This is a genomic window from Streptomyces sp. NPDC019890, assembly GCF_044903445.1.
Classification (GTDB): domain Bacteria; phylum Actinomycetota; class Actinomycetes; order Streptomycetales; family Streptomycetaceae; genus Streptomyces.
Genome location: NZ_JBJDQK010000014.1, coordinates 106,334 through 147,897 on the forward strand (window position 1 = coordinate 106,334; position 41,564 = coordinate 147,897).

Consider the following 41,564-nt stretch of genomic DNA (forward strand, 5'->3'; position numbering starts at 1 on the left):
GAAGAGGGGTCAAGTCCGTCATGCGGATTGCCCCCAGGCCAACAGACCGGGGGGCGGGGCGGGGCCCCCCCCCGCGCGCCCCCCCACAACTCGCGCCCGCTCAGCGCTGAGACAGCGGCGCCGGCGCCTCCTGGACGATCCAGCCGTTGCCGTCCGGGTCCTTGAAGAACATGAACGAGTTCCACCTCTCGCCGGGGCCGGGCTCCCAGCCCGTCTTGCCCACATGCTGGATCTCGCTCACGTCCACCGACCGTTCGACGAGCGCCTCTCGGGTCGCCGCGATGTCCGTCGTGCACAGTTGCAGGCCCTGGAGCGAGCCGGGGAGCATCGAGGGCTGGTCCGGATTGCCCGGCAGGCCGCTGCCCATCGCGATCGAACAGCGGGAGCCGGGCGGGGTGAGCTGGATGATGCGGATGCCGGGGGCCACTTCCTGGTCGAGGTCGGCCTTGAAGCCGCAGCCCTCCTCGTAGAACTTCTTCGACCGGTCGGGATCGGAGACCGGGACCATGATCACTTCAAGAGTCAGTTCCATCGGCGGAGCTCCTTCACTGATTTCGCTGGTTCACTGATTTCACCGAGTTGCACGGATGCCACTGAACTTCACTGCGTGAACTGCCAGCGGGTCTGGCCGAACGGAGCGCCCTTCGCAAAGCCGAATGCCGTGCGCGGCGCCACCCGGAATACCAGGTCGGGGCCGCCCGAGCTGATGAATCCGCCTTCGTTGACCTCGAACTTCCAGTCCGGGCCGTACTTCTGGACATACGCCGCGGAGATGGCGCGCAGCCGCGGCTCGTCGGTGACGCGCACCGCCTCGCCCTCGATCACCAGGTCGTAGCCCTCGTTCAGGGCGTTCGCGCCCGTGGTGAGGACCACCTCCTGATTCTGGCGGAGGTTCTTCGCCTTGCGCTCCTCGACGCCGGTGCAGAAGTACAGCCCGCCGTCGTGCCACACGGCGATCAGCGGGGTGACATGGGGGCGGCCGTCGGGCCGTACGGTCGACAGCCAGAAGAGCTCGGCGGCCTTCAGACGGCCGACCGCCCGGGACCAGTCCCCGACGGTGGCTTTCGGGTCGCTGTAGCGGGGGTCCAGCTCGGGCACTGGTTGGGGCACTGGTTCGGGCATGGCGGGGTCCTCTCCATCCGGGGCTCACCGAATGTGTAGACCGTGGCCGGTCCCCGTACTCATCGGTCCGCCCCGGGCCCGGTACGGGTGGCCCCACGTGGCGGGCGGGCCCAAAATTGTGAGTGTCATGCCATCGGCGCCCGCTCGCCGCAAGGGCGCGGATCACCGGGGTCCACCGCGGGCGGATACGCCTAAGCTCGAGTCCGGACCTTGATCGCAGGACGGGAGACGGCGGGATGACGGTGCCGGGGCGCAGGAGCAGTACGTTCACCCGCCTGCTGCGGCACGGCTTCACCGATCCCGCTGTCGCCGAACGGCTCCTCGGCCTCCCCGAGATGGCGTCCGTGCGGTCCGACCCGGTCCTGCTCGACGCGCTCGGCGCCGTCGCCGATCCCGACCTCGCGCTGCGCGGTCTCGTACGGCTGGTGGAGGCCCAGGAGCCGACTGCCAGGCGCCGCCTTCTCGACACCCTTGTCACCGCCAAGCCGCTGCGCGACCGGCTGCTCGGAGTGCTCGGCGCGTCCGAGGCGCTCGGCGATCACCTGGCCCGCCACCCGGGCGACTGGCAGGCCCTCGTCACCTATGAGGCGACCGATCTGCACCCCGGCGTCGCGGAGTTCGAGCGCGGACTCGCCGACGCCACCGACCCGGTGTCGCTGCGGATCGCCTACCGCCGGTGCCTGCTGTCCATAGCGGCGCGCGATGTGTGCGGTACGACCGATGTCGCCGAGGCCGCCGCCGAACTGGCCGACCTCGCCACGGCCACGCTGCGCGCCGCCCTCGCCATCGCCCGCGCCGCGGCCCCCGCCGACGACGCGCTGTGCCGACTCGCCGTCATCGCCATGGGCAAGTGCGGCGGCCACGAGCTCAACTATGTCTCCGACGTGGACGTCATCTTCGTCGGCGAGCCGGAGGAGGGCGCCGACGAGAGCAAGGCCATGCAGGCCGCGACCCGGCTGGCGTCCCATCTGATGCGGATCTGCTCCGAGCCGACGGTCGAGGGCACGATCTGGCCGGTCGACGCCAATCTGCGGCCCGAGGGACGCAACGGCCCACTGGTGCGCACGCTCTCCAGCCACCTCGCCTACTACCAGCGCTGGGCCAAGACCTGGGAGTTCCAGGCCCTGCTCAAGGCCCGGCCGGTCGCCGGTGACCCCGCGCTCGGCGAGGACTACATCGGCGCCGTCGAGCCGCTGGTCTGGCAGGCCGCCGAACGCGAGAACTTCGTCGCCGACGTACAGAAGATGCGCCGCCGCGTCGTCGACAACATTCCCGCGGCCCAGATCGAGCGCGAGCTCAAGCTCGGCCCGGGCGGGCTGCGGGACGTCGAGTTCGCCGTACAGCTGCTGCAGCTCGTGCACGGGCGCAGCGACGCGACGCTGCGCAGCGGCAGCACCCTGGAGGCCCTGCGGGCGCTGGCGGCCGGCGGCTATGTGGGGCGTGCGGACGCGGCGCAGATGGACTCCGCGTACCGCTTCCTGCGCGCCATGGAGCACCGGATCCAGCTGTACCGGCTGCGGCGTACGCATCTGGTGCCGGAGGACGAGGCCGATCTGCGCCGCCTGGGGCGCTCCCTCGGACTGCGTACGGACCCGGTCGCCGAGCTCAACAAGGAGTGGAAGCGGCACGCCTCGGTGGTGCGGCGGCTGCACGAGAAGCTGTTCTACCGGCCGCTGCTCGACGCCGTCGCGCAGCTCGCCCCCGGTGAGACGCGGCTCAGCACGGAGGCGGCGCGGGAGCGTCTGGAGGCGCTCGGTTACGCGGATCCCGCGGCGGCTCTGCGTCATCTGGAGGCGCTCTCGTCCGGGGTGTCGAGGAAGGCGGCGATCCAGCGGACCCTGCTGCCGGTGCTGCTCGGCTGGTTCGCGGACTCGGCCGATCCGGACGCCGGTCTGCTGGGCTTTCGCAGGGTGTCCGACGCGCTCGGCAAGACGCCCTGGTATCTGCGGCTGCTGCGGGACGAGGGCGCGGCCGCGGAGAATCTGGCCCGGGTGCTGTCCGCCGGCCGGCTCGCGCCCGACCTGCTGCTGCGGGCGCCCGAGGCGGTCGCCCTGCTCGGCGATCCGGAGGGTCTGAAGCCGCGCAGCCGGGACCATCTGGAGCAGGAGATCCTGGCGGCGGTGGGGCGCGCGGAGACCGCGGAGGTGGCGGTCGCGGTGTCTCGTGGGGTGCGCCGCCGCGAGCTGTTCCGTACCGCCGCGGCGGATCTGATCGGCTCGTACGGCACCGAGGACAGTCCCGCCGAGGCGGACCCCGGCGCCCTGGTGGACCGGGTCGGGAACGCGGTCACCGACCTGAATGCGGCGACGATCGCCGGCGCGCTGCGGGCGGCGGTACGTGAACAGTGGGGCGACGAACTGCCGACACGGTTCGCCGTCATCGGCATGGGGCGCTTCGGGGGACACGAGCAGAGCTACGGCTCCGACGCGGATGTGCTCTTCGTCCACGAGCCGCGGGAGGGAGTGGACGATCAGGAGGCGGCGCGGGCGGCGAACACGGTCGTCACGGAGATGCGTCGGCTGCTGCAGCTGCCGACGACCGACCCGCCGCTGCTGATCGACGCGGATCTGCGGCCGGAGGGCAAGAGCGGGCCGATGGTCCGCACGCTTGCCTCCTACGAGGCGTACTACCGCCGGTGGTCGCTGGTCTGGGAGAGCCAGGCACTGCTGCGGGCGGAGCCGATGGCGGGGGACGAGGAGCTGGGGCGCCGCTTCATCGATCTGGTCGACCCGCTGCGCTATCCCGCGGAGGGGCTCGGGGAGGACGCGGTCCGGGAGATCCGCCGGCTGAAGGCCCGGATGGAGTCCGAACGCATGCCGCGCGGGGCGGACCCCACGCTCCACACGAAGCTGGGCCGGGGCGGTCTGAGCGACGTCGAGTGGACGGTGCAGCTTTTCCAGATGCGCCACGGCTGGGCGGAGCCGGGCCTGCGGACGACCCGTACACGGCTCGCCCTGGCCGCCGCGCATGCGGCCGGCCTGATCGCCACGGAGGACGCCCAGATCCTCGACGAGGCGTGGGTCCTGGCGACCCGGGTGCGCAACGGGGTGATGCTGGTGCGGGGCCGCCCGGGCGACACGTTCCCCTCGGACGGGAGGGAATTGGCGGCGGTGGGCCGGTACTTGGGCTATGGGCCGGGGCACGTGGGGGACATGCTGGACGACTACCGGAGGGTGACGAGAAGGGCACGGGCGGTGGTGGAGGAGCTGTTCTACGGGGCGTGACGCGCTCCCCGGCAAGATCGGCCGGACAGGGCCTAGCGGCGCGAGAGGCTTACCGGGCGGCGGGCGATCTGCGCGCGGCTCGCGTCCTCGGCCACCGCGGGTAGCTGCGGCAGCTGGTGCGGCAGCTGCCGGTACCAGGCGTAGGAGAGGGCGAAACCGAAGGCCAGGCAGAGCATGCCGCCGACCGCGTCCAGCCAGAAGTGGTTCGCCGTGGCCACGATGACCACGAGCGTGAGCGTCGGGTAGAGGAGGCCGAGGATCTTCGCCCACGGCGTGGCCGCCAGCCCGAAGATGATCAGTCCGCACCACAGCGACCAGCCGATATGCATCGACGGCATCGCCGCGTACTGGTTGGACATGTTCTTCAGGTTGCCCGAGGCCATCGAGCCCCACGTGTGGTGGACCAGCACCGTGTCGATGAAGCGGTGGCCGTTCATCAACCGGGGCGGCGCGAGCGGATACAGGTAGTAGCCGACCAGTGCCACACCCGTAGTGGCAAAAAGGACAAGACGGGCAGATGCATAGCGGCCGGGATGCCGACGGTACAGCCACACCAGCACACCGATCGTCACGACGAAGTGCAGTGTGGCGTAGTAGTAGTTCATCGACACGATCAGCCAAGTCACGGAATTCATCGCGTGATTGACCGACTGCTCCACCGCCAGGCCCAGCGAGTGCTCGACGTCCCAGATCCAGTCCGCGTTACGCAGCGCCTGTGCCTTCTGCTCCGGCACCGCATTGCGGATCAGTGAGTATGTCCAGTAACTCACCGCGATCAGAAGGATTTCGAACCAGATGCGCGGGCGGCGGGGCGACCGCAGCTTCTGCAGCCGGGTGCGCGCAGGCGGCACTTCGGCGGCGGCTTCGTCCACCATGGGTGACGGGGTAGCCGTCCGGCCTTCCAGTGTCTTCACGGTCGCTTCGCCCATAGGGAGAGAGTCTGTCAGATTCGCGTCCCACACCGATCATCCCTCGGTCTGGTCCTGTTTGCATTGTCTACGCCCTAAGGACGACTGTCTGCACCGGGTCCCGGTGAGGGGCGCTGTACGGGCCCCGAAGCGGTTGATCCCCGTACCACCAGCTCCGGCATGAAGACGAATTCGCTGTGCGGTGCGGGGGTCCCGCCGATCTCCTCCAGGAGGGTGCGTACAGCGGCCTGTCCCATGGCCTGCACCGGCTGCCGGATGGTGGTCAGCGGCGGGTCCGTGAACGCTATGAGCGGAGAGTCGTCGAAGCCCACCACAGAGACGTCGCCCGGCACCTTCAGGCCCCGCCCGCGCGCGGCCCGGATCGCGCCGAGCGCCATCATGTCGCTCGCGCACACCACCGCGGTGCACCCGAGCCCGATCAAGGCGCCCGCCGCGGCCTGGCCGCCTTCGAGGGTGTAGAGGGAGTGCTGGATCAGTTCCTCGGACTCCTCGGGGGCGAGACCGAGCCGGGCCTCCATGGCCTGCTGGAAGCCCTCGATCTTCCGCAGCACGGGCACGAAACGCTTCGGGCCGACCGCCAGGCCGATCCTGGTGTGGCCGAGTGAGGCGAGATGGGTCACGGCGAGATGCATCGCGGCCCGGTCGTCGGGCGAGACGAAGGGGGCCTTCACCTTGGGGGAGAAGCCGCCCAGGAGGACATAGGGGACGCCCTGTCCGCGCAGCTGGTCGTAGCGCTGCATGTCGGCGGTGGTGTCCGCGTGCAGACCCGAGACGAAGATGATTCCGGAGACCCCGCGGTCCACCAGCATTTCGGTGAGCTCGTCCTCGGTGGAGCCGCCCGGGGTCTGGGTGGCGAGGACCGGGGTGTAGCCCTGCCGGGTCAGGGCCTGGCCGATGACCTGGGCGAGCGCCGGGAAGATCGGGTTGTCGAGCTCCGGCGTTATCAGGCCGACCAGGCCGGCGCTGCGCTGCTTCAGCCGCACGGGGCGCTCGTATCCGAGCACGTCGAGCGCTGCGAGTACGGATTCGCGGGTGGCCGCGGCCACACCGGGCTTGCCGTTGAGCACGCGGCTGACTGTGGCTTCGCTGACCCCCGCCTGGGCTGCGATGTCGGCAAGCCGTGCGGTCACGGGACTGGACCTTACCGGTCGCACGTCAGATTGCCCACCACGCACAGCAATCACCGGGAATACGGGCTGTGTCACCCACCGGCTCCATGGCCGCGGAGGAGATCAGCAGTCGTCCCGGCAGGGGCAGTTCGATCTCCGATCCGGTGGTGTTGAGGGTGCAGACCAGGCCCGTGCGGGACAGCGCGAGCAGCCCTTCGGGCCCCGGCAGCCACCGCATCGGGCCGCCCGGCAGCGCACGGCGCAGCGCCAGCGCCGAGCGGTAGAGCTCGAGCGTCGAATCCGGGTCGCCGGTCTGGGCGGCCACGGACAGCTCCCGCCAGCTGCGGGGCTGGGGCAGCCAGCTGGTGCCGGGTCCGAAGCCGTACGGCGGCTCCTGGCCCGACCACGGGATCGGCACCCGGCAGCCGTCGCGGAAGCCGTCCTGCCCCGCCGCCCGGAAGAAGGCGGGGTCCTGGCGCACCTCGTCCGGCAGGTCGGCGACCTCGGGCAGCCCGAGCTCCTCGCCCTGGTAGATGTACGTCGAACCGGGCAGCGCCAGCATGAGCAGCGCGGCCGCGCGGGCCCGGCGCAGCCCCTGTCGGCCGCCGCCGTAGCGGGTGGTGTGGCGGACCACGTCGTGGTTGGAGAGCACCCAGGTGGTCGGCGCCCCCACCGAGGCGGTGGCTGCCAGTGACTCGTCGATCACGCTGTGCATCGTCTCGGGATCCCAAGGGCACCGCAGAAACTGGAAGTTGAAGGCCTGGTGCAGCTCGTCGGGGCGTACGTACAGCGCGAGCCGGTCCGGGCCGGGGGCCCAGGCCTCGGCGACGCCGATCCGGTCGCCGGGGTAGGAGTCGAGGAGCCTGCGCCAGGAGCGGTGGATCTCGTGCACCCCGTCCTGGTCGAAGAAGGGCAGTGTCTGGGCGCCGATCAGCTTGGCCTGTTCCTTGTGGCCGATGTCCGGCAGGCCGGCCGCCTTGACCATGCCGTGCGCGACATCGATACGGAAGCCGTCGACGCCGAGGTCCAGCCAGAAACGCAGCACCGAGTCGAACTCCTCGTGCACCTCCTGGTTCTCCCAGTTGAGGTCGGGCTGCTCCGGCGCGAAGAGATGGAGGTACCACTCACCGTCCGGTGTCCGGGTCCAGGCGGGGCCGCCGAAGACCGACTCCCAGTCGTTGGGTGGCAGCTCGCCGGCCGGGCCCTTGCCGGGCCGGAAGTGGTAGCGCGCGCGGTCCGCCCCCTCGGTATGGTCCGCGAGCGCGGCCCGGAACCACGGGTGCTGGTCCGACGTGTGATTGGGGACGACGTCCACGATCACCCTCAGGCCCAACTCGTGCGCGGTGCGTACGAGATCGTCCGCGTCGGCGAGATCCCCGAAGAGCGGGTCGACGGCCCGGTAGTCGGCGACGTCGTAGCCGCCGTCGGCCTGCGGGGAGGCGTAGAAGGGCGTGAGCCAGACGGCGTCGATGCCCAGCTGTGCGAGATACGGCAGGCGCTGGGTGGCCCCGCGCAGATCGCCGATGCCGTCACCGTCGCTGTCGGCGAAGGAGCGCACGTACACCTGGTAGATGACGGCATCGCGCCACCAGCCCGGGCCCTCGCTGGAAGAGCTTGCAGGGTGCGGCCCTTCGGCGGCCGTGGGGGCCGGAAGGCCGACGGCGGCAGCGAGCTCGTGGGTCATAAAGGGGTCCCTCTCGTTACTGTCCGGGGCGGGGGGACGTACATCTAACGAGGTCAACGTGGGTGTGGGCGCGTAGTGACGGTGTGCTGAGGACCAAAATACAGTCTCTGCAAGGGCTTGCGAAGGTCTTTGCAGCCCTCTGTGAAGTGCCCTGAGTAGCGCAAGTGGGCCGCCGTCAAGCGATGCAATGGCAACCCTCAGGACACGTGGATGTAACGATCCCCCGCTCTTGCAGAAAATTGCCGCAAGGTCTTTCGGCTCTCTTTCATCCTTGTTACGTTCCTGCCGAACCCGGCGCCGCGAGGGAGCGGTCGGCAGGGGGCCTGGTCGCCTCCGCCATCTCGGGCATCTCTGAAGGAGTTCACATGCGGCGTGGCATAGCGGCCACCGCGCTGGTAGCGGCACTGGCACTGGCAGCGACGGCGTGCGGTGGGGGCGACAGCGGCGACAAGGCCGCCGGCCCGGTCACCCTCACCTGGTGGGACACGTCCAACGCGACGAACGAGGCGCCGACGTACAAGGCGATGATCGCCGAGTTCGAGAAGGCGAACAAGGACATCAAGGTCAAGTACGTCAACGTCCCGTTCGACCAGGCGCAGAACAAGTTCCAGACCGCGGCCGGCAGCAAGGGCGCTCCCGACATCATCCGCGCCGAGGTCGGCTGGACCGCCTCGTGGGCGAAGTCGCAGTTCCTGGCCCCGCTGGACGGCACGGACGCGCTCAAGGAAACCGGGGACATCACTCCCTCGCTGCTCAAGCAGGCCCAGTACCAGGGCAAGACCTACGGTGCCCCGTTCGTCACCGACTCCCTCGGCCTGATGTGGAACAAGGAGATCCTGAAGAAGGCCGGCTTCGACAAGGCGCCGACCACCTGGGACGAGGTCAAGAAGGTCTCCAAGGCGGTCAAGGAGAAGGCCGGAGTCGACGGCTTCCAGCTCCGCGCCGACGCCTACTTCGAGCTGCCCTACCTCTTCGGCGAGGGCACCGACATGGTCGACGCCGCCGGGAAGAAGATCACGGTCAACTCGCCCGAGGCCGTCAAGGCCGTCGAGGTGAGCAAGGCTCTGCTCGCCTCGCCGGGTGTCGCCAAGCTCGATGTGACCGCCGACTCCTACGCCCACATGATGGACGCGTTCAACACCGGCAAGGTCGCGATGATCGTCCAGGGCCCGTGGGAGCTGACGAACATCTACAAGGGCGCCGCCTTCAAGGACAAGGCCAACCTCGGCATCTCCGGCGTCCCGGCCGGCTCCACCGGCAAGGCCGGCGCCCCGACCGGTGGCCACAACCTCTCCGTCTACGCCGGCTCCGACAAGGCGCACCAGGTCGCGGCCCAGAAGTTCGTCGGCTTCATGACCTCGGGTGAGACCCAGGCCAAGATCGCGCTGAAGAACGGCACCCTGCCGACCCGCACCTCCGCCTACACCGCGGCGGTCAAGGCCACTCCGGGCATCGCCGAGTTCCAGAGCATCCTCTCCGGCTCCGCCCGGCCCCGTCCGGAACTGCCCGAGTACAGCTCGCTCTTCGCCGACCTCGGCACCAACCTCGCCGCGATCCTTCAGGGCAAGGTGAGCACCCAGAAGGGTCTCGACACCACCGCCGAGTCCTACAAGAAGCTGCTCAAGGACTTCTCCTAAGGCACCCACCGGCCGTCCGGACCGCTCCCGCACAGGGACGGGACGGACGGCCGCCCGTGGTGGTACGGCCACGTCCCCGTTCGGGGCGGTCCGTACCACCACGCCGTACACCCGGTTAAGAATCTGTCGTAAAGGTGTCGAAGATGACCGTCGCCGTCGAGGGCGGAAGCCGAAAGACCCAGCGTGGCAATGCACCGCGCCCCGGGCCGATGAGCCGTATCAGGCAGTCGTACAACCGGAATTGGTATGCCTGGGCGATGGTGGCCCCGGTCGTCGCGGTCATCGGCGTGCTGGTGCTCTACCCCCTGGGCCGCGGCATCTACCTGTCGCTGACCGATGCCGACAGCAGCAACGTCGGCCGGACGATCGGCGTCAACAAGATCCCCGACAGCTTCTCGTGGGTGGGCTTCGACAACTACGCGGAGATCCTCTCCGGCGGTGACCACCAGTTCTGGCCCCACTTCACCTGGACCATCGTCTGGACGATGGTCTGTGTGACCCTGCACTACGGGATCGGCCTGGGGCTCGCCCTGCTGCTGAACCGCAAGATGCGCGGCCGCACCTTCTACCGGATGGTCCTTATCCTGCCGTGGGCGGTGCCGACCTTTGTCACCGTCTTCGCCTGGCGGCTGATCCTCGCCGACGACGGCGGCGTCCTCAACATGGCTCTGGAATGGGCCCACTTGCCCACCCCGGCCTGGCTCAGCGATTCCTTCTGGCAGAAGACCGCCGCCATCATGGTCAACACCTGGGTCGGCGTCCCCTTCATGATGGTCTCTCTCCTCGGCGGCCTGCAGTCGATCCCGCCCGAGCTCTACGAGGCCGCCGAGGTGGACGGCGCAACTCCCTGGCAACGCTTCCGGTATGTGACACTGCCAGGCCTGCGCTCGGTCAGCAGCACGGTCGTCCTGCTCGGCGTCATCTGGACCTTCAACCAGTTCGTCGTCATCTTCCTGCTGTTCGGCAACAACTCGGGCACCGAAGCCCAGATCCTCGTCACCTGGGCGTACCGCCTCGGCTTCGGACAGGACCCGCGCGACTACGCCGGCTCCGCCGCGTACGGCGTCATCATCCTGTCGATGCTCATCGTCTTCGCCTCCTTCTACCGGCGCTGGCTGGCCCGCAACGAGAAGGCCGCCTGACGGCCGCCCCCGGCCGTCGAGCAACAGCACCAGCCATGACGAAAGAGAGGGCAGCCAACCCCATGAGCACCACAGCAGATCTCCCGGTCGCGGGAGCGGCCGAGGCGCCTACCGCCGTCCCGCCCCGCAAGCGCCCTGCGAGCAAGCGGCAGCTGAAGCGCGGAGAGCGTCCCCGTTCCGCATCCCTGCTGATCCACACCGTGCTGATCATCGCGAGTTTCATCGCGGCCTTCCCGATCGGCTGGATCGCCTGGATCTCGCTCGGCCCGGACAAGACAGACTTCCTCCACCCCGGCAAGATCGCCGACAAGATCAGCTTCGAGAACTACACGACGGTCCTGAACGACACGTCGTTCCTCCAGTGGTTCGTCAACTCGCTGATCGTCGCGCTCGGCACCTGCCTGCTCGGCGTCTTCATCGCCGCCAGCTCCGGCTACGCGGTCTCCCGGATGCGTTTCCCCGGCCACCGCCAGCTGATGTGGACCTTCCTGGTCACCCAGATGTTCCCGGTCGCCATCCTCATGGTGCCGCTGTACAACATCCTGGCCAACCTGGGTCTGCTGGACACCTACTGGGCCCTGATCCTGGTCTACTGCACCACGGCGATCCCGTACTGCGCCTGGCTGCTCAAGGGGTACTTCGACACCATCCCCGCGGAGATCGACGAAGCCGGCCGGATCGACGGACTCACTCCGTTCGGCACCTTCTACCGGCTGATCCTGCCGCTCGCCCGGCCGGGCCTGGCGGTGGCCGCGTTCTACACCTTCCTCACCGCCTGGGCCGAGGTCGCCTATGCGTCGGTGTTCATGCTCAGCGACGACAAGTACACCCTCGCCATCGGCCTGACCACCTTCATCAGCGAGCACGACACCCAGTGGGACCTGATGGCCGCGACCTCCGTGCTCATCGCCATCCCCGCGTCGCTGTTCTTCTACCTGGTCCAGCGCCACCTGGTCACCGGCCTCACCGCCGGCGCCGCCAAGTCCTGACCCCACGAACCGGGGCACCCTGCTGCCTGACCGGCCGGGTGCCCCTGCTGCCTGACGTTTCGCCCGAATCGCTGCACCGAGCCTCAGAGGGATCGAGAATGACCCAGTACCTGGCTGACGCCCATCACACCGACCTGACCGCGGCGCGCGCGGACTGGTGGAGAGACGCCGTCATCTACCAGGTGTACCCCCGCAGCTTCGCCGACGGGAACGGCGACGGCATGGGCGACCTTCCGGGCATCCGCAGCCGACTGCCGTACCTCAGGGAACTCGGCGTCGACGCCGTGTGGCTGAGCCCCTTCTACGCATCGCCGCAGGCCGACGCCGGCTACGACGTCGCCGACTACCGGGCCATCGACCCGATGTTCGGCACGCTCCTCGACGCCGACGCGCTGATCCGGGACGCGCACGACCTCGGGCTGCGCATCATCGTCGACCTGGTGCCCAACCACTCCTCCGACGCCCACGAATGGTTCAAGCGTGCGCTGAAGGAAGGCCCGGGATCCCCGCTGCGCGACCGCTACCACTTCCGTCCCGGCAAGGGCACCGACGGTGAACTGCCGCCCAACGACTGGGAGTCCATCTTCGGCGGCCCCGCCTGGACCCGTACACGCAACCCCGACGGCACACCGGGCGACTGGTACCTGCATCTCTTCGCCCCCGAGCAGCCCGACTTCAACTGGGAAAACCCGGCCGTCGCCGACGAGTTCCGCTCGATCCTGCGCTTCTGGCTCGACATGGGCGTCGACGGCTTCCGGATCGACGTCGCCCACGGCCTGGTCAAGGCGGCGGGTCTGCCCGACATCGGCGGCAGCGACCAGCTGAAGCTGCTGGGCAACGAGGTCATGCCGTTCTTCGACCAGGACGGTGTCCACGAGATCTACCGCGCCTGGCGCACGATCCTGGACGAGTACCCGGGCGACCGTATCGCGGTGGCCGAGGCGTGGACCCCCACCGTCGAGCGCACCGCCAACTATGTGCGCCCCGACGAGCTGCACCAGGCCTTCAACTTCCAGTACCTGGGCACCCGGTGGGACGCGGCCGAGCTGCGCCGGGTCATCGACGCGTCGCTGGACGCCATGCGGCCCGTCGGCGCCCCGGCCACCTGGGTGCTCTCCAACCACGATGTGACCCGGCACGCCACCCGCTTCGCGGGCCCGGCGTCCGGCACCCAGATCCGCGAGGCCGGCGACCGTGAACTGGGTCTGCGGCGGGCCCGTGCCGCGACCCTGCTGATGCTGGCACTGCCCGGCTCCGCCTACCTCTACCAGGGCGAGGAGCTCGGACTCCCCGACGTCACCGACCTGCCCGACGAGGTCCGCCAGGACCCGGCCTTCGGCCGCACCGAGGGGCAGGACGGCTTCCGCGACGGCTGCCGGGTGCCGATCCCGTGGACCGCCGAGGGAACTTCTTACGGCTTCGGCGCGGGCGGCAGCTGGCTGCCCCAGCCGGACAGCTGGGCCGGGCTCAGTGTCGAGGCCCAGACCGGCGACCCGGACTCGACCCTGGAGCTGTACCGCAGCGCCCTCGCGGCACGGCGTGAGCACCCCGCGCTGGGCGCGGGCGACGCGGTCGAGTGGCTGGACGCCCCCGAGGGGGTGCTCGCGCTCCGGCGACCGGGCGGCTTCGTGTGCACCGTCAACACGACGGACGCGGCGGTACGGATACCGGCCCCCGGCCGTGTCCTGCTGGCCAGCGGCGCCGTGGATCAGGCGGACGGCGAGGCCGAACTGCCCGCGGACAGCGCTGTGTGGTGGACGGTGTGACGATCTCCCCGTCGCGGGTCGGCGCCGTCCAGTCCGGCGCCGCCCCGCGGCTCGCGGACATCGCGGCCCAGGCGTCGGTCAGCGAGGCGACCGCCAGCCGCGTCATGAACGGCAAACCGGGGGTGGCGAGCGGCACCCGTCAGCGGGTGCTCGCGGCGCTCGACGTGCTCGGATACGAGAGGCCCGTACGGCTGCGGCAGCGCAGCGCGGGCCTCATCGGCCTGCTGACCCCAGAGCTCACCAACCCGATCTTCCCCGCCTTCGCCCAGGCCGTCGAGCAGGTCCTGGCCGGGCACGGCTACACCCCGGTGCTCTGCACCCAGCTGCCGGGCGGCGCGACCGAGGACGAGCTGGTCGAACAGCTCCAGGAGAGCGGCGTCAACGGCATCGTGTTCCTGTCCGGGCAGCACTCCGACACCTCGGCCGATCACACCCGGTACGCCGAACTCGTGGACCGGGGCGTTCCGTTCGTCCTGATGAACGGCTACAGCGAGCACATCAGCGCGCCGTGCGTCTCGTGCGACGACCGGGCGGCGATGCGGACGGCCGTGCACCATCTGGCCGAGCTTGGGCACGAGCGGATCGGCCTCGCGATCGGCCCCCTGCGCTATGTGCCGGCCCACCGCAAGGCCGAGGGCTTCACCGACGGTCTCCGCTCCGTCCTGGGCTTCACCGCCGCGGCGGCCGAACAGCTGGTGCAGCGCTCGCTGTTCAGCGTCGAGGGTGGCCATGCGGCGGCCGGTGCGCTGCTGGACAAGGGGTGCACCGCCATCGTCTGCGGCAGCGACATGATGGCTCTCGGCGTGATCCGGGCGGCCCGGGAGCGCGGCCTCGACGTGCCGTACGACCTCTCGGTGGTCGGGTTCGACGACTCGCAGCTGGTGGCGTTCACGGATCCGCCGCTGACGACGCTGCGTCAGCCGGTGAAGGCGATGGCGGCCGCGGCGGTCGGCGCGCTGCTGGAGGAGCTGCAGGGAAGTCCCGTACAGAGCACGGAATATGTGTTCCAGCCCGAACTCGTGGTCCGGGGCACCACCGCGCAGGCACGCCGGTAGGAGCGCGTGACCGGACCGGCCGGCCGGGCGCGTGGGGCCCGGACCTGCCGGGCCCCCGGCCGGCCGGCCCGGAGTCATGGTTGAACGTAACACCACTGCAAACCTTGCGAAAGGTCTTGCAGTTGGGAAACGGCAAGATTTCTGCGGCGCGACGAGAGTGTGTCCAAAGGGTTGACCCTGGGCCGGGGTGGCTCGTACGGTCGCGACCGCAATAACTTTCTGCGTTCTTGCAGCAAGAACCGTCAAGTGGCGCAGCAGGCATCATCGGAACCATCAAAGGCCTTACGGGCACGGCGCGTTGCCGGACAAGGCTGCACCGTCACCCGCACCTCCCCCCATGCAGGAGGAAACATGGCCGGCAGACCTCTTGCCGCGGCGCTCGCCCTTGTGGCGGGCGCCGCGGTGAGTGTGATTGCACCGGTGGGCCCCGCACAGGCGGCCCCGCCGGGGGACAAGGACGTCACGGCCGTCCTTTTCGAGTGGAAGTTCTCGTCGGTCGCCAAGGCGTGCACCGACACCCTGGGCCCCGCCGGCTACGGCTATGTCCAGGTATCCCCGCCCCAGGAGCACGTCCAGGGCCCCCAGTGGTGGACCTCGTACCAGCCCGTCAGCTACAAGATCGCCGGACGGCTCGGCGACCGTGCCGCGTTCAGCAGCATGGTGAGCACCTGCCACGCGGCGGGCGTCAAGGTCGTCGCCGACTCGGTGATCAACCACATGGCCTCGGCGGACGGGACCGGCACCGGAGGCTCGTCGTATACGAAGTACGGCTACCCGGGGATCTACTCCGGCGCCGACATGGACGACTGCCGGTCGAACATCACCAACTACACCGACCGCGCCAATGTCCAGAACTGCGAGCTCGTCGGGCTCGCCGATCTGGACACCGGTGAGGACTACGTACGGGGCCGGATCGCCGCGTACCTCAGCGACCTGCTCTCGCTCGGCGTCGACGGCTTCCGCATCGACGCCGCCAAGCACATGCCGGCCGCCGACCTCGCCAACATCAAGTCCAGGCTCAGCAACCCGGGCGTGTACTGGAAGCAGGAGGCGATCTACGGCGCGGGCGAGGCGGTGTCGCCCAGTGAGTACCTGGGGAACGGCGACGTCCAGGAGTTCCGGTACGCCCGCGACCTCAAGCGCGTCTTCAACAACGAGAACCTCGCGTATCTGAAGAACTACGGCGAGGGGTGGGCGTACATGGAGTCGGGGAAGTCGTCGGTCTTCGTCGACAACCACGACACCGAGCGCGGCGGGGACACCCTCAACTACAAGGACGGCGCGAACTACACGCTGGCGAATGTCTTCATGCTGGCGTGGCCGTACGGGTCGCCGGACGTCCACTCCGGCTACGAGTGGACCGACAAGGACGCCGGACCGCCGAACGGTGGCACCGTGAACGCCTGTTACGCCGACGGCTGGAAGTGCCAGCACGCCTGGCGCGAGATCGCGTCCATGGTGGCCTTCCGGAACACGGCGCGCGGTCAGGGCGTCGTGAACTGGTGGGACAACGGCGGCGACCAGATCGCGTTCGGGCGGGGCTCGAAGGCGTACGTCGCGATCAACCACGAGGGGTGGTCACTGACCCGCACCTTCCAGACGTCGCTGCCGGCGGGCGGCTACTGCGACGTGCAGTCGGGCAGGGGCGTGACGGTGAACGGCGCGGGCCAGTTCACGGCGACACTCGGCGCGAACACGGCGGTGGCGCTGCATGTGAACGCCCGCGGCTGCGCCTGACTTCGAACCGGGGCTCCCCCCCCGGACCCCGCGCCTCCCCCCGGACTTCGTCCGGGGGGACGCCCACGGGGCTTGATTTGCCCGGGCCGTTGTCGGGGCTCCGCCCCGAACCCCGCTCCTCAATCGCCGGAGGGGCTGAATTTCAGCCCGTACGGGGTCTGGGGGCTTGCCCCCAGTTACGGGAGGGGGGTACCTCCCACGGCCGCCAGGCCGTAAGGGGAGGGCGGGGTGGGGGCAAAGCCCGCCGCAGGCGACCCGCACCCCGCCCCCCGACACCAACCACCTCCGCCCCACCCAAGGAGAACCAACCGGTGACCACCACCCCCCGCGTCAGCGCGGCCGGCACCGCCATAGGCACCGCCGCCGCCCTCCTCGCGGCGCTCATATCCGCCGGGCCGGCCGCCGGCACCCCCAGACCGCCCGCACCGCCCTCCGACAAGGCGCTCGCCGCCGAACCCGCGCGGCATGACCTGACGCGGGAGCAGTTCTACTTCGTGCTGCCCGACCGGTTCGCGAACGGCGACACCAAAAACGACCGCGGCGGCCTTTCCGGTTCGCGCCTCGAGACCGGATACGACCCCACCGACAAGGGCTTCTACCAGGGCGGCGACCTCAAGGGGCTCACCCAGAAGCTCGACTACATCAAGGGCCTCGGCACCACCGCCATCTGGATGGCGCCCATCTTCAAGAACCGGCCCGTCCAGGGCACCGGCAAGGACGCGTCGGCCGCCTACCACGGGTACTGGATCACCGACTTCACCCAGGTCGACCCCCACTTCGGCACCAACGCCGATCTGGCGAAACTGATCGACAAGGCCCACTCCAAGGGCATGAAGGTCTTCTTCGACGTCATCACCAACCACACGGCCGATACCGTCGACTACGCCGAGAAGGCGTACGGATACCGGCCCAAGGGCGCCTACCCCTATCTCGACAAGGACGGCCGCCCCTTCGACGACCGCGACGGCGTCAGGAAGGTCGACGCGGACTCCTTCCCTTACACGCCCAAGGTCACCGCGCCGAAAATCCCCGCGTGGCTCAACGACCCCACCATGTACCACAACCGCGGCGACTCCACCTTCGCCGGCGAGAGCTCCGAGTACGGCGACTTCTCCAGCCTCGACGACCTCTGGACCGAGCGCCCCGAAGTGGTCAAGGGCATGCAGCAGATCTACGAGAAGTGGGTCCGCGACTTCGACATCGACGGCTTCCGCATCGACACCGTCAAGCATGTCGACATGGACTTCTGGACCCAGTGGGCCACCGCCCTCGACGCGTACGCCGCACAGCACGGCCGCGACGACTTCTTCATGTTCGGCGAGGTGTTCGCCGGGGACCCGGCCATCACCTCGCCGTATGTCACGCGCGGTCGGCTGGACGCCACCCTCGACTTCCCCTTCCAGGGCGCGGCCCGCTCCTTCGCCTCGCAGAGCGCGTCCGCCGCAGGGCTCGCGGGCGTCTTTGCCGACGACTACCGCTACACCAGTGACAAGGCCAACGCCTATGAGCAGGTGACCTTCCTCGGCAACCACGACATGGGCCGCATCGGCAGCTTCCTCAAGCAGGACAACCCCAAGGCCGACGACGCCGAACTGGTCAAGCGCGCCCGGCTCGCCAATGAGCTGATGCTCCTCTCGCGGGGCAACCCGGTGATCTACTACGGCGACGAGCAGGGCTTCACCGGCGCCGGCGGCGACAAGGACGCCCGGCAGAGCCTGTTCGCCTCCAGTACCGCCGACTACCTCGACGACGACCAGCTCGGCACGGACCGCACACACGCCTCAGATGCGTACGACACACAGCACCCCCTCTACAAGGCAATTGCTCAGCTGTCCAAGCTCACCCGGCAGCACCCGGCGCTGCGCGACGGCGTCCAGACGCAGCGGTACTCGGCCGACTCCGTGTACGCGTTCTCCCGTACGGACCCGAAGGCCCGCACCGAATACGTCGTCGCCGTCAACAACGCCGACACCGCGAAGAAGGTGTCGATCCCGGCCGACGCCACCGACTTCCGTACGCTCTACGGCGGTTCGGGCACGGTCGGCGCCACCGACGGGAAGATCACCGTCACCGTCCCGGCGCTCTCCTCGCTCGTGCTCCAGGCCACCGCGCCGCTGCCCGAGCCCACCGTCAAGCCCACGATCAGCCTCAGGGCCCCGGCCGCCGGCGCCACCGGCACCGTCGAGATCAACGCCGACGTGGCCCGCGGCCGACTGAACCGTGTCGTCTTCGCCGCCCAGACGGGCAACGGCAGGTGGCGCACGCTCGGCTCCTCCGACCACGCCCCCTACCGCGTCACCCAGTACATCGACCCGAAGGTGGCAGGCGGAACGCCTCTGCGCTACAAGGCAGTTGTGGTGGATAGCGCGGGCCGCACCGCAAGCGCCCTCGCATCGACGACCGCCGGTCAGGCCCCGCCGCCCGAGAAACCGGTGGCCGTCGAGCGCGACTACGCGGTGGTCCACTACCAGCGCCCGGACGGCGACTACGACGGCTGGCAGCTGAAGACCGGTGACCAGCGGGCGGCGTTGACCGGCCGTGACGCGTACGGCGCGTTCGCCTGGGTCAAGGTGCCCGAAGGCGCCGCGACCGTCCCGTACACCGTCGAGAAGAACGGCACGGCGGACGGCCCGCAGCGGAGCGTCACCCTCGCCCGCACCGGCGAGGTCTGGATCGCCCAGGGCAAGGACGGCCAGAGCGACACCGCACCCGACGGCGCCTACCCGCCGCAGGACAAGACCAAGGCCGTACTCCACTACCACCGGGCCGACGGCGACTACGACGGCTGGGGTCTGCACACCTGGACCGGTGCCAAGGACCCGACCGACTGGTCCAAGCCGCTCCAGCCGGTGAAGAAGGACGCGTACGGAGTGACCTTCGAGGTGCCGCTCGCGCCCGGCGCGACCTCGCTCAGCTACATCGTCCACAAGGGCGACCAGAAGGACCTGCCGAGCGACCAAGCCCTGGACCTCGCGACGTACACGAACGAGGTCTGGCTGCTGGCCGGAGTGCCGAAGTACCTGCTGCCGCAGACCGGTGGCGCGCCCTCGCTCGACCTCACCAAGGCCGAGGCCCAGTGGATCGACCGGGACACCGTCGTCTGGAAGGTGAAGACGACCGGCGCGACCAGCCAGCAGCTCGTCTACGCGAAGGACGGCGGGATCTCCGTCGTCGACGGCGCGCTGAGTGACGAGGGGCAGTGGCTGCGGCTCAGCCCCGCCGCGCTCACCGAGGCGCAGAAGGCCACGTATCCGCACCTGAGGGACTACCCGGCCTTCACCGTCGACGCCCGCGACCGGGACCGGGTGCGCGGCGCGCTGCGCGGTCAGCTGATCGCGACCCAGCGGGCGGCGAACGGCGCGCTGCTCGCCGCCACCGGTGTACAGATCCCGGGCGTCCTCGACGACCTGTACGACGCGACGAGCGCGAAGCTCGGGCCGGTCTTCGACCGCGGCCGTCCGACCCTCTCCCTCTGGGCCCCCACGGCACAAACCGTCTCCCTCGAACTCGACGGGAAGACGGTCCCGATGCGGCGGAACGAGTCGACCGGCGTCTGGTCGGTCACCGGGCCGAGGAGCTGGGCGGGCAAGCCGTACCGCTACGCGGTGAAGGTCTGGGCACCCGGCGTCCAGAAGATCGTCACCAACAAGGTCACCGACCCGTACTCCACCGCCCTGACCACCGACTCGGCCCGCAGTCTGGTCGTCGACCTGGCCGACCCGAAGCTCGCCCCGGCCGGCTGGGCGGCCTTGAAGAAACCGGCCGCAATCCCGCTGCGCGACGCACAGATCCAGGAGCTGCACATCCGCGACTTCTCGGTCGCTGACCGGACGTCGAAGCACCCCGGGCAGTATCTGGCCTTCACCGACCGCGATTCGGCCGGGATGAAGCATCTGGCGTCGCTCGCCGCATCCGGCACCTCCTACGTCCATCTCCTGCCGGCCTTCGACATCGGCACCGTCCCGGAGAGGAAGTCCGACCAGGCCACGCCCGCCTGCGACCTGTTGGTGTACGCGCCCGACTCCGACGAGCAGCAGGCGTGCATCGCCAAGGCCGCCGCCAAGGACGCCTACAACTGGGGCTACGACCCGCTGCACTACACCGTGCCCGAGGGCTCGTACGCCTCCGACCCCGAAGGCACCAGGCGCACGGTCGAGTTCCGGCAGATGGTCCAGGGCCTGAACTCCAGTGGCCTGCGCACCGTCATGGACGTCGTCTACAACCACACCGTGGCGAGCGGGCAGGCCGACACGTCCGTACTCGACAAGATCGTGCCCGGCTATTACCAGCGGCTGCTCGCGGACGGCACCGTCGCCACCTCCACCTGCTGTGCGAACACCGCTCCCGAGCACGCCATGATGGGCAAGCTCGTCGTCGACTCGATCGTCACCTGGGCGAAGGAGTACAAGGTCGACGGCTTCCGCTTCGACCTGATGGGCCACCACCCGAAGGCCAACATCCTTGCGGTCCGGGGGGCCCTCGACGCCCTGACCCCCAAGCGCGACGGCGTCGACGGCAAGAAGATCATCCTGTACGGGGAGGGCTGGAACTTCGGCGAGATCGCGGACGACGCCCGCTTCGTCCAGGCAACCCAGAAGAACATGGCCGGGACGGGCATTGCGACCTTCTCCGACCGGGCCCGTGACGCAGTCCGCGGCGGCGGCCCCTTCGACGGGGATCCCGGCATCCAGGGCTTCGCCTCCGGCCTGTTCACCGACCCCAATTCCTCCGCGGCGAACGGCACTCCCGCCGAGCAGAAGGCCCGCCTCCTGCACTACCAGGACCTGATCAAGGTCGGTCTCACCGGCAATCTCGCCGCGTACACCTTCACCGACAGCTCCGGCCGCAGCGTCAAGGGCTCCGAGGTCGACTACAACGGCGCCCCCGCCGGGTACGCGGCCGCCCCCGGCGACGCGCTCGCCTACGCGGACGCCCACGACAACGAGTCCCTGTACGACGCCCTCGCCTTCAAACTGCCCGCTGCCACCTCACCGGCGGACCGGGCGCGGATGCAGGTGCTCGCGATGGCGACCGCGGCGCTCTCCCAGGGGCCCGCGCTCTCCCAGGCCGGTTCGGATCTGCTGCGCTCCAAGTCGCTGGACCGCAATTCCTACGACAGCGGGGACTGGTTCAACGCGATCCACTGGGACTGCCGGGACGGCAACGGCTTCGGGCGCGGGCTGCCGCCGGAGGCCGACAACAAGGCGAAGTGGCCGTTCGCCAAACCGCTGTTGACGGCCACGTCGCTCGCGGTGGGATGCGGGCAGATCGAGGGCGCCTCGGCCGCGTACCGGGACCTGCTCACCATCCGCAGCACCGAGAAGGCCTTCAGCCTGGCGTCCGCGGGCGAGGTGCAGTCCACGGTCTCCTTCCCGCTCTCGGGCAAGGACGAGACCCCGGGCGTGATCACCATGGCCCTCGGCGACCTGGTGGTGGTCTTCAACGCGACACCGGAGCAGCAGACGCAGAAGATTCCCGCGCTCACGGGGAAGCCGTACGCGCTGCATCCCGTCCAGGCGGCGGGCGCGGACTCCGTCGCCAAGTCGGCGTCATACGAGGAAAATTCGGGCAGCTTCACCGTGCCGGCGCGGACCGTCGGCGTCTTCACCCGAGGCTGACCCCCGGACGAGTCGGCGGGGCGGGCCACGTGCGGATCGGGCCGCCCCGCAAGTCCCTGACGGGTTTCAATTGACGGGCTTCTCCAGCAGGACGACTCCATAACGGCTGCCGTCCTTGGCCACCTTGCCGGGTTCCTCGCCGGCGACGCGGTAGCCGGCGGCCTCGTAGTAGGTCCGCAGCGCGGGATTGTTCGACAGGCAGTCGAGCCGGACGAACTCGCGCCCGGTATCGGCGATGCGCTGCTCGGCGTGTGCGAGCAGCAGTCGGCCGAAGCCTTCCGGGGCCGTGTCCCGGTCGATCATGAGGCGGTGCACATACCCGGCCACGGGAGGCTGGATCCCCCAGGCGGGCTGGTCCTCCCACCACAGTTCGTACGCCCCCAGGGTCTCGCCCTCCCCGGTCTCGGCGATCCAGACCTCCCCCTCCTTGATCCAGTGCCGGAAGTGGTCGGCGTCCTTGTCGCCGGGTTTCCACTGCGCGATGCCGTTGAGCTGCATCCAGCGGGCGGCCCCGTCGAAGAGGGCGACAAGGGTTTCCGCATCGGAGTGGGCGGCGAGCCGACAGATGATCTTCATTGCGGCATTATTGACGGGGTCATACAGACCCACGTACCAGTACCGGCGCCAAAGACATGAGCCGGCCGACCAGATCGCCGAACGGTCCCTCGGTCGGCTCGTCCGCCAGGATGTGCAGCAGTACGCCCGCCATCTCCTCGTCGTACGCGGCACTCACCGCGCACAACGCCGCGAAGTCGTGCACCAGCTGCAACTCCAGCTCGGCGCGCGGGACCCGTCGCCCGTCCAGCCAGATCAGCGCCGTCGACTCGGCGAGCGACACCCAGGAACGGACGACCAACTCCAGCCGGGCGGGCGGGGTCTCGATCCGCAGATGGGCCAGGATCTGCTCGTACGCGACCTGCCGGACCTCGTCGATCATCGCGTTCGTCGTCGAAGAGCCGACCGCGGGTCCGCCGCGCATCAGCGCGGAGAACCCGGGCCCGTGGTGGTCCACGAAGTCGAAGAACCGGCCCATGACCCGCAGCAGCCGCGCCCCGAGCGGTCCTTCCGACGGTTCCATGAACCGTCCGGCCAGCTCTTCGGCCGCCCGTCGCAGTGCCGCCTCGTACAGGCTCTGCTTGCCGGGGAAGTAGTGGTAGACGAGCGGCCGCGAGATACCCGCGGCCGCCGCTATCTCGTCGATCGACACATCGTCGGGGGATCGGTGGCTGAACAGCTCCAGCGCCACTCCGATCAGCTGCTGCCTGCGCTCCTCGACGCCCATACGTCGGCGTACCCCGGTCGTCATGCGAACAGCCTACCGAGTGACCCGCGCGCATTTTCCACAGGTGCTCCACAGGCCATCTACAGGCGAAAACCAGCCTTCCGCTTCGGCGGCGCGCGACGCCCGCGCCTACACACCGGGCCGTGGTGAGGCCGAACGCCCCACCACGCACGGCTCAGTGCAATGCGCCCACCCGACTCCCGTCCCCCAAGCGCCCGTTCAGCTCCGCCTGTGCGCCCTTCTGTGTCCGTACCGCCAGCAGATGTCCGTTCGCGCTGCCGTCGACCCCGCCCGACGTGGCCAGCGAGGTGAACTGCTCGCTGCCCGCCGCGAGTACGTACCACCGGCCCGACTGCGACTTCCACACCACGCCCGCCAGCACCTTCGGGTCCCGCACCCCGCAGGCGGGCGAGTCCTCGGCCCGCGCCGCGATCGCGGCGGGCGCGCCCGCCTGCGCGACCGGGGCCTGGAACTGGGCCATGACCCGGCTCCCGGTGCCCCGCCAGGTCTCCGCGCGCGTGCACAGCCAGGCCGCGATGCCGTTCGACTCGGGAAGAGCCTGGCGTGCGTACTGCCAGGAGTTGACGCTGCGCACCCCGTGCGCCCGGACCCCGGGCAGCAGGCAGGCCGTACGGGCCCACGAGGCGCGGGCCGCCCGGCCGGTGACGTCCCGCGGGGCGGACGGCGGACCCGAGGTGAGCCGGGCCGGGGTCAGTTCGCCGAGGTCGGTGAGCAGCCGGTCGGCCGGTCCGTCGCGCAGCTCGAGCACGTCCCAGGCCCGGCAGTCCCGCGCCTGCGCCGGGCTCGGCAGCGGGCCGGTCAGCCCGTCCGCGTCACGCGTCAGCGGCCGGGCGTCGGCCGCCGGGTCGAGCAGGTCCCGTACGGAGGCCCTGCGCACCCAGGGCGCGGTCAGATAGCGGACATTGCCGCTGGTGCGGCCCGCCACCAGCGCGGCCGACGAGGTGGCGTCCGCGCCGTCCGTACGCGCGAAGTCGAGCGCCACACCGCCGGTGCCGTCCTTCGGCTCGGCATAGCGGACGACCCGCAGTCCGTCGTGGAGGAGCACCACACGGGCCTGGTCGACGTCGCCCGCGTACAGCAGCTGGGGCGAGCCCATCGGTGGTCCCGGTGGTGTGCCGGGGGTGGCGGAGACCTGGACAGTGCTGCCGGGTCTGGCCCAGACGGCGAGCGCGCGGTGCAGCAGGTCGGTGTCGTCGGTGAGGGAGCCCCGGGTCGGCCAGACGGAGAAGTCGGTACGGGACGAGCTCTGCCAGGCCGTGGGGGAGACCCGCGTCAATGTGGCCGGGTCGAGGGCCGATTCGGCCGCGGGGTTGCGCGCGTACGGCGGCGCGGCCGCGCCGTCCGGGCCCCAGCCGTCGCCCGGCAGCCCGAGCAGCGCGCCGCACACCGCGAGCGCCGCGACCGCCACCAGAGCCGCCTTGGCGTGCTGGCGGCGGCGCATCAGATCGGTGGGGCGCGCCTGCAGCGAGCACGGGTCGAACTCGGGCGACTCCAGAAGCTCGTACTGCGGCGGCACCTCGCCCGCCTCCGCCAGTGCCGCATGCGGGTCCGCCACGTTGGCGGCGGTGAGCTCGTGGCGTACCTCGCCGTCGGACAGACCCTCCAGGCCACGCAGCACATACGCCGCCCTGGCGGGCCCGGACAGCGCGGAGAGCCGCTGGTCCAGGGCGAGTTCGTCGGCACCGCCGGAGCGCGGGAAGACACGCAGGCCCCAGACATGAGGCAGCAGCGGCGGGAGCTGGGCGCGTTTCGGCCGGGCGAACCGCTTCAGCGGAAGGCCGGCGTCCAGGGCCTGGCGGAGCACCCGCCCCCGTACATAGGTGTATCCGGGGTCGGCGTCGCCCTGCCCGCGGCGGGAGCCGGGGATCGCGGAGTCGGCGTCCCGGGCCCCCGCGGGGGCGGTGCGGCCGCGCGGCAGCGAGCGCTGCGCGAGGGCGTGCGCGGTCAGCACACGGCGGTTGCGGCCGAGGGTCGGGGGCAGTACGAGATAGGCGATCCGCACGAGCCGGGGGTAGTGCTCGACGAGGGCTGCCTCGGCCTGTTCGAGGGCGACAGGGGCGGAGGCGGGAGCCGGAGCGGGGGTGGAGACGACATCCTGTGAGCGCACGTTCAGCAGAACGAGCGAATGGTCCTATGGTCACCCGCCGCCCCCCGATCGGGGCGTGGCACGTGCGCCGTTGACGCCATCTGCCGCTGAGCTGCGCGTGACCCGACCCGTCGGCCCACAGACCAAGGCTCATCGGACCGGCTCGGCTGGGCTCGGCCCGGCCCGGCAGCCCGGCCCATCCGCTCAGCCCGTAAGCCGCTCGTGGATCCGCTCGATCGCCGCCGCGGCGACGCCGAGCCCATCGCATACGTACTTCTCCATCGTGCCGTAGCGGGCGTCGACCTCGTCCAGCGCCGCCGCCAGATACTCCGGCAGCACACCGATGACCGCGAGGGCGGTCTCGGGGTCGCCGCCCTGCGCCGTGAAACCCTCGACAAGCGGCGCGAAGGCTCGACGTACCCCAGGATTGACGGCGAGATACTCCGCCTCGACGGTCTCCGGATCCGCGCCGAGCAGCGAGAGGACGATCGTCGCGGCCCAGCCGGTGCGGTCCTTGCCCGCGGTGCAGTGGAAGAGCAGCGGGCCCGACTCGAGGTCGGCGACCTCGCTCAGAAAGGCGCCGTAGGCGGCGCGCGCCGAGTCGGTGGTGACGAAGGAGCGGTAGGTGTCCGCGAACATCGTCTGCGCCCGGCCGCCGCCCAACTCCCGCTCGGCGAGCACCGGATCGGCCAGCACCCGCCTCAGCTGCGCGGCCGGCGGCATCCGGCCCGCGGCCACCTGGTCCGCGAGCACATCGGCGAGCAGCAGCCGACCGCCTCGCGGAATGTGGTCCGGGCGGTCCCGGCGCTCGGCCTCGGTGCGGAAGTCGACGATCGTACGGATGCCGAGCGCGCCGACGGCCGGATCGGCGACGAGGTCTAGCCGGTCGAGCTGCCCGGAGCGGAAGAGCAGACCGGGTCGTACGGAACGACGGGCGGGCAGGGGAGTGCCGCCGAGGTCGCGGAAATTGGCGACGGTGGTGGCGGGGATCGCGGTCATGGCGGGACGGCTCCCTGGCTCGGCACATGGCTGTTGTCTACCGAAGCAACCTATTTCATGCCGAACGTGAACCAAGGGCCGCGACCCCCGCGGGGTCATGCGACCGTGATCGACCAGCCGCTGAACCGGACCGTGCCGCGGGCCCCGCTGCCTCCGTTGGCGGCGCTCATGAAGAGCCCGGCGTCCTGGGCCGCGGCGGTCCCCGGCACCGAAACGGTGGCGACCGTGCGCCAGGTCGCGCCGCCGTCCGTCGAGCAGGCGCCCGTGAAGGACGTCCCGGCATGACGGGTCAGCCGCAGCAGTACCGGGGCCTTGACGCCGGTGATGCGCCGGTAGGTGTCCAGCGTTCCGTCACCGTTCGTGTCGTACGACAGCACGATGCCCTGGCCGGGTGTCGCGGCCAGATTCAGGAATCCCCTGTCGCCGGGCCTGGCCAGGCTGTTGCGTACGACGATGCCCGCACGGGCCCAACTGCTCGTGTTCTCCTGGGAGTCCACCCGCACCACGACGCTCGCGCCTGCGGTGAGCGCGCCCTCCCGGTAGGCGGTGCCGAAGTGGGTGGTGCCCCGCCACAGGTCAATGCCCGCGCCGTTGATCGCGAAGCGCTCGCCGAGCTGTCCGAAGACCGCCCTGTTGCTGGTGTAGGTGCGCCATCCGGGCTCCAGCGGTGTCGCCATCCAGAGCGAGTCCTGCTGGGTCACGGCCACCCGGTCCTCGCCGCGCGGCCCGTACTGCGTGCCCAGTACGTACGGCATGGGGACCAGCGGCTCGGTGAGAGGCTCGGCCGGAGCGGTCACCCGCCAGCCGACCGTGCCGGTGCCGCCCGCCGGAACGCTCCTGAGGAAGGTCTCGCCCAGTGGCTCGGCCGCCGGGCCCGTCAGGGCGAAGTCGACGCGACCGGTGGAGCGCAGCCCGTTCAGATTACGGAAGGCGGCCGTCGCGGTGCCGGTGCTGCCGGGCGTGAAGGCCGGCGGGTCCACGGTGAGGTCGGTGAAACCCTGGTAGGGGGCGGTGGCGAGGGTGTCGTGCACGCGCCTGGCCGTTCGGTACGCGTCCCCCGTCGCCCGTACCGGATAGGCGCGCCGGTCCTTCGTCCACGCCTCCTCCGCCGGGTACCAGTCGAAGGACTTGGGGGCGCGGCCCTCGGCCATCGCGGCGGCCTGTTCCTCCAGATACGCCTCCCACTGCGGCACATGGACATCGTTGATCAGCCCGTGCCAGTCGCGGTTGGCGTAATTGCTCAGCTCATTGGCCGCGGCCCGGTCCGCCCAGGTCGTGATCAGGACCCGCGCGGTGCGCTCCAGCTCCACCGCCTCGTCCGCGCTGGTGGCCAGCCGCTTGGCGTCCTCCAGCCAGGGGCCCAGCAGAAAGGCGCGGTGACAGCCGGCCATCGTGTCGCTCAGCCGCATCAGCTTCAGCCAGAGCGCGCACAGGGCGCGGAAGGTGCCCACATCCTTGTTGAGATGGGCGGCCCGCAGCGGGAGCTGGAGCGTGCGGGAGCGGTTGGCCAGTGCCTGCCGGGCCAGATCGGTCACATCGTGGCGGTAGGCGTCGCTGTCACGCAGCGAGGGCCGTACGCCGAGCAGCGCCGCGAACGCCCGGTCGAAGTCCGCCGGATCGAAGGCGGTCCCGATGGACGAGGTCAGGCTGGGGCGGCGGCAGAACAGCGAGTCGTACGGGCGGCCGTCCGTGCTGGTGAGCCGGTACGCGGTCGCGGCCAGCGCGGCGAAGGCGGCGCGCGCCGAGCCGTCGTCGCCGCCGTAGCGGATCTCTGCGTACTCGGCGAACCAGGCATCGCGGTCGATCTGTTCCTCGCGCCAGGCGAGCTCGCTGAACAGTTCGAGCGCGGCGGGGTCCCGCTCGGCGGCCTCCGGCATGTACGCGGTACCCGCCAGCGCGCTGCCCGGCTTGTCGCGCCAGGCGGTGAACTTGCTGGTCCACCGGTCGGTGTTGGCGCCGATGGTCGTACGCCCGCCGAAGTTCGGGATGGTGCCGAAGGCGTACGGAGCCCCGCCCCACGACGCCTCGCGGTCGGTGACCGTGTCCAGGTCGGAGAGGCCGTCGACGATGAGCACCCGGTCGGTGTCGATGGCGTCGAGCAGCGCGGCCCGCGGGTTGGACTGCCAGCCGAGGATCACCCAGACGGCGCCGGGGCGGGCGGTCTGCAGCGATTTCTCCACCGCGCGGGCGGCAGCCGCCACCGGGACGTCCCCGGCAGTGCCGCCCTCGTGCAGCAGGTCCATCTTGAAGTGGTTCACCTCGCCGAACAGTTCCTGCTGGTGCCGGTAGAAGGCGGCGGCGACGTCCGAGAAGTTCGGGGTGCGGGGGTCGAGCCAGTCGGGCCGGCGCAGCCCGTTCCAGATGCCCTGGGGGATGACGCGGGCGCCGGGATTACGGGCGACGAAGCCGTCCGGGACCGTACCGAAGTAGCCGGGCAGGACCGGGTGCATACCGAGCTCGCGCATCCGGTCGGCGATCCGTCTGCCGAGGTCCGTGCGTCTTTCGATGAGCTCGGGGGAGAGCGGCCCGCCGTACTCGCTCATGTTCTGCAGCAGCCACCACGGCTGGTGCGAGGGCGCGGGCAGCCAGGTCCGCGCCTCCTTGTCCGAGTATCCGAAGTCCATCAGGAGCCGGTGGTAGACGGCCTCCTGGCCCGGCGTGGCCAGCACCTCGTTGCAGCCGTGCAGGGCGAGGACGTCGAGCAGCCGCTCCCAGCGGGCCCAGTCGGCGTAGGGCGCCGTGTAGCCGTCGTGCGTGTCGTTGTACGCGAACCGGTGCGGGACGGTCGCGGACCGCTCGAGCGCCTCGCGGGGCGCGGGCAGCCGGCCCGGCAGGTCCAGTTGGCTGCCCGACCACGAGATGTGCGCCCGGCAGACGTACTTGAGGTACCAGTGGACTCCGGTGAGGAGTACGGCGGGGCTGGTGCCCGCGACCTCGATACGGCCCCTCGAGCCGGTGACCCGGAAGCGCTCGGGGCCCTCCAGGGCCTCGAGCAGGAACTGCCCGGCGTGCCGTGGCAGCAGCCGCTCAAGGGCCTGCTGGGCGGGCGCTGTGCTGAATCGGGCCGTGGTGGTCGCGGGGGTGGTGGTCGCAGCGGGGGTGGCGGCTGCGGGGGTGTGTCCGGCGAGTGCCGCACCCACGCCGATCGCTCCTGCGGTGCCCAGTACGGTTCGTCTCGACAGCTCGATCATCAGCGCTCCTCCGTGTTGCTCAAGTGACAACAGGTGCGTGCGGAGCCGCAGGTTACCGGGAGTTCTCTCGCGCGAGAGGCGGGTGACAGGGCACGATGGCCGGATGCGGACGAGTACGAACAAGGGCGCGAGGCGTACAGCCCGCGCAGCACTGACAGTTCTGGCGCTGACCCTTGCCGCCGCCTGCGGAGCGGGCGACGACGGCGACGGGCGTGGCGGGGACGACAAGGCCCCGAAGACGGCCACCGGCACTCTGGAGCAGCTGGCCGAGAAGGCCGAGTGCAAACCGAACATCCAGACGGATGCGGATGAGCTGAGGCAGGCCAACTGCACCACGGGCGACGGCAAGTATGTGCTGGCCACCTTTGCCACCGACCGGGGCCAGCGCGAGTGGATCAATGTGGCCAACGACTACGGCGGCTCGTATCTGGTCGGCCGCAAGTGGGTCGTGGTCGGCGACGCCAAGGTGGTGACGGCGGTGCGCGGCCGGCTCGGCGGCACGGTCGAGACCGGGGCGGATCACACGGGTCACACGGGCGGCAGCGGGGACAGCCACTCGGGCCACACGGGCTCGGGCCACTCGGGGAACCACGGGAGCTGACCGCACCCACACTGGCCGGGGGGCCGACAAAGCCGGATCGGCCCCCCGTTCGGAGGGCCGATCCGGCCGTGTCAGGTCAGGTCGCCTGCGTCACTGGCACTTCTGTCCGTTGTTGATGCAGTTCACCACCTTGTTCATGAGGTTCTCGTCGAAGACGTTGATGAAGTCACCGTGGTCGGTGATCGGCTTGTGCAGCTGCTCGGGGAAGGAGTCGACCGCAAAGCCGGGACCCGGCGGGACGTCATAGACGATCCGCTGCACCAGCTGAGGAATGGCCTTGAATCCATTGCCGCAGTTGCCATTGGCGTCCGCGAAGGCCACATGGGTGCGGTGATTCGCGCTGTCGGTGTTCTGGCCGTCCCAGCAGCTCTGGAACTTGAAGCTCCGTACCACCTGGCTGCCCTCGGGGCAGATCGGGTACTTGTCCTTCAGCTGGCGGTTCTCGAAACCGGTGCAGCTCCAGGATGCATTGGCGTTCGCGTCGCCGTTGGTGAATGCCTTGGCGTCACCGGTGATGATGCGCAGGAACTTCGGCATGGCGGTCACCTTGCTGACCGGGTTGCCCACGAAGTTCAGCGTGACCTGCGACGGAGTCTGGATCTCTCCGACGTTCTTGTCCTTGCCGCCACCGTCTGCCTGGGCGTCGTTCTCGTTCTGACCGTTCTGCAGTCGCAGCACCGGCCAGTAGTACGTGGACTTGTCACCCTGATTGCGGCAGCTGGTCTGACCGTTCGCGAGATCGTCGTCGCTGGCGAAGGCATCATTTGCCTGGTTGCCGACGTAGTCGTGCATATGGTGCGCGCCATTGCTCACACCAGGGGCGACGATGACATTGTCCGGATTGAACTTGCCGTTCTGGTTCGTTCCGCACTTGGTGACGAACTTACCGTTGGAGCCGCCCTGCTGCTGCTGGGGCTGCTGGACGTTCGGCTGGACGGACTGGATGTCTACGAAGTCGGATGCCTCGGGTCCGTTGCCGCCCTGACCTCCTTGATCGTTGCCCTGACCATTGTCATTGCCCTGGTCATTGCCCTGACCGTCGTCCTGACCGCCATTCTGGTCACCATTTTGACCACCGTCCTGGCCCTGGTTGTTGTCGCCCTGCCCGTCGCCGTTGTTCTGGCCGTCGTTGTTCTGGCCGTCGTTGTTCTGACCGTCGGCCTGGTCGTCGGCCTGCAGCGCGCAGTCGGCGAGGTCGCCCATGCCCTGCGGTTTCTGGCCGTTGCGGCCGATCGCGTTGGCAATCCGGTCGATGCTCGCGCGCCGCTTGTCCCTGAGCGGATTCAGGATGGCGTTGTCGGCGAGCTGGGGATCACGCTCGATCTGCTCCTTCTGGTCGGCGAACCGCTTGTACGCGTCGGTGATCTGGCTGTCCATATTGGCCAGCTCACCGTCGACTTCCTGGCGTGCCTGGGGTGGCACTTCCGGGAGTTCGTTCGCGACTTCGGGGCAGTCGATGGTGGACACCGCCTGCCCGGCGGACTTCGTCTGCGCCTGCTCGTTTTGCTGACCGGACCAGGACCAGCCTTCACTCGCGGATGCATACACATTGACCGCAGCCAGCCCACCCCCGCCCAGGATCAATGCGGCCGAGGCGATGATCGCCCGGTTCGCCAGCGTCGAGCGTTTTCTTGTGCGTCCCATGGAACTCCTCTGCTTCGTTGCCGGGGTGGGTTTGGGGGATCCCGGCAGAGGGAGAAGCGCGTCGTTCCATACGGGTGTGGCTCATGTGGTGTTCAAGCGGAGTGCGGCAGACATGGGAATTCGTAGAAATCTCCATCAGCAAACCCGGCGCATTGCGCCGAAGTCGGACCGCGGCCGGGATGGCAGGATGGGGCGCATGACCGAGATCCACACCCCCCGGCTCCTGCTGCGCCGCTGGCACGACGACGACCTTGTCCCGATGGCCGAGATCAACGCGGACCCGCAGGTCATGCAGTGGATCGGCGACGGTTCCGTACGCGATCTGGAGCAGACCGCCGAGGACATCGAGCGCTGGGAGGAGGAGTGGGACGAGGAGGGCTTCGGACTGTTCGCCGTCGAACTGCTCGCCTCGGGCGAACTGGCGGGCCTCGTGGGCCTGTCCGTGCCCACGTTCCTGCCGGAGGTGCTGCCCGCGGTGGAGATCGGCTGGCGGCTCGGTACCCCGTTCTGGGGCCAGGGGTACGCCTCCGAAGCCGCCGCCGCCACACTGGAGTTCGCGCTCCAGGACCGCGGCCTCGACCGGGTGATCAGCATCGCGCGGCTGGGCAACGACGCGTCCGAGAACGTGATGCGCAAGCTCGGCATGGAACTGGAGAGCGAGACGACGCACCCGGTGTACGGCTTCCCGCTGCACGTCTACGCGATCGACCTCACGGAGTACCAGGCCTGACCACACAACGGCTCACGCGCCGGACAGGCCTGAAAACCGAGCCTGTCCGGCGCTTGAGGACGGAAAGCTAGCCGCGATCGAGATATGCCAGCACCGCAAGCACCCGGCGGTTGTCGTCGTCCGAGACCGGCAGGTCCAGCTTTCCGAAGATGTTCGAGGTGTGCTTGGCCACCGCCCGCTCCGTGACCACCAGTTGACCGGCGATCGCCGCATTGGAACGGCCCTGCGCCATCAGCTCCATGACCTCCAGCTCGCGCGGGGTCAGTCCGCCCATCGGCTTGTCCTGCGCCCGCCGGGACAGCAGCTGGGAGATCACCTGCGGGTCCATCGCCGTGCCCCCGGCCGCCACCCGCCGTACCGCGTCGATGAACTGCTCCGCGTCGAAGACCCGGTCCTTCAGCAGATAGCCGACCCCGCCGTTTCCGTCGGCCAGCAGCTCGCGCGCGTACAACTGCTCCACGTGCTGGGAGAGGACGAGCACCGGCAGCCCGGGCTTCGCCCGCCGCGCCGCCAGGGCGCACTGCAGGCCCTCGTCCGTGTGGGACGGCGGAAGCCGGACGTCGACGACGGCGACGTCCGGCTCCAACTCCGCGAGCGCTTTGGTCAGTTCGGGCCCGCTCTCCACGGCGGCCAGAATCTCGAAGTCGTATGCCTCAAGCATGCGGACCAGGCCGTCACGCAGCAGGAACAGATCTTCGGCTAGAACAACTCGCAAGGGATCTCCATGGTGACCATGGTGGGGCCGCCTGCGGGACTGCTGACGGCAAGTACGCCGTCGAATGTACCGAGTCGGCGTTCGATGCCGCTCAGCCCCGAGCCGGACCCGATCGCCGCCCCGCCCTTGCCGTTGTCCGTGACCGAGATGCGCAGCGAGCCGTCCGAGTACGTCACATCGACCCAGAGCCGGTCCGCGCCCGAGTGCTTGACCGCGTTGGTGAGCGCCTCGCTGACCGCGAAGTACGCGGCCGACTCGACCGGTGCGTCGGCGCGGCCCGACAGTTCCACAGCCACCTCGGTCTTCACCGGCAGCCGCAGCGCGAGCGCCTTCACCGCGTCGCCGAGCCCGCGCTCCGCCAGGACCGGCGGGTGGATGCCGCGGACCAGATCGCGCAGCTCGGTCAGCGCCTCGGCGGAGGACTCACGGGCCTTGGAGATGAGCTGCTTCGCCTGCGCCGGGTCCTTTTCGATGAGCGCCTCGATGGTGCCGAGGTTCATGCCCATGGCGACCAGCCGGGCCTGCGCCCCGTCGTGCAGATCCCGCTCGATACGGCGCAGTTCGGCGGCCGAGGTGTCCAGCGCGTCGTGCCGGGTCTCGGTGAGGCGGTCGATGCGCTGCTCCAGCTCCTGCTCGTGCTCCGGGGCGAGCATGGCACGGGTCAGCCTGAAGTGGGAGCGGACGAGGATGCCGTTGGCGTTCATGGCGATGGTCAGCCAGACCAGGCCGAGCAGCGCGGCCGCACCGGCCGTGCCCCAGCTGCTGACCGGCAGGAACGAGTACCAGTAGGTGCCGCCCGCGTCGACGATCGGCTGCCACAGTCCGGCCGCGAGCAGCAGTCCGAAGATGCCGTCAAGCACCAGGGCCGGCGGGATGAGCGCCACGATCGCGCCCGCGGTCATGTCCACCAGCAGCCACTGCATGTCCCGCCAGGTTGCCGGGTCCTTCAGCATCAGCGTGCAGCGCTCGACCTGGCCGGTGATGCCGGTACGTATGTCGCGCGGGAAGGGGCGGTACGGAACGGGGATCCGCAGCGACGACCACTGGGCGGCGAGCAGCCGGCGCTTGTTGGCGTGGGCCCGCACCAGGGTCAGTGTCGGCGGAGTGGTGAACACCCCCAGGCCGGCGGGGATCAGCGCGATCGACGTGACCGCCAGGACGAAGAGCGTGATCGATCCGATCAGTGCCGTCAGCGATAGCGCCAGTCCCTGTGCGCCGGCCACCACCGCGTCACGTGCCTTCGTCGCATTCATTGGAGTTCCCCTCGTTGTCCGGTCTCAGGCACAAGTGTGGCGGGAGTGTGAGGGCGAGGGCACTGGGCCCCGACACCAGGCCGGGGTGTACCTAGCACCACCCTCCTGAACTCGCCTTTCGTCTCCCCGGCAGGGGGCTTTGACGGCTGGGGCGCGAGGCCGCCGGTTTCTAGCGTCGTACTCGACTTATTCGGCGCATATCTTGGGGGCGAATCGCCATGAGGCGAAACCTCGCGGCACGTATCGGTGTGTGGAGCGCACACCACCGCAAAACAGCGATCATTGGCTGGCTGCTCTTCGTCGTCCTGGCCACGGCCGTCGGCGGGGCATCGGGGATGGTCGAGATGTCGGAGTCCGAGCAGGGTACGGGTGACTCCGCCCGGGCCCAGGAGATCCTTGACGACGCGGGACTCGGCCGGCCGGCCGGCGAACTCGTCCTGGTCAGCAGCGCGACGGCGGGCGGCTGGCAGGACGCGGCGCGCGAACTGGCCGCGGCCATAGACAAGACCGGCGAGGCACAGAGGATCGAGCCGCCGCTCGCCGCCAAGAACGGCAGGGACGCGCTGATCCGTTTTGAGATGAAGGGCGATGCCAAGACGGCCGCGGACCGGGTGCAGCCCGTGCTCGATGCCGTACGCACGACGGCCAAGGCCCAACAGGGCGTCGAAGTGCACCAGTTCGGGCAGGCCAGCTCGGAGAAGTGGCTCGGGGATCTGCTCTCCGAGGACTTCAGGCAGGCCGAGTTCACCGCCGTGCCGCTGGCCCTCGGCATTCTGCTGGTCGCCTTCGGCGCGATCGTCGCCGCGCTGCTGCCGGTCGGCCTCGCGCTGACCGCGTGCATGGCCGCGTTCGGTCTGCTCTCGCTCGCCAGCCACCAACTGCACCTGTTCCAGTCCACATACTCCGTGATGTTCCTGATGGGTCTCGCCGTCGGCGTCGACTACTGCCTCTTCTATCTGCGGCGCGAGCGCGACGAGCGGGCCGCGGGCCACGACGCCGAGACCGCGCTGCGGATCGCGGCCGCCACCAGCGGCCGGGCCGTCCTCGTCTCCGGCGTGACCGTCATGCTGGCGATGGCCGGAATGTTTCTGTCCGGGCTGATGCTCTTCAAGGGCTTCGCCCTGGCCACGATCCTCGTCGTCTTCATCGCGATGCTCGGCTCGATGACCGTGCTCCCGGCGATGATGGCCGGGCTGGGCGACCGGATCGACGCGGGCCGGATTCCCTTCCTCAACCGCCGCGGCAAGAAGGGCGCGCACGAGAGCGGCGCGGTCGCGGGCGCGGTGCTCAGGCCCGTACTGGCCAAGCCGAAGCTGTTCGCGTTCGCCGCGGTCGCGGTGCTGCTGGCGCTGGCGGCGCCCGCGGTGGGCATGAAGACCGAACAGCTCGGGATGGAGAAGCAGTTCGGTTCGGACGCCGCGCTGTCGGTCGCGTACAAGAAGATCACCGCGGCCTTCCCGGGCGGACCGGAGCCGGCCCGGGTGGTCGTCAAGGCGGACAGCATCGACTCGGCGCGGATGCGGGGCGCGCTGGCGACGTTCGACAAGAGCACGGTGACCGTGCACAAGGCGCAGAACATCGCGGAGATCGAGGTCGTGCTGGCCGGGAACGGCACCGACACCCGCTCCAAGGACGCGCTGTCCGACCTTCGCGACAAGACGGTTCCCGCGGCCTTCGACGGCACCGGGGCGCAGGTCTACGTGGGCGGCGAGCTCGCCGAGTCGGTCGACTTCAACGACCAGTTGAAGCGCGGCATCGTCCCGGTCTTCGTCTTCATCACGGCCGTGACCTTCCTGCTGATGCTGCTCTGCTTCCGGTCGTACGTCATCGCCGTCACGTCGATCCTGCTCAACCTGCTCTCGGTGGGCGCCGCCTACGGCGTCATGGTCGGGGTCTTCCAGCACGGCTGGGGCGCGTCCGCACTCGGTACGGAGGCGGTCGGCGCGATCGAGGGCTGGATGCCGCTGTTCGTCCTGGTGGTGCTGTTCGGTCTGTCGATGGACTACCACGTCTTCGTGGTCTCCCGGATCCGCGAGGCGCGTGACCGGGGGACGGACACGCGCGCCGCCATCCGCGAGGGCATCCGCCGCACGGCGGGAGCGGTGACGGGCGCGGCGGTGATCATGGTCGCGGTCTTCGCGGTCTTCGGAACGCTGTCCATGCAGGACATGCAGCAGATGGGCGTGGGCCTGGCGGTGGCGGTGCTGCTGGACGCGACGATTGTGCGGATGGTGCTGCTGCCGTCGGTGATGGCGCTGCTGGGCGAACGGAACTGGCGCACGCCGAGGGGCCTGCGGTGGCTCCCGAGCCTCGACCACGCGGCCCCGCCGGCTGCGGCCCCGGCCGGCCCGGCCCGCCAGGAGTTCCCGGTGCCGTCGCATCGCTGACGGACGTGGAGTTCCGCCCCGGACCCCGCCGGGGCTCCGCCCCGGACCCGGTCCTCAATCGCCGGACGGGCTGAAATTCAGCCCGTCCGGCGATTGAGGACACGCGGCCGAAGGTCGCGTTCGGGGTCTGGGGGCTTGCCTCCAGTTTCGGGGAGGGGCGGGGAGGCGCGCCGCAGGCCCCGGCTCAGAGGCCCAGCAGCTTCGCCTCGACCTCCGGCGCCAGCCCCACCACCGGCCGGTCCCCCCGCCGCGGCGCCGCGCCGCCGATCGACTCCAGCCACGCCCACGTGTCCGCCACCGTCTCCCCGGCCGGCCGGTACCTCAGCCCCGCCCCGAGCGCCCGTGCGACATCGAGGCCGTACACCGAGGCGTACAGCTCCGGCAGTTCGTCGCGCGGGACCCAGATCGGCAGCTGAGTCCATGGCTCGACGCCCGCCGCCAGCACCGTCTCCGCCGGTGTCCAGCGCAGCTCCGCCGCCGAACCCGTGACCCGTACGCACGCCTCCAGCAGCTCCCCGAGCGTCGAATGGCCCGCCGCACTCACCAGGTTGTACGGGCCGCTCAGCCCGTGCTCCGCCGCGTGCAGGATCCACTCGGCCAGATCGCGCACGTCGATGAACTGCACCGGCAGATCCCGCGGGCCAGGCGCCAGGACCGGACCGCCGCGGGCGATCCGGTTCAGCCACCACGGCAGTCGGCCGATGTTCTCCCGCGGTCCGAGGATCAGGCCCGCGCGCACCAGCACCGAGCGCTCCTCGCCGAAGGCGTCGAGCACGGCCAGTTCACCGCCGCGCTTGGCCTGCGGGTACGGCACATCGTCCGCGTCCGGCGAACCGTCCACCACCGGTGCGCTCTCGTCCCAACCGGCGGTCCGCGGCGGCCAGGCGTACACGGAGCAACTCGACACATAGACATAGCGACCCACCCGCCCGGCCAGCAGCCGTGCCGTGTCGCGCACGGCAGCGGGCGCAGCCGACCAGGTGTCGACGACCAGGTCCCACTCACCCTCGGCGAGCGCCGCGAGGCCGTCCGGCGCGGTGCGGTCGCCGAGCAGTTCGGTCACGCCGTCCGGCGCGGCATGCCGTCCACGGTGGAAGGCCGTCACCTCCCACCCGCGGGCGAGCGCCGCCTCCGTCACCGCGTGACCCACGAACTCCGTCCCACCAAGAATCAGAAGTCTCATGAGCTCGACTCTGCTCCGCCCTCACCAGCCGGGACAGCGATTCCGCTGCGAGGAGAATGATCAAACGTGCAGGTCTGCTCGCCGCAACCGCTTGCGGGATGGCAGCATGTGCGGACCATGACAGATGCCCGGTCGCCGATGCGCGCCCTTCGGGCCGCAATTTTCGCGGCAGTTGCCGTCACATTGGCCGCCGTGGGGCATTCATCCCTCTCTGCGCATGACATCCCGATCCCGGCACTGCTCACCGCGCTGGCCGTGACCGCGGCCGGCGGGTGGCTCGCAGCCGGCCGGCGCCGCGGGGTCCGCTCCTTCGGGGCGGGGCTGTTCGCCGTGCAGGGCGTGCTGCATCTGCTGTTCACCACGGGACGCTGGCCGGTCCCGCACCATCACACGGCCCACGAGCACTACGACCACCTGGCCCACGAGCCGTCCGCCCCCGTGGACACGGGCACGGCGATCGCCACGGACGTCGACATGATCGCCGTCCACCTCCTCGCCGCCGTCGGCTGCGCCCTGTGGCTTGCCCACGGCGAGAGCGCGCTCTTCAAACTCGCGCACGCCGTCGCCGCGTTCGCCTTCACCCCGCTGCGACTGCTGCTCGCGGTCGTACCGCTGCCCCGGCCGGTGCGACCCGCGCCGTGTCCCGTACCCCGTACCCCGCGCCCGCTGCACGGTGTGGTCCTCGCGCACACCCTCGTGCGGCGGGGCCCGCCCGCGTTTCTCGTCCCCCGTGCCACGGCCCCTGGAGCAGCCGTCTGACCTGGGGCCGCTTTCCCCATGTCAACGCCGACTCCTAGGACCACCATGTCCATCGACGTACCCAGCAAGGGCACCGAACCGGCGGACGAGACCGGTACCGATACCGGCAGCGCCGCACCCGCGACCACCAAGGCCGGCCCCTGGGGCGCACTGCGCCCCCTCGTACTGCGCCTCCACTTCTATGCGGGCCTGCTGATCGCCCCGCTGCTGCTCATCGCCGCCGTGAGCGGCCTGCTCTACTCGCTCTCCTTCCAGGCCGAGAAGTTCGTCTACCGCCACGAACTCCAGGTGCCGGCCGGCGATCGCTCCGTCCCCCTCGCGACCCAGGTCGAGGCCGCCCGTAAGGCCCACCCCGAGGGCACGGTGACCGCCGTGTGGCCGTCGTACGAGGACGGCGCGACCACCCGGGTCCTGATGACCAGCCCCGAGGTCGAGGAGGGCGAGTCCCTCGCCGTCTTCGTCAACCCGTACACCGGCGAGATACGCGGCGAGCTGGCCGACTCCTTCGGCGCTCTCCCGCTGCGATCCTGGCTCAGCGGGCTCCACTCCAACCTGCACCTGGGTGACCTGGGGCGCAACTACAGTGAGATGGCCGCCAGTTGGCTGTGGGTCGTGTCACTCGGCGGACTGCTGCTGTGGCTGGGCCGCAGGCGCCGCGCCAAGCGTGAGCTGCTCCTTCCCGAGCGTGGCGCGACGGGCCGCCGCCGCACCCTGACCCGGCACGGTGCGATCGGCATGTGGGCGGTCGCCGGTCTTGTCATGCTCTCCGCGACCGGTTTGACCTGGTCCAAGTACGCGGGCGAGAACATCGACGCGATCCAGACCCAACTCGGCGGAGCGACCCCCACCGTCTCGGCCGAACTCCGGCCGGGCGGCGGCGAGGGCGGTGGACACGAGGGCCACGACGGCGGTGGCGAAGCGGGCCACCAGGGACCGGACATCGGCATCGACAAGGCGGTCGAGACGGCTGCGGCCAAGGGAGTCGACGGGGAGATCTCCGTCACCCTGCCTGCCGACGGCAGCGGCTATGTGATCAAGGAGACCGACAAGCAGTTCCCGGTCCATCTCGACTCGGTCGCTGTCGACCCGGCCGACGGCAGGGTCATGGACGAGCTCAGGTTCGCCGACTACCCGCTGCTCGCCAAGCTGACCCGATTCGGCATCGACGTCCACATGGGCAAGCTCTTCGGCCTCGCCAACCAGCTCGCCCTTGCCGCGCTCGCCCTCGCGCTGATCCTGCTGATCGTGTGGGGCTACCGGATGTGGTGGCTGCGCAGGCCGACGAAGGACCGCACGCTGAGCGTGGGCCGGCCGATGCCGCGCGGCGCCTGGCGCAAGCTGCCGGTGACCGTGCTGCTGCCGATCGCCGCGGCCACGGCGCTGGTCGGCTGGCTCGTGCCGATGCTCGGCATCAGCCTGCTGGTGTTCCTGGTGATCGACATGGCACTCGGCGCGGTGGCGAAGGCCCGCTCCCGGGCTTAGGCCCTGCCCGGCCGATCAGGCCGGACAGGACCTGGCGCCTGCGACAGGGGCCCGGTTCCGGTGACGTCCGGAACCGGGCCCATGCATCGGATCACGGCGTGTACTTGTAGCCCACCCGCCGCACGGTCTGGATCGCCCTGCGGTGCTCGGCACCCAGCTTGCGGCGCAGCCGGGCCACATGGACGTCCACGGTCCGGCCGTCGCCCACATGTCCGTAGCCCCACACGGTCGTCACCAGCTGGTCACGGGTGTGCACCCGGTTCGGATGCGCGACGAGATGCGCGAGCAACTCGAACTCGAGGTACGTCAGGTCCAGTGTCTGGCCGTCCACCGCGGCGGTGCGCTGCACCGGATCGATGAGCACCGGACCGTCGGCCGGCGCCTGCAACTGTGGTGCGGGCACGAGCGCGGGCTGCTGATCGGCCGGTACGAGCACCAGGTAGCCGATCATCGGCGGCTGGCCGGGCAGTGTGGGCAGCGTGTGCTGGGGTGCGGGCAGCCAAGTGGCCCCCGGCGGAAGGAAGTCCGCGACATCGACGACCTCGTCACGGTCGACGGCGCGCAGTCGGTGGCGGCCCGCGGGAGCCTGCACGGTGGCGGCTGGGACGTCGGGGACGGCGGAGAAGGAACGGGCGGAGCTACTGGTGTTCGCCATGAGAGGTCAGCTTTCGCGCGGAGGGTGTCGTCGAGTTCGTCGATGGGACGGACGTACGTCGTGCGCGCTGGCCGAAGGCCGGATGAGCGGCTTTAGAGGGCCTGCGCGTTCACCGCGCGGCAACACACCCGGTCGAAGTCGTGGTGCTGCCGGGAAGGCCAGAACGGCTCGAGGTCACTGGGACCTGTCGCGATGTGCTGGTAGCCGGGCATGCCCCTATTGAAGCAGACACCCCGCCGTCACAGCAGGGTCCTCTCGTACGTTGATACGTGATCTTGTCGACATCGGGGGCCATCGGCGCGCAACGGCGAAGATGTCCGCTCGACCTCCGGCAGGTGCTGTGCCGCCAGGGGCCCGAGCTGCCCGCCTCGTGCAGGCGCGCGACCCCATGCAAAAGGGGGCGCCCGCCGAATCGGCGGACGCCCCTCTTCGTCAGTCAGCAGCGGTCGCTCAGACCTGGCCGGCCTTCTCCAGCGCGGTGCAGCAGGTGTCGACGAGCAGCCGCGTGACCACATACGGGTCGACGTTGGCGTTCGGACGGCGGTCCTCGATGTAGCCCTTGCC

General features: G+C 70.1%; 27 protein-coding genes and 2 pseudogenes. 13 read left to right on the forward strand and 16 right to left on the reverse strand.

Going from position 1 to position 41,564, the window contains the following annotated elements:
- Positions 1–100 precede the first annotated feature (100 nt).
- Together ACI2LP_RS29940 and ACI2LP_RS29945 are read right to left on the reverse strand one after the other, a co-directional pair.
- The gene (locus ACI2LP_RS29940) at positions 101–532 is read right to left on the reverse strand and encodes a VOC family protein (protein ID WP_404727655.1); all 432 of its coding nucleotides are present in this window, start codon (positions 530–532) and stop codon (positions 101–103) included.
- Between the two features lie 68 nt (positions 533–600).
- Entirely contained in the window at positions 601–1,122 is a 522-nt protein-coding gene (locus ACI2LP_RS29945; protein ID WP_404727656.1) for a pyridoxamine 5'-phosphate oxidase family protein, read from the reverse strand.
- A gap of 236 nt (positions 1,123–1,358) precedes the next feature.
- Here ACI2LP_RS29945 and ACI2LP_RS29950 point away from each other — a divergent pair, with 236 nt between their 5' ends.
- Positions 1,359–4,346: a bifunctional [glutamine synthetase] adenylyltransferase/[glutamine synthetase]-adenylyl-L-tyrosine phosphorylase gene (locus ACI2LP_RS29950; protein ID WP_404727657.1), complete on the forward strand. Its 2,988-nt coding sequence runs from the start codon at positions 1,359–1,361 to the stop codon at positions 4,344–4,346.
- Positions 4,347–4,378: 32 nt separating this feature from the next.
- Here ACI2LP_RS29950 and ACI2LP_RS29955 read toward each other — a convergent pair whose 3' ends face one another.
- The 3 genes from ACI2LP_RS29955 to ACI2LP_RS29965 all read right to left on the reverse strand — a co-directional run bounded on the left by ACI2LP_RS29955 (position 4,379) and on the right by ACI2LP_RS29965 (position 8,068).
- Positions 4,379–5,275, reverse strand: coding sequence for a phosphatase PAP2 family protein (locus ACI2LP_RS29955; protein ID WP_404727658.1), 897 nt, complete (start codon positions 5,273–5,275; stop codon positions 4,379–4,381).
- A gap of 74 nt (positions 5,276–5,349) precedes the next feature.
- Positions 5,350–6,405: a LacI family DNA-binding transcriptional regulator gene (locus ACI2LP_RS29960; protein WP_404727659.1), complete on the reverse strand. Its 1,056-nt coding sequence runs from the start codon at positions 6,403–6,405 to the stop codon at positions 5,350–5,352.
- A gap of 25 nt (positions 6,406–6,430) precedes the next feature.
- Complete coding sequence (locus ACI2LP_RS29965; protein WP_404727660.1) at positions 6,431–8,068, reverse strand: glycoside hydrolase family 13 protein; 1,638 nt, start codon at positions 8,066–8,068, stop codon at positions 6,431–6,433.
- Positions 8,069–8,433: 365 nt separating this feature from the next.
- Here ACI2LP_RS29965 and ACI2LP_RS29970 point away from each other — a divergent pair, with 365 nt between their 5' ends.
- From ACI2LP_RS29970 to pulA, 7 genes and pseudogenes are all read left to right on the forward strand, one after another.
- Positions 8,434–9,705: an extracellular solute-binding protein gene (locus ACI2LP_RS29970; RefSeq protein WP_404727661.1), complete on the forward strand. Its 1,272-nt coding sequence runs from the start codon at positions 8,434–8,436 to the stop codon at positions 9,703–9,705.
- Between the two features lie 143 nt (positions 9,706–9,848).
- The gene (locus tag ACI2LP_RS29975) at positions 9,849–10,847 is read left to right on the forward strand and encodes a carbohydrate ABC transporter permease (protein ID WP_404727662.1); all 999 of its coding nucleotides are present in this window, start codon (positions 9,849–9,851) and stop codon (positions 10,845–10,847) included.
- A gap of 62 nt (positions 10,848–10,909) precedes the next feature.
- Positions 10,910–11,836, forward strand: coding sequence for a sugar ABC transporter permease (locus ACI2LP_RS29980; protein ID WP_404727663.1), 927 nt, complete (start codon positions 10,910–10,912; stop codon positions 11,834–11,836).
- 98 nt (positions 11,837–11,934) lie between these two features.
- Positions 11,935–13,602 (forward strand): glycoside hydrolase family 13 protein, encoded by a 1,668-nt coding sequence (locus tag ACI2LP_RS29985; protein ID WP_404727664.1) that lies wholly within the window; start codon positions 11,935–11,937, stop codon positions 13,600–13,602.
- Positions 13,587–14,657 carry a LacI family DNA-binding transcriptional regulator gene (locus ACI2LP_RS29990; protein ID WP_404727665.1) on the forward strand — a complete coding sequence of 357 codons (1,071 nt, stop codon included), beginning with the start codon at positions 13,587–13,589 and terminating at the stop codon, positions 14,655–14,657. Before ACI2LP_RS29985 ends, ACI2LP_RS29990 begins: the two co-directional genes overlap by 16 nt.
- 351 nt (positions 14,658–15,008) lie before the next feature.
- A pseudogene (locus ACI2LP_RS29995) lies at positions 15,009–16,391 on the forward strand (alpha-amylase family protein); the annotation flags it as partial.
- A gap of 314 nt (positions 16,392–16,705) precedes the next feature.
- Positions 16,706–22,012, forward strand: a complete 5,307-nt coding sequence (pulA, locus tag ACI2LP_RS30000; protein WP_404727666.1) for a pullulanase-type alpha-1,6-glucosidase — start codon at positions 16,706–16,708, stop codon at positions 22,010–22,012.
- Between the two features lie 66 nt (positions 22,013–22,078).
- Here the strand turns inward: pulA and ACI2LP_RS30005 are convergent, their stop codons facing one another.
- The 5 genes from ACI2LP_RS30005 to ACI2LP_RS30025 all read right to left on the reverse strand — a co-directional run bounded on the left by ACI2LP_RS30005 (position 22,079) and on the right by ACI2LP_RS30025 (position 29,591).
- Positions 22,079–22,588 (reverse strand): GNAT family N-acetyltransferase, encoded by a 510-nt coding sequence (locus ACI2LP_RS30005; protein WP_404727667.1) that lies wholly within the window; start codon positions 22,586–22,588, stop codon positions 22,079–22,081.
- A 19-nt stretch (positions 22,589–22,607) separates the two neighbouring features.
- Entirely contained in the window at positions 22,608–23,318 is a 711-nt protein-coding gene (locus ACI2LP_RS30010; protein WP_404727668.1) for a TetR/AcrR family transcriptional regulator, read from the reverse strand.
- 151 nt (positions 23,319–23,469) lie between these two features.
- Positions 23,470–25,422 carry a hypothetical protein gene (locus ACI2LP_RS30015; RefSeq protein WP_404727669.1) on the reverse strand — a complete coding sequence of 651 codons (1,953 nt, stop codon included), beginning with the start codon at positions 25,420–25,422 and terminating at the stop codon, positions 23,470–23,472.
- 183 nt (positions 25,423–25,605) lie between these two features.
- A complete protein-coding gene (locus tag ACI2LP_RS30020) occupies positions 25,606–26,400 on the reverse strand; it encodes a tyrosine-protein phosphatase (RefSeq protein ID WP_404727670.1) in 795 nt (264 codons plus the stop codon).
- A gap of 95 nt (positions 26,401–26,495) precedes the next feature.
- Complete coding sequence (locus ACI2LP_RS30025; RefSeq protein ID WP_404727671.1) at positions 26,496–29,591, reverse strand: alpha-N-acetylglucosaminidase TIM-barrel domain-containing protein; 3,096 nt, start codon at positions 29,589–29,591, stop codon at positions 26,496–26,498.
- A 103-nt stretch (positions 29,592–29,694) separates the two neighbouring features.
- On the opposite strand from ACI2LP_RS30025, the gene ACI2LP_RS30030 reads away from it, so the two are divergent.
- Entirely contained in the window at positions 29,695–30,192 is a 498-nt protein-coding gene (locus tag ACI2LP_RS30030) for a hypothetical protein (RefSeq protein ID WP_404727672.1), read from the forward strand.
- 90 nt (positions 30,193–30,282) lie between these two features.
- Here the strand turns inward: ACI2LP_RS30030 and ACI2LP_RS30035 are convergent, their stop codons facing one another.
- On the reverse strand, positions 30,283–31,836 hold the full coding sequence (locus tag ACI2LP_RS30035; RefSeq protein ID WP_404727673.1) for a DUF1996 domain-containing protein: 1,554 nt from the start codon (positions 31,834–31,836) through the stop codon (positions 30,283–30,285).
- 196 nt (positions 31,837–32,032) lie between these two features.
- On the opposite strand from ACI2LP_RS30035, the gene ACI2LP_RS30040 reads away from it, so the two are divergent.
- Positions 32,033–32,566, forward strand: a complete 534-nt coding sequence (locus ACI2LP_RS30040; RefSeq protein WP_360883648.1) for a GNAT family N-acetyltransferase — start codon at positions 32,033–32,035, stop codon at positions 32,564–32,566.
- A gap of 67 nt (positions 32,567–32,633) precedes the next feature.
- On the opposite strand, the gene ACI2LP_RS30045 is transcribed toward ACI2LP_RS30040, so the two are convergent.
- Both ACI2LP_RS30045 and ACI2LP_RS30050 read right to left on the reverse strand, forming a co-directional pair.
- The gene (locus tag ACI2LP_RS30045; protein WP_360883650.1) at positions 32,634–33,281 is read right to left on the reverse strand and encodes a response regulator transcription factor; all 648 of its coding nucleotides are present in this window, start codon (positions 33,279–33,281) and stop codon (positions 32,634–32,636) included.
- Positions 33,266–34,534: a sensor histidine kinase gene (locus tag ACI2LP_RS30050; RefSeq protein WP_404727674.1), complete on the reverse strand. Its 1,269-nt coding sequence runs from the start codon at positions 34,532–34,534 to the stop codon at positions 33,266–33,268. The genes ACI2LP_RS30045 and ACI2LP_RS30050 overlap by 16 nt, the downstream gene beginning before the upstream one ends.
- 218 nt (positions 34,535–34,752) lie before the next feature.
- On the opposite strand from ACI2LP_RS30050, the gene ACI2LP_RS30055 reads away from it, so the two are divergent.
- Positions 34,753–36,921, forward strand: a complete 2,169-nt coding sequence (locus tag ACI2LP_RS30055; RefSeq protein WP_404727675.1) for an MMPL family transporter — start codon at positions 34,753–34,755, stop codon at positions 36,919–36,921.
- 184 nt (positions 36,922–37,105) lie between these two features.
- Here the strand turns inward: ACI2LP_RS30055 and ACI2LP_RS30060 are convergent, their stop codons facing one another.
- Complete coding sequence (locus ACI2LP_RS30060) at positions 37,106–38,104, reverse strand: SDR family oxidoreductase (protein WP_404727676.1); 999 nt, start codon at positions 38,102–38,104, stop codon at positions 37,106–37,108.
- 192 nt (positions 38,105–38,296) lie between these two features.
- Here ACI2LP_RS30060 and ACI2LP_RS30065 point away from each other — a divergent pair, with 192 nt between their 5' ends.
- Together ACI2LP_RS30065 and ACI2LP_RS30070 are read left to right on the forward strand one after the other, a co-directional pair.
- Positions 38,297–38,863, forward strand: coding sequence for a hypothetical protein (locus ACI2LP_RS30065; RefSeq protein WP_404727677.1), 567 nt, complete (start codon positions 38,297–38,299; stop codon positions 38,861–38,863).
- Positions 38,864–38,908: 45 nt separating this feature from the next.
- The gene (locus tag ACI2LP_RS30070; RefSeq protein WP_404727678.1) at positions 38,909–40,345 is read left to right on the forward strand and encodes a PepSY-associated TM helix domain-containing protein; all 1,437 of its coding nucleotides are present in this window, start codon (positions 38,909–38,911) and stop codon (positions 40,343–40,345) included.
- Positions 40,346–40,436: 91 nt separating this feature from the next.
- Here the strand turns inward: ACI2LP_RS30070 and ACI2LP_RS30075 are convergent, their stop codons facing one another.
- Together ACI2LP_RS30075 and ACI2LP_RS30080 are read right to left on the reverse strand one after the other, a co-directional pair.
- Positions 40,437–41,000 carry a winged helix-turn-helix domain-containing protein gene (locus ACI2LP_RS30075; RefSeq protein ID WP_404727679.1) on the reverse strand — a complete coding sequence of 188 codons (564 nt, stop codon included), beginning with the start codon at positions 40,998–41,000 and terminating at the stop codon, positions 40,437–40,439.
- Positions 41,001–41,450: 450 nt separating this feature from the next.
- Positions 41,451–41,564: pseudogene (locus tag ACI2LP_RS30080) on the reverse strand (glutamine synthetase); the annotation flags it as partial.

Bases quoted from the DNA above. Each gene is read 5' to 3' on its own strand.
- ACI2LP_RS30055 (WP_404727675.1), top strand. From the start codon at position 34,753: ATGAGGCGAAACCTCGCGGCACGTATCGGTGTGTGGAGCGCACACCAC.
- ACI2LP_RS30035 (WP_404727673.1), bottom strand. From the start codon at position 31,836: ATGGGACGCACAAGAAAACGCTCGACGCTGGCGAACCGGGCGATCATC.
- ACI2LP_RS30070 (WP_404727678.1), top strand. From the start codon at position 38,909: ATGTCCATCGACGTACCCAGCAAGGGCACCGAACCGGCGGACGAGACC.
- ACI2LP_RS30040 (WP_360883648.1), top strand. From the start codon at position 32,033: ATGACCGAGATCCACACCCCCCGGCTCCTGCTGCGCCGCTGGCACGAC.
- ACI2LP_RS30060 (WP_404727676.1), bottom strand. From the start codon at position 38,104: ATGAGACTTCTGATTCTTGGTGGGACGGAGTTCGTGGGTCACGCGGTG.
- ACI2LP_RS29945 (WP_404727656.1), bottom strand. From the start codon at position 1,122: ATGCCCGAACCAGTGCCCCAACCAGTGCCCGAGCTGGACCCCCGCTAC.
- ACI2LP_RS30025 (WP_404727671.1), bottom strand. From the start codon at position 29,591: ATGATCGAGCTGTCGAGACGAACCGTACTGGGCACCGCAGGAGCGATC.
- ACI2LP_RS29980 (WP_404727663.1), top strand. From the start codon at position 10,910: ATGAGCACCACAGCAGATCTCCCGGTCGCGGGAGCGGCCGAGGCGCCT.
- ACI2LP_RS30050 (WP_404727674.1), bottom strand. From the start codon at position 34,534: ATGAATGCGACGAAGGCACGTGACGCGGTGGTGGCCGGCGCACAGGGA.
- ACI2LP_RS29985 (WP_404727664.1), top strand. From the start codon at position 11,935: ATGACCCAGTACCTGGCTGACGCCCATCACACCGACCTGACCGCGGCG.
- ACI2LP_RS29955 (WP_404727658.1), bottom strand. From the start codon at position 5,275: ATGGGCGAAGCGACCGTGAAGACACTGGAAGGCCGGACGGCTACCCCG.
- ACI2LP_RS29965 (WP_404727660.1), bottom strand. From the start codon at position 8,068: ATGACCCACGAGCTCGCTGCCGCCGTCGGCCTTCCGGCCCCCACGGCC.
- ACI2LP_RS29975 (WP_404727662.1), top strand. From the start codon at position 9,849: ATGACCGTCGCCGTCGAGGGCGGAAGCCGAAAGACCCAGCGTGGCAAT.
- ACI2LP_RS30075 (WP_404727679.1), bottom strand. From the start codon at position 41,000: ATGGCGAACACCAGTAGCTCCGCCCGTTCCTTCTCCGCCGTCCCCGAC.
- ACI2LP_RS29970 (WP_404727661.1), top strand. From the start codon at position 8,434: ATGCGGCGTGGCATAGCGGCCACCGCGCTGGTAGCGGCACTGGCACTG.
- ACI2LP_RS29950 (WP_404727657.1), top strand. From the start codon at position 1,359: ATGACGGTGCCGGGGCGCAGGAGCAGTACGTTCACCCGCCTGCTGCGG.
- ACI2LP_RS30005 (WP_404727667.1), bottom strand. From the start codon at position 22,588: ATGAAGATCATCTGTCGGCTCGCCGCCCACTCCGATGCGGAAACCCTT.
- ACI2LP_RS30030 (WP_404727672.1), top strand. From the start codon at position 29,695: ATGCGGACGAGTACGAACAAGGGCGCGAGGCGTACAGCCCGCGCAGCA.
- ACI2LP_RS30020 (WP_404727670.1), bottom strand. From the start codon at position 26,400: ATGACCGCGATCCCCGCCACCACCGTCGCCAATTTCCGCGACCTCGGC.
- ACI2LP_RS30010 (WP_404727668.1), bottom strand. From the start codon at position 23,318: ATGACGACCGGGGTACGCCGACGTATGGGCGTCGAGGAGCGCAGGCAG.
- ACI2LP_RS29940 (WP_404727655.1), bottom strand. From the start codon at position 532: ATGGAACTGACTCTTGAAGTGATCATGGTCCCGGTCTCCGATCCCGAC.